Source organism: Streptomyces sp. NPDC048696 (assembly GCF_043198895.1).
Lineage (GTDB): Bacteria > Actinomycetota > Actinomycetes > Streptomycetales > Streptomycetaceae > Streptomyces.
In genome coordinates this window covers 506860-564530 of the sequence record NZ_JBICVJ010000002.1, presented here as the reverse complement: position 1 = coordinate 564530, position 57671 = coordinate 506860, and the positions used below count along the sequence as shown (strand labels likewise).

At 67.9% G+C, this 57671-nt stretch carries 49 protein-coding genes, 2 pseudogenes and 2 CRISPR repeat arrays; of the genes and pseudogenes, 19 read left to right on the top strand and 32 right to left on the bottom strand.

The annotated features are described in order from the left end of the window. Nucleotides 1–10 precede the first annotated feature (10 nt). The 5 genes from ACGFRG_RS05625 to ACGFRG_RS05605 form a co-directional block, all read right to left on the bottom strand. A complete protein-coding gene (locus ACGFRG_RS05625) occupies nt 11–499 on the bottom strand; it encodes a hypothetical protein (protein ID WP_393261626.1) in 489 nt (162 codons plus the stop codon). Between the two features lie 28 nt (nt 500–527). Then, nucleotides 528–929 carry an HK97 gp10 family phage protein gene (locus tag ACGFRG_RS05620; protein WP_393261623.1) on the bottom strand — a complete coding sequence of 134 codons (402 nt, stop codon included), beginning with the start codon at nt 927–929 and terminating at the stop codon, nt 528–530. Further along, a complete protein-coding gene (locus ACGFRG_RS05615; protein ID WP_393261621.1) occupies nt 926–1354 on the bottom strand; it encodes a DUF6093 family protein in 429 nt (142 codons plus the stop codon). The genes ACGFRG_RS05620 and ACGFRG_RS05615 overlap by 4 nt, the downstream gene beginning before the upstream one ends. Beyond that, nucleotides 1347–1718, bottom strand: a complete 372-nt coding sequence (locus ACGFRG_RS05610) for a hypothetical protein (protein ID WP_393261619.1) — start codon at nt 1716–1718, stop codon at nt 1347–1349. The genes ACGFRG_RS05615 and ACGFRG_RS05610 overlap by 8 nt, the downstream gene beginning before the upstream one ends. 137 nt (nt 1719–1855) lie before the next feature. Next, entirely contained in the window at nt 1856–2782 is a 927-nt protein-coding gene (locus ACGFRG_RS05605) for an endonuclease domain-containing protein (protein ID WP_393261617.1), read from the bottom strand. Nucleotides 2783–3707: 925 nt separating this feature from the next. Between ACGFRG_RS05605 and ACGFRG_RS05600 the strand changes: the two genes are divergently transcribed. Next, nucleotides 3708–4556: a hypothetical protein gene (locus ACGFRG_RS05600; protein WP_393261615.1), complete on the top strand. Its 849-nt coding sequence runs from the start codon at nt 3708–3710 to the stop codon at nt 4554–4556. On the opposite strand, the gene ACGFRG_RS05595 is transcribed toward ACGFRG_RS05600, so the two are convergent. From ACGFRG_RS05595 to ACGFRG_RS05565, 7 genes are all read right to left on the bottom strand, one after another. Then, nucleotides 4544–5356, bottom strand: a complete 813-nt coding sequence (locus ACGFRG_RS05595; RefSeq protein ID WP_393261611.1) for an aldo/keto reductase — start codon at nt 5354–5356, stop codon at nt 4544–4546. The two genes, ACGFRG_RS05600 and ACGFRG_RS05595, sit on opposite strands and share 13 nt — an antisense overlap. After that, nucleotides 5290–6486: a JmjC domain-containing protein gene (locus tag ACGFRG_RS05590; protein ID WP_393261608.1), complete on the bottom strand. Its 1197-nt coding sequence runs from the start codon at nt 6484–6486 to the stop codon at nt 5290–5292. Before ACGFRG_RS05590 ends, ACGFRG_RS05595 begins: the two co-directional genes overlap by 67 nt. 70 nt (nt 6487–6556) lie before the next feature. Beyond that, nucleotides 6557–6727 (bottom strand): hypothetical protein, encoded by a 171-nt coding sequence (locus ACGFRG_RS05585; protein ID WP_393261606.1) that lies wholly within the window; start codon nt 6725–6727, stop codon nt 6557–6559. A gap of 378 nt (nt 6728–7105) precedes the next feature. After that, the gene (locus ACGFRG_RS05580; protein ID WP_393261604.1) at nt 7106–8173 is read right to left on the bottom strand and encodes an NUDIX domain-containing protein; all 1068 of its coding nucleotides are present in this window, start codon (nt 8171–8173) and stop codon (nt 7106–7108) included. Between the two features lie 64 nt (nt 8174–8237). Next, nucleotides 8238–9677, bottom strand: coding sequence for a glutamine synthetase family protein (locus ACGFRG_RS05575; RefSeq protein WP_393261601.1), 1440 nt, complete (start codon nt 9675–9677; stop codon nt 8238–8240). Next, entirely contained in the window at nt 9677–11203 is a 1527-nt protein-coding gene (locus ACGFRG_RS05570; protein ID WP_393261598.1) for an amino acid permease, read from the bottom strand. The genes ACGFRG_RS05575 and ACGFRG_RS05570 overlap by 1 nt, the downstream gene beginning before the upstream one ends. A 45-nt stretch (nt 11204–11248) precedes the next feature. Next, entirely contained in the window at nt 11249–12301 is a 1053-nt protein-coding gene (locus tag ACGFRG_RS05565; protein ID WP_393261595.1) for a hypothetical protein, read from the bottom strand. 475 nt (nt 12302–12776) lie between these two features. Between ACGFRG_RS05565 and ACGFRG_RS05560 the strand changes: the two genes are divergently transcribed. Next, nucleotides 12777–14051 (top strand): transcriptional regulator, encoded by a 1275-nt coding sequence (locus ACGFRG_RS05560; RefSeq protein ID WP_393261593.1) that lies wholly within the window; start codon nt 12777–12779, stop codon nt 14049–14051. Here ACGFRG_RS05560 and ACGFRG_RS05555 read toward each other — a convergent pair. Beyond that, nucleotides 14032–14691: an HAD family hydrolase gene (locus ACGFRG_RS05555; protein WP_393261590.1), complete on the bottom strand. Its 660-nt coding sequence runs from the start codon at nt 14689–14691 to the stop codon at nt 14032–14034. The two genes, ACGFRG_RS05560 and ACGFRG_RS05555, sit on opposite strands and share 20 nt — an antisense overlap. Before the next feature lie 118 nt (nt 14692–14809). After that, nucleotides 14810–17948: a CRISPR direct-repeat array (repeat unit 29 nt; unit sequence GGGACCATCCCCGCGCGGGCGGGGAGCAG). 254 nt (nt 17949–18202) lie between these two features. Here ACGFRG_RS05555 and cas3 point away from each other — a divergent pair. Genes cas3 through cas2e form a run of 8 tightly spaced genes read left to right on the top strand, consistent with a single transcriptional unit; the run spans nt 18203 to nt 27415 of the window. Further along, entirely contained in the window at nt 18203–21085 is a 2883-nt protein-coding gene (gene cas3 / locus ACGFRG_RS05550; protein WP_393261838.1) for a CRISPR-associated helicase Cas3', read from the top strand. A 16-nt stretch (nt 21086–21101) separates the two neighbouring features. Further along, nucleotides 21102–22799, top strand: a complete 1698-nt coding sequence (casA, locus tag ACGFRG_RS05545; protein WP_393261587.1) for a type I-E CRISPR-associated protein Cse1/CasA — start codon at nt 21102–21104, stop codon at nt 22797–22799. Next, nucleotides 22796–23458, top strand: coding sequence for a type I-E CRISPR-associated protein Cse2/CasB (gene casB, locus ACGFRG_RS05540; protein WP_393261584.1), 663 nt, complete (start codon nt 22796–22798; stop codon nt 23456–23458). Before casA ends, casB begins: the two co-directional genes overlap by 4 nt. After that, nucleotides 23455–24651, top strand: coding sequence for a type I-E CRISPR-associated protein Cas7/Cse4/CasC (gene cas7e / locus ACGFRG_RS05535; protein WP_393261581.1), 1197 nt, complete (start codon nt 23455–23457; stop codon nt 24649–24651). The genes casB and cas7e overlap by 4 nt, the downstream gene beginning before the upstream one ends. After that, on the top strand, nt 24648–25382 hold the full coding sequence (gene cas5e / locus ACGFRG_RS05530; protein WP_393261578.1) for a type I-E CRISPR-associated protein Cas5/CasD: 735 nt from the start codon (nt 24648–24650) through the stop codon (nt 25380–25382). The genes cas7e and cas5e overlap by 4 nt, the downstream gene beginning before the upstream one ends. Next, nucleotides 25382–26101, top strand: coding sequence for a type I-E CRISPR-associated protein Cas6/Cse3/CasE (gene cas6e / locus ACGFRG_RS05525; RefSeq protein ID WP_393261575.1), 720 nt, complete (start codon nt 25382–25384; stop codon nt 26099–26101). Before cas5e ends, cas6e begins: the two co-directional genes overlap by 1 nt. A 4-nt stretch (nt 26102–26105) precedes the next feature. Next, nucleotides 26106–27068, top strand: coding sequence for a type I-E CRISPR-associated endonuclease Cas1e (gene cas1e / locus ACGFRG_RS05520; RefSeq protein WP_393261572.1), 963 nt, complete (start codon nt 26106–26108; stop codon nt 27066–27068). Continuing rightward, entirely contained in the window at nt 27065–27415 is a 351-nt protein-coding gene (gene cas2e, locus ACGFRG_RS05515; RefSeq protein WP_393261569.1) for a type I-E CRISPR-associated endoribonuclease Cas2e, read from the top strand. Before cas1e ends, cas2e begins: the two co-directional genes overlap by 4 nt. Before the next feature lie 86 nt (nt 27416–27501). Further along, nucleotides 27502–28933: a CRISPR direct-repeat array (repeat unit 29 nt; unit sequence CTGCTCCCCGCGCACGCGGGGATGGTCCC). 114 nt (nt 28934–29047) lie between these two features. Here the strand turns inward: cas2e and ACGFRG_RS05510 are convergent. The 5 genes and pseudogenes from ACGFRG_RS05510 to ACGFRG_RS05490 all read right to left on the bottom strand — a co-directional run. Further along, the gene (locus ACGFRG_RS05510) at nt 29048–29368 is read right to left on the bottom strand and encodes a hypothetical protein (RefSeq protein WP_393261566.1); all 321 of its coding nucleotides are present in this window, start codon (nt 29366–29368) and stop codon (nt 29048–29050) included. Nucleotides 29369–29647: 279 nt separating this feature from the next. Further along, entirely contained in the window at nt 29648–30697 is a 1050-nt protein-coding gene (locus ACGFRG_RS05505) for a major capsid protein (RefSeq protein ID WP_393261564.1), read from the bottom strand. Continuing rightward, the gene (locus ACGFRG_RS05500; protein ID WP_393261561.1) at nt 30694–31122 is read right to left on the bottom strand and encodes a head decoration protein; all 429 of its coding nucleotides are present in this window, start codon (nt 31120–31122) and stop codon (nt 30694–30696) included. Before ACGFRG_RS05500 ends, ACGFRG_RS05505 begins: the two co-directional genes overlap by 4 nt. 119 nt (nt 31123–31241) lie before the next feature. Beyond that, a complete protein-coding gene (locus ACGFRG_RS05495) occupies nt 31242–31907 on the bottom strand; it encodes a hypothetical protein (protein WP_393261558.1) in 666 nt (221 codons plus the stop codon). A 471-nt stretch (nt 31908–32378) separates the two neighbouring features. Continuing rightward, nucleotides 32379–32759 (bottom strand): annotated as a pseudogene (locus ACGFRG_RS05490) (transposase family protein); the annotation flags it as partial. Nucleotides 32760–32973: 214 nt separating this feature from the next. On the opposite strand from ACGFRG_RS05490, the gene ACGFRG_RS05485 reads away from it, so the two are divergent. Then, entirely contained in the window at nt 32974–33363 is a 390-nt protein-coding gene (locus ACGFRG_RS05485) for a hypothetical protein (protein WP_393261556.1), read from the top strand. An 8-nt stretch (nt 33364–33371) separates the two neighbouring features. Here ACGFRG_RS05485 and ACGFRG_RS05480 read toward each other — a convergent pair whose 3' ends face one another. Further along, the gene (locus ACGFRG_RS05480) at nt 33372–35507 is read right to left on the bottom strand and encodes an NB-ARC domain-containing protein (protein WP_393261553.1); all 2136 of its coding nucleotides are present in this window, start codon (nt 35505–35507) and stop codon (nt 33372–33374) included. 378 nt (nt 35508–35885) lie between these two features. On the opposite strand from ACGFRG_RS05480, the gene ACGFRG_RS05475 reads away from it, so the two are divergent. Further along, nucleotides 35886–36155 carry a hypothetical protein gene (locus ACGFRG_RS05475; protein WP_393261550.1) on the top strand — a complete coding sequence of 90 codons (270 nt, stop codon included), beginning with the start codon at nt 35886–35888 and terminating at the stop codon, nt 36153–36155. 355 nt (nt 36156–36510) lie between these two features. On the opposite strand, the gene ACGFRG_RS05470 is transcribed toward ACGFRG_RS05475, so the two are convergent. The 3 genes from ACGFRG_RS05470 to ACGFRG_RS05460 form a co-directional block, all read right to left on the bottom strand. Further along, nucleotides 36511–38280 (bottom strand): hypothetical protein, encoded by a 1770-nt coding sequence (locus tag ACGFRG_RS05470; protein ID WP_393261548.1) that lies wholly within the window; start codon nt 38278–38280, stop codon nt 36511–36513. Between the two features lie 932 nt (nt 38281–39212). Next, the gene (locus tag ACGFRG_RS05465) at nt 39213–40622 is read right to left on the bottom strand and encodes a terminase large subunit domain-containing protein (RefSeq protein ID WP_393261545.1); all 1410 of its coding nucleotides are present in this window, start codon (nt 40620–40622) and stop codon (nt 39213–39215) included. A 112-nt stretch (nt 40623–40734) separates the two neighbouring features. Next, nucleotides 40735–41286 (bottom strand): hypothetical protein, encoded by a 552-nt coding sequence (locus tag ACGFRG_RS05460; RefSeq protein ID WP_393261543.1) that lies wholly within the window; start codon nt 41284–41286, stop codon nt 40735–40737. A 575-nt stretch (nt 41287–41861) separates the two neighbouring features. On the opposite strand from ACGFRG_RS05460, the gene ACGFRG_RS05455 reads away from it, so the two are divergent. The 4 genes from ACGFRG_RS05455 (at nt 41862) to ACGFRG_RS05440 (ending at nt 48628) form a co-directional block, all read left to right on the top strand. Next, nucleotides 41862–46268, top strand: coding sequence for an RICIN domain-containing protein (locus ACGFRG_RS05455; RefSeq protein WP_393261541.1), 4407 nt, complete (start codon nt 41862–41864; stop codon nt 46266–46268). Nucleotides 46269–46336: 68 nt separating this feature from the next. Beyond that, nucleotides 46337–46789: a hypothetical protein gene (locus tag ACGFRG_RS05450; protein WP_393261538.1), complete on the top strand. Its 453-nt coding sequence runs from the start codon at nt 46337–46339 to the stop codon at nt 46787–46789. 225 nt (nt 46790–47014) lie between these two features. Further along, nucleotides 47015–47434 (top strand): hypothetical protein, encoded by a 420-nt coding sequence (locus ACGFRG_RS05445; RefSeq protein ID WP_393261535.1) that lies wholly within the window; start codon nt 47015–47017, stop codon nt 47432–47434. Nucleotides 47435–47554: 120 nt separating this feature from the next. Next, nucleotides 47555–48628, top strand: a complete 1074-nt coding sequence (locus ACGFRG_RS05440) for a hypothetical protein (protein WP_393261532.1) — start codon at nt 47555–47557, stop codon at nt 48626–48628. Between the two features lie 498 nt (nt 48629–49126). Here ACGFRG_RS05440 and ACGFRG_RS05435 read toward each other — a convergent pair whose 3' ends face one another. The 5 genes and pseudogenes from ACGFRG_RS05435 to ACGFRG_RS05415 all read right to left on the bottom strand — a co-directional run bounded on the left by ACGFRG_RS05435 (nt 49127) and on the right by ACGFRG_RS05415 (nt 52226). Continuing rightward, the gene (locus ACGFRG_RS05435; protein WP_393261530.1) at nt 49127–49633 is read right to left on the bottom strand and encodes a hypothetical protein; all 507 of its coding nucleotides are present in this window, start codon (nt 49631–49633) and stop codon (nt 49127–49129) included. 47 nt (nt 49634–49680) lie between these two features. Then, a complete protein-coding gene (locus ACGFRG_RS05430) occupies nt 49681–50772 on the bottom strand; it encodes a hypothetical protein (protein ID WP_393261528.1) in 1092 nt (363 codons plus the stop codon). 111 nt (nt 50773–50883) lie between these two features. Then, nucleotides 50884–51033: pseudogene (locus tag ACGFRG_RS05425) on the bottom strand (ParB N-terminal domain-containing protein); the annotation flags it as partial. Between the two features lie 58 nt (nt 51034–51091). Next, nucleotides 51092–51754, bottom strand: coding sequence for a ParB/RepB/Spo0J family partition protein (locus ACGFRG_RS05420; RefSeq protein ID WP_393261526.1), 663 nt, complete (start codon nt 51752–51754; stop codon nt 51092–51094). Nucleotides 51755–51863: 109 nt separating this feature from the next. Continuing rightward, complete coding sequence (locus ACGFRG_RS05415) at nt 51864–52226, bottom strand: hypothetical protein (protein WP_393261525.1); 363 nt, start codon at nt 52224–52226, stop codon at nt 51864–51866. A gap of 57 nt (nt 52227–52283) precedes the next feature. On the opposite strand from ACGFRG_RS05415, the gene ACGFRG_RS05410 reads away from it, so the two are divergent. Continuing rightward, nucleotides 52284–52457 (top strand): hypothetical protein, encoded by a 174-nt coding sequence (locus ACGFRG_RS05410; protein ID WP_393261523.1) that lies wholly within the window; start codon nt 52284–52286, stop codon nt 52455–52457. 184 nt (nt 52458–52641) lie between these two features. Further along, nucleotides 52642–53100, top strand: coding sequence for a hypothetical protein (locus ACGFRG_RS05405; RefSeq protein ID WP_393261520.1), 459 nt, complete (start codon nt 52642–52644; stop codon nt 53098–53100). A gap of 50 nt (nt 53101–53150) precedes the next feature. On the opposite strand, the gene ACGFRG_RS05400 is transcribed toward ACGFRG_RS05405, so the two are convergent. After that, complete coding sequence (locus tag ACGFRG_RS05400) at nt 53151–54428, bottom strand: hypothetical protein (protein ID WP_393261518.1); 1278 nt, start codon at nt 54426–54428, stop codon at nt 53151–53153. 373 nt (nt 54429–54801) lie between these two features. On the opposite strand from ACGFRG_RS05400, the gene ACGFRG_RS05395 reads away from it, so the two are divergent. Beyond that, complete coding sequence (locus tag ACGFRG_RS05395; protein WP_393261515.1) at nt 54802–55455, top strand: hypothetical protein; 654 nt, start codon at nt 54802–54804, stop codon at nt 55453–55455. Here the strand turns inward: ACGFRG_RS05395 and ACGFRG_RS05390 are convergent. The 4 genes from ACGFRG_RS05390 to ACGFRG_RS05375 all read right to left on the bottom strand — a co-directional run bounded on the left by ACGFRG_RS05390 (nt 55435) and on the right by ACGFRG_RS05375 (nt 57509). Continuing rightward, nucleotides 55435–55752: a hypothetical protein gene (locus ACGFRG_RS05390; protein WP_393261512.1), complete on the bottom strand. Its 318-nt coding sequence runs from the start codon at nt 55750–55752 to the stop codon at nt 55435–55437. The genes ACGFRG_RS05395 and ACGFRG_RS05390 overlap by 21 nt on opposite strands. 806 nt (nt 55753–56558) lie before the next feature. Beyond that, nucleotides 56559–56765 carry a hypothetical protein gene (locus tag ACGFRG_RS05385; protein ID WP_393261509.1) on the bottom strand — a complete coding sequence of 69 codons (207 nt, stop codon included), beginning with the start codon at nt 56763–56765 and terminating at the stop codon, nt 56559–56561. Between the two features lie 110 nt (nt 56766–56875). Next, nucleotides 56876–57115: a hypothetical protein gene (locus ACGFRG_RS05380; RefSeq protein ID WP_393261506.1), complete on the bottom strand. Its 240-nt coding sequence runs from the start codon at nt 57113–57115 to the stop codon at nt 56876–56878. A gap of 193 nt (nt 57116–57308) precedes the next feature. Beyond that, nucleotides 57309–57509 carry a hypothetical protein gene (locus ACGFRG_RS05375; protein ID WP_393261503.1) on the bottom strand — a complete coding sequence of 67 codons (201 nt, stop codon included), beginning with the start codon at nt 57507–57509 and terminating at the stop codon, nt 57309–57311. Between the last annotated feature and the right edge of the window lie 162 nt (nt 57510–57671).

The following is a 57671-nucleotide window of genomic DNA, read 5'->3' as shown; positions in this document are numbered from 1 at the left end:
CCGCTCGGACTCAAGCGGTCTTCGCCTGGATGGGCGACAGCGTTGCAGGGGGTGACGGCTTTTCGTCCACCCCGCCGGTTGCGCGCAGGCGGTATCGCTGCACGTACGCCACGATCCCCTCGCCAGTCTGCGGTTCGACACCCTTGTCCATGGACAGCTCGCGGGCCCAGACGTCAACGCCCGGTGTGTCGAGCGCCTGCTGCCAAGCCCCGGAGGCAGTACGCCCCACCACGCCATTACGGGTGCGGTCGGCGATCCACTCGGCCTGATCGGTCCGGGCCGCGACCGCAGTTACCTGGTAGTCGAGGTCGGCGTCCTCCGAGGCATCGGCCAGCGGCGCGCCGCCGACCGATCCTCCCAGTGGGTACAGCACCGTATACGGAACGGGGGCAGGTTGGCCGCCGACCAGGGGGAGGACGCCGAGGCCGCACGGGCGGCCCGTCGCCTTCGCGATCAGTTCCTGGAGTGCTTTCGATACGGGTGCGCGGTCGATCATCATCGGGCCAGGCCCGTCGTCGATGACGCCGTCACGCTGCCTCCGCCACGGCGGTCCCCAGGGCGTGTACGAGAGCGGGACCTGCCTGCTGGACTGCGGGACCGAGGTGCGGGAACGGGGGCTGGTGGTAGTGCCGCCCCAGGCTGTCGACGCCGACGAAACCGAACTCCAGCCGCCTGCCTTGCGGAGCGTTCGTCCCGACCTCGGCCACGAGCACCGGACCACTTCGATGGACCTCGGACTGCCACGAGGCCCGGTAGCGGCCCGTGACCACCCGCGGGCCGGGCCGGCCTGAGGCGTTGTACTGCACCTGAGCCACCAGGGCCTGCGCGCCGTGCCGCATCGCCGTCTCCGCCGCCACCAACGCCGCCTGACCGCCGCGCTCCAGGGCCGCAGCAAGCGCGGACGGGTGCGAGAAGCTTCCGCCGCTCATGGCGCCTCAGCCACCGGCTTGCGGTTGTGTTCCTCCAGCCACACCGTGCGCAACGAGGGCACCGACGAAACCGCGCCCGGCGCGGCCACCCGGTACGTACGGCCCACGGCCTGTTGGTCGCGGGCCTGGACGACGAGCACCGTGTCGTTCTCCCACACCTCCGGCGCATCGAGCGGGAGGAGTAGTCGGTAGCCCGCTCGGGCCTCTTCAACCCACGCACCGTCCCGGCCAGTGCTGTTGCTGCGGATGCGCTCCTGGTGTGGGTACAAGCCCGACTTGCCCGCGTACACGATCACCGGCGGAACCGGCACGAGAGCCCCGCTCTCCTCGTCCAGACGTTCCTCGCCCTGGGGTCGGCTGACCTGCACGGTGTCCGGCATCAGATGCCGCTCCGCGAACCGTGCCAGCGTCGACAGGTCACGCATGCGCCGCCCACTCTTTCAGCTGCGCTAGTACCCCACGCGTCAGTTCACCAGGGCCGCCGTCCAGATCCGCACGGTCCAGGACGGCCGCGTCGAGCGACCGCCAGTCCACCGCTTCGAGGAAGCCGATCACCACGTGCCGAACATCGGCCGGTTCGACGAGGACGTCGGCGAAGCCATCGAACTCGAAGCCATTCCAGCCCTCCTGCACATACAGCGTGACCTTGGGACCCTCATCCACGGTCTGTGTAATCCGGTAGGCATGCACCGCCGCTGCCACATCGTGACCATCAACTTCGACAACCGTGGTCCTCTCCGGTGACGCGGCGATGCGCAGGCGACGAACGCCGGAATGTGTGCTGCCCATGCACACGAGCCTAGGTGCGCGAAGAACACGTACTCACAGAGTGGCGACTGCCGCTGCGTATTTCGCTGAACGTGCGAGGTGACCATGTCGGGGGGCCCAGGAGCTGCGAGGTGACGCCGGGGTGTCCCGGTGCTCGCTCAGAACAGTGCCTGGCCCTCGCTGTTGGTGTCCGCGATGACGGGTCGGGGCTGGGTGGGCAGGCCGTCCAAGCGGTCGGGGCCAGCTGCGGCGGCCACGGCGGGGGCCGTTTCGGTCAGCCAGGTGCGGAACTGCTCGGTGGCTTCGCGGTAGGGGACTTGTGCCAGGATGCGGTGCTCGCCGGAGGGGCAGAAGTCGACGGCGACGGTGAGCAGGCAGGAGCGGGGCGTGTTCTGGCTGCCTGTCCAGGACACGCGCAGGACGCCGCAGGGCGTGCGCCCGCGGGAGCTGCGGGGGTCGCGGTGGGTCGGGCGCAGCGATCGGCAGGCTATGTGGGCGGTCCATGCGGCGAGGTGCGGCAACGGCAGGGTGGTGCGTGCGCGGCAGCCGGGGCAGCGGTGCCAGTGGCGGAGCCAGTGGTCGGTGTCGGTGTCGAAGAGGCGCCTGTAGCGGTCGGTTACGCGGATGTCGTTGCTGTACAGGTGATCGGGGCGCTCTTGTGTGTTGCAGGACTGGCAGACCGGGGCGCGGACATAGCCGTGTTCGTGGCAGTGGTCGAGGACGGCAGCGGGCGCGGTGCGGCAGACAGCGCACGCCCACCCGGCCACCCTGCGGGAGGTATTGGTCTTCCTGCTGAGCACCGAGTACAGCTGTCCCTCCAACTCCCCGCTGTACGCGCGCAGTACGGCGACGGTCCCCTGCGGGCTCGTCGTCCGTCGATCGTCCGCGGCTTGGGCCTGCCGGGGGAGAGGGAGCGGCTCGGTGACGGCCGCGCTCGCCGGGCGCCTCCGCGCGACGCGCACCCACTGCGCCTCGGCGTGCTCGGCCGCATCCAGCAGCCTGACCACCGCGCGCGGCAGCCACCACATCCGCCGCGACCCATCGCGGGTCTGCTCCACGAGCATCTGCCGCCAGTCGATCCCCACCAGATGGTGCGGCCGGCCGCCTTCACCTCGTGCCGCCCGCTCAGAGCCTCCCGGCTCCTGCAGTTCCCACGCGATGCGCTGACGCCAACGCAGCGGCGTTTCCTCGTTGCATTCCTGCCTCGGCGTCCCACGGAAGGGACCGACGCGGACCAGGTCCTGTCGGTCCATCCCCACTGTGTTCAGTTCCACGGCCGACCGGTGCACCTCAGCCTCCGGGACACGCCATTGATCGCCGCTCGCCCTCACCGTCGCCACCACACGGCCGCCGAGCAGGACGTATCCCGTCCGGGCATGGGCAGGAGAGCAGGTGAACGCGCCAGAAGCCGTCGGCACGGCACTGTCGGCCGTCAACTCGACCCACAGAGCGTCCGCGGCACCCAGCGTGATGAGGCTGCCCGTACAACCGGGCATGACACGCTCCGACATACCGACAGGCTAGCGGCCTGCAAGGCGGCAACGGGTCTCCCCGCATCTCGGCCCCCGGGCCGCCGTATCCGCCGCCCGCAACTCCTCATTCAGGAGTATCTGGTTCGTCAGCACCTCCCGTGCCCGCAGCCTCACCACACCAGAACGTCAAGGATTCGGGCAAGTCATCCTTGCGCATCAGCAGTCCCCGAGCCCAGCTGAATTGATCAACAGTCAGTGACTACTGCACAGTTGACGGCCCGGGATGCGAGCTGGCGAACGGGGCGGCGCTGCTGCTTGGTCCTCTCGTCGACTTGAACGTTGCTTCTTGTGCTCATTCACCACGCCTACGGCAAGAATGAGAGAGCCGCGCCCGCCCGTCTTCCAGCCCGGTTGTTCCCCCTGCTGCTGCCGAACGAGGGGTCCTGGGCTTCGTTGGCGACGCAGGAACGGCACCCGAACTGCGTCGCGCTCGTGATTGTCGAGCGCGCCGTGGCGGCTGGTTGCTACCGTCCCTGCCATGACCGCGACTGTGCCCCGCGTAATTGATCTCCGTAAAGAGCCGATCGAGGACGCACTGGACCGCGTGGAACGGACCCTGCAGGTACGCCTCGACCAAGCGACGGTCGTACGGAAACGCCGGTCGATCGGAGCGCGCACGGACCGGGATACCTGGGTACGCATCGAAAGGCGCGGGCTCGACCGGATCGGCTCACAGGGCGGGGACGGGACGGCGAGTGCGGAAGCCTTGCATGGGGTCACCAAACCGGCTTGGTACGGCAGCATGGCATGGCGGGATACGGACGAGCCAGTGATGTGGCGGGCCGACGAAACCGCGCTTCTTCCTGGACAGCCCGTCGGTTCGGCGATCGTGAGCGAGGACCCGGGCCTGCTGGACGCGTGGTGGGCGGCGCTGAATGCGTCCCTGGGCGCGCTGGCCGCGCAGCACACTTACCGCGTCGCTACTCCTGACACCGAGGCCATCACGCAGGAACTGGTCACGCGGACCATCGGCAATGTGTTCGCCGGCGTCGACACCTTGGTGCACCAGTGGACGCCTGCGCACGCGGATCTGAACTGGGCGAACGTGACCGCGCCGGAGTTCTGCCTGTTCGACTGGGAGGACTGGGGGCTGGCCCCGCGAGGGCTGGACGCCGCTACCCTGTGGGCTGCCTCCCTCGCGGTCCCGGCTCTGGCCGACCGCGTCCGCCAGGAACGGCGCTGCGATCTGGAGAGCCGGGACGGCAAGCTCATGCTTCTTTTCGCCTCGGCGAAGATCCTCGGCCCGCACGCCCATCCGGAGGACCCGCGCCTGACACCGGCCCGCGCCGTGGCCGAGCAGACGGTGAGGGAACTTCAATCAGCCTGACGACTGCGCAGCAGGTCGCGGTACTCACTGACCATCGTGTCATCGACCTCGTACTTAAGGCAGTTGGCCGACTCTTTGAGATGGTCGAGGTCATCTGTCCCGACGGCCACGGCATCCACCATCGGGAGCTCGAAGGCGGTACGAAGTGCAGCCTGCACCGATGTGGCCGTATCGGCATCACGCAGGAAGGTCCGCGGGTCGAACGACTTCCAGACCGGTGTGGACGTACTCCCGCCGAACGGGCTCATGCCCCAGACTGATGAGGGGCGCCACTGCGTGGCAAGGAGTTCGGCGGAATCCAGGATGTCGATCCCGACGAGCAGGCCGCAGCGCAGCATCAGTACCCCAGGGCTGGGATGTGTGTTGACCTGGCCGAGGAGGGGGCGTGGATCCCAGGTGGAGACGCCCCATCCTCCGCACCGGCCTGCGGATGCGGCGTCGGCGAGCACGCCGCACGCCTCGGCCAGCGCATCGCCTGCCGGGGCGGAGTGCTCGGGGTTGTGCAAGAGCACCCAGTCCGGCTCGCGTCCCAGATCCCGCACCGCATCATCAACCGCCGTGCTCAGGCGGGCAGGATCGAGCGAGTGGCCGTCGGGGAAGTAGCCGACTTTTGTGGACACCGAGAACTTCGGCAGCAGATCGCCGGCCACTCGGGCCAGGGTCTCGTGGGAGCGGAACTGGAAGTAGGCGTACGCGGTATCCAAGGCTGTGACGCCGAGATCCAGTGCACCCGTCAGGAGACGGCGTTCGTGACGAGACCGGTGTAACCCGAGGACAGTTCGTCGGTCAGCGGCGCGCACAGCTCCTCCTTCACCAAGACTTCGGCTACCTCGACCACTTCGGCACCGACGACGGCCGCCGCCTCGCCCAGCACGATCGGCTGCCCACTGAGTAGCAGCCGGATCGTGGGGAGCGCCTTGGCCGCGAGTGTGAGCCGCTTCCCGGCCGCGATGACGTGCACCGTGTCGCCGCTGGTGCGGACCTGGGGAGGGAAGTGGGTGGTGCAGACCACGGTGTCGAGGGGCCCGAAGATGTCGAGGAACGGCACGTGACGGCCTGGGGCCGTGTTCTGCTCGTACGCCGTGAGGAAGTCTGTGGGCGGGCGTTCCACGACGAGCCGGGCAGCTGCCTCCACCAGGGACTCATGGCCGGTTGCGTGCTGGCGGTCGAGGTCGTGGCGGAACACTTCGTGTTCACGGCACCAGTCGCCGAGCCAGGCCAGCCAGCTCGCGCCAGTGCGCTTGGTTATCCCGAAGGTGACGTGAAGGCTGTACCCGCTGCCTTTGGCCGCACGGGTGGCCTGATGCCAGTGGCCTCGTGGAATGTGCATGATGTCGCCAGGCTGTAGCACACCGTCGAAGAGCACGGTGTCGCTCGGGGTGCTGTTGGGGTCGGCGTCCCGGTACATGGGAGCGGTGCGTGTGGTGTCGCGCACGTCCCACTTCTTCTCACCGGCGAGCTGGACGATGATCACGTCGTGGTCGTCCCAGTGGAGGGGGAAGCCGGACGCTTCGTTCGTCGTCAGGTAGGCGTTGACCTGTACCCGCTCGTGTGACCACCACTGCAGGGCGCGGCAGGCCACCTCCATCGTCGGGTCGAAGACGTTGAGCTGGTCCATGATGAGCGTTGCACCCTCGTCCAGCAGACCGCCGAGCCGGTGCATGTTGACCATGGGGATGCTCTGACCTCGCGGGCTGACCGTGTCGGTGAAGTACACGGCCGGATGGACCTCTTCGCTCTTCTGGAAGACCCGGAATTGCGGACGGTTCAGACTGCGTCGCATCGCGATGTCGAGGAGTCGGTTCGGGGTGAGAACCCGGGACAGAAGCTCCGTGTCGTCGCTGCGTCCGCGTACGAACGCCCTTCCGATCTGTTCGGCCCTGTGCCAGCCCAGCGCGCCCTCGATGGAGCTGATCAATCGATGTTCCATGACTCTCCTCTTGGTGGGACGGACCACCGATGGAGGCCCGCACAGGGTGCGGGCCTCCACCCTCAGCGGGCTATTCGACGTCGGTCAGGTTGCCGTCGCCGCCCGGCCAGGGGGCGTCCCCGGACGATCCGGCGTTGTCGGAGCGGAGGCTGTCGTAACGGTCCTGGACAGCGGCCAGTTCCTCAACGGCCAGCAGCAGACCGGTCCGAGCCGGTTGCGACTGCTCGGCGTGCGGTGCCATGTGGTGCTCCTTCTCTCTCGGTTCCTCCACCCGGATGCGGGCGAAGTTCTCTGTGAAGTGCCTCCCATTGCGCGGAGTGAGGACCGCTTCAGGTCAGCCGCCCTGCCCACTGCCGCATCCTCCTGCCGTTGCGGCACGTCCGCTCGGCTCGCCGAGTCAGCCGAAGGCAGTGAACAGAAACCACATGAAGAGGCTCCAGGCTGCGACGACCAGGAGCGCGACTCCACAGCCGGTGAGAGCCGCGATCGGCGAGAGAGGCGGCTCGGGTTCGGGTTCCTCCGGCGCGGGATGGCCCGCTGTGTGGGCGCGCGCGATGCACAGCGGGCAGTGCGGATCTGAGTTCATCGCGAATCACCGGCTTCTCCTTGCAGACGCGGCTCAGTGGGAGGGGGTGCCGGAGGTCAGTTCCAGGGGGCCGGTGTTGTTCCACAGCGCGGTCAGACAGGCATCGAGGCGCCGGAGCAGCGGTTCGCGGACCAGGTCCTTGCTGTCGTCACCGCTGGCTATGCGCCACTCGGTGTGTTCGCGAGGGTTGAGACGGATGCGGGCGAGGTCGTGTTCGCCGAGGGTGGCGCCGTGGAAGGTGTACGTGATGCGGGACAACTGGGGTGTGCCGTTGGTCCAGTCCACGGCCAGCAGTCGCCCGACGGGGAGGTCGAGGTTGAGCTGGTCGCGCAGGATACGGCGGGCGGCTTCGCGTGGGCCCTCCCCGGTATCGCTGTCGATCCCGCTGCCGGGCAGGTGCCAGGTCTGGTCGAGGGCGGAAGAGGTGGGGTGGAGTAGAAGGGCGTGGCCGGCCGGGTCGGTGAGCAGGACGTTTGTCTCGGCGAGGACTTTGGGGCGCAGGGTCTGGTGGAGGTCGGGGTCGAGGGCCCAGGATTCCTCCAGCTGGGCGCGCTGAGTGGGTGGGAATCCGGCGGGGGACCCGAACTGCACCCGGCCGGCCGCCAGGTGGGCGATGGAGCCGGTGTGCCAGGCCGTGACGGCGGCCCGCAACCGGCTGGCGGCGGGTGCGGGCAGGAGGGGGATCGCCGCCTCGGGCGCCAGCCACCGCCCGGTCAGCAGGGGCGGTGTTGTCACGGCGCGGACCTGGTGCTCATCAAGCGGACCAACCAGGTGGAGATGGCTGACGACGGTGAGGATGGGGGACAGCTGTTCGCAGTCGACGGCCAGCAGCCGCTTCAAATGCTGCGGGTGTACCCCGAACCGGCTGTACAGCGTGTCGGCGAGTTCCACTTCCGGGGCGTGGGCGCCGGTGGCCTGCACGCTCGGCAGACACACCACCGCACCACCGGTGGGGCGGGGCATGGACAGCACCAGCATCCGGCCCTGGGTGTCCACCACCAGAGCGGTGGCGAGTACCGGCGGGGACGACTCCCGGACGGCGGGCTCAGCCGCACCTGCCGTACTGCGGCGGGCTGGATGGGTCTGGTTCTGGGCGGGCACAGCGAACTCCTCGGGACAGGTCGGTGATCAGCAGGGGGGTGGGCAGCCGGGCCGGTTGCGGTGTTCAGGCGCGGGTGAACCAGCGGTCCCGCTCGGCATCGGTGACGGTGGCACGCTGGTGGTCGATCTCGATCTGTGCGAGACGTGCGTAGTGGTCGACCACCTCGATGCCGAACGCCTCCCGGGCCATGGGGCTGTGCCGGAACGCGGAGCGGGCCTGCTCCAACGTCAGCGGCAGCAGGGCCGTGTCGGACGCGGCGTAGGCGTTGGAGTCGCAGGCGGGCGGCGGGGTGAGACTGCGGCTGATGCCGTGGAACAGCGCGGCCAGGGCCGCCGCGGCCAGCAGGTACGGGTTTGCATCCGCCCCACCGACGCGCACCTCCACATGTAGTCCGTCGCCGTGGCCGGTGATGCGGATGGCGCAGGTGCGGTTGTCGTAGCCCCAGGTCATGCGGGTGGGGGCGAAGGAGTCGGGCAGGTACCGTTTGTAGGAGTTGACGTTCGGTGCGTACAGCGGGGCAAGTCCCGGCAGCGCCTCCAGCAGACCCGCCACCGCGCTCTTGCCCATCGTGGAGAGTTCGCCGTCGGGGGTGGGGAGTATCGGGGTGCCGTTGCGGGTGAGGGAGAGGTGCAGGTGGAGACCGCTGGCGATGGCGGTTTCGGGTGCGGCCATGAATGTCGCCGTCATGCCTACCCGTGCCGCCAGTGTGCGGGCGGCGTGCTTGAACAGCACGTGCCGGTCGCAGGCGGATAGTGCGCCGCTGTGCGGGAAGGTGACCTCGACCTGTCCGGGTGCGCCTTCGGTCTTGATGGCCTCCACGGCCATCCCCGCCCCGTCGAGGGCGGCCTGGAGGCGGCGGAGGTAGCGGTCGAGCCGGGGGGTGTGGTCGAGGGCGTAGTCCAGATTGTGCTCGGCGGCCGGCACCATCCCGCTGGGCGCGATGCGGGTGGCTTGGGTGTAGGTGCCGCGGTAGAGCAGGAACTCGGTCTCCAGGCCCACCTGGGCGTGCAGCCCGAGCGAGGCGAGGCGGGCCAGTTGGGTGCGCAGGATCTGCCGGGGCGCCACGTCCACCAGCTCCTCGCCGGCCCCGACGGGGTCGCCCAGGACGGCCACGGTGCGCGGCATCCAGGGCAGCCGGCGCAGCGTGGATGGGTCGGGGACCACGGTGGTGTCCTCGAACCCGGTCTCCCAGGAGGTGAGGTCAAAGCCGCAGCCCGGTGTCATCTCCACGTCGGTGGCCAGCAGGTACAGGCACATCTGCGCGCCGTCCAGGGCGACGCGGTCAAGGAAGTGGCGGGCGCCGTAGCGTTTGCCCTTCAGCTGGCCCTGGGGGTTGGGCACCGCGAGCATCACCGTGTCGACCCGCCCGGCCTCGACTGCCGCCCGCAGGGCGGGCAGGCTCAGCACACCGGCCCGCGGGCGCCGCTTCGCGCTGGGGCTGTTGGGGGTGGGCGGGGTGCTCAGGCGGGGGATCTTGCTGAACGTGTGCGGGGTGGTGGCCATCAGACGATCTCCTGCTGGATCTTGGACAGTTCCCTGTCGGCGGCGATCGCGGGGACGTCGTAGCGGCGCCCGGCGATCCGCCACCACGCGGCGGCCAGCAACAAAGCGGCCGCGAGGGCGACGGGGGCGTAGTTGAAGGTGTCCACCGTGACCAGCCCACCGGCGGCGGGCTTCGTCTGGGGCAGGCAGAACAACACGGTCACGAACGCCACCCACACGACGGCGATGATGCCGATGGGGATGCTCCAGCGGCCGAGGTTCCAGGGGCCGGGGGTGAAGCGGTCGCGGTGCCGGATCCGCAGATAGACGGGGATGGCGTAGGCGGGGGTGATCCCGACCACGTTGATCGCGACGACCGCCCCATAGGCGGTCGGACTGTAGAGCGACGGCAACGCCAGCACCCCCGCCACCGTCACCGACAACCACACCGCCGCCCGAGGGGTCCGGCTGGCATTGTCGGTCCGCGTCCACCACCGCTGCCCGGGCAGCGCACCGTCCCGGGAGAACGCGAACACCATCCGGCTGCACGCCGCCGTCTCCGCGTTCCCGCAGAACAACTGCGCCACGATCACCACCAGGAGGAGCACCTTGGCACCGCCCAGACCGAGCGCGTCGATGAAGATCTGCGCCGGGGGCACCCCGGTGGGGGTGGTCTGGGTGCCGGGGTAGTCCTGGATGGCGAAGGTCAGCCCGACCAGCAGCACCAGCCCCGCGATCCAGGACCAGGTGATGGCCCGCATGATCCCGCGCGGCGCGGCCACCGAGGCGTGCGTGGTCTCCTCCGACAGGTGGGCCGAGGCGTCGTAGCCGGAGAAGGTGTACTGCGCCACCAGCAGCCCGATCGCGATCACATACAGGCTGCTGGACCAGCCGGTGCCGTTGACGAACTTCGTGAACACGAAGTCCGCGGACTGGTGGCGAGAGGGCACGATCGTCAGGGCCGCGACAATGACGGCGACACCGGCCAGATGCCACCACACACTCACCGCGTTCAGCACCGACACCAGGCGGACCCCGAACAGGTTCAACAGCGCATGCAGGCCCAGAATCCCGAAGAAGATCCACAACGTCTTGGCGGGAGTCGGCTCGAAGCCGTACTGGAGATCGAGGAACGCCCCCGTGAACTGGGCACACCCGTAGTCGATGCTGGCGATCCCGCCCAATAAGCCGAGGAGGTTGAGCCAGCCGGTGTACCAGCCCCAGCGTTTCCCACCAAGTCGGTCGGCCATGAAGAACAAGGCGCCACTGGTGGGGTAGGCGCTGGTCACCTCGGCCAGGGCCGCGCCGACGAACAGGACCATGCCGCCGACGGCGACCCAGCCCCAGATCATCACGGAGGGGCCGCCGGTGGACAGGCCGTAGCCGTACATGGTCATGCAGCCGGTCAGCACGCTGATCACGGAGAACGACACGGCCGCGTTCCCGAAGCCGCCCATCCGCCGGAACAACTGCGGCTTGTAACCGAGTTCCCGCAGGTGCTCGTCGTCGGCATGCACATCGGGAGGTTGCTGATGTGTATATGACATTCTGGAGTTCCTGGTTTCTGACGTCGGAGAGACAGGGATGAGGGGTCAGATGAAGCGGAGCCGGTGCTTCGGGGAGGGGGCGGTGCGGGTGCGGGTGGTGGTCAGGCACTGGGCGCGGGCGCGGACGAACTCCCGCACCGCCGACTCCGGACGGCCCGGATCGTCACACACGTACGCCCACGGCAGCCGCGTGGCGTACCGGTCGAGGGCCCGGAACACCTTCGCCGCATCCGCGTACTGGTGCCCCGCCCACAGCGCGTGCGCTAGATAGTTGAGATCCACCACCGACGTCGCGGGTGCGGGCCGGTCGCTCCAGCCGTGGAAGGCGCGCCGCACGTAGTGGACCACCGGTTCACGCGACCACTGCCGGTGCTGCAACAGGTCGAGTGTCCCGTCCTGCCGGTGACGCCAGTAACTCTCCATATAGGCATACAGCGGCAGCATCCGCAGCGGTGAGCCGGCCGGGGCCCAGGACACCGTCCACTGGGCGAAGTTGATCGCGTCCGCCACCGATGTGTGCGGGCAGGCGTAGAAGAACTGGAGCATCCGGTGAAACGCCTCCCGGGAACCTGCCGGGTCCCGCTCACCCACCCGCGCCAGCAAACCCCACGGCCCGGCCGGCAGCATCACCTCCCACGCCACCCGCCAATGCTCCCCACACTCAAGACCCACATCCACCTGCGCCAACGCGAGTAGCGCCACCCACGGCACCGGATCCGCCGGAACCCGGCGTGCCGCGAGCAGACACATCTGCCGCGCCTCCCGCTCCAGCACACCCGCCGCCGCGTCTCCACCACGATGGGCATGCACAGCCCGCTCCACGGCGACCCGGGCCCGCATCACCACCGCATCCGCGCTCCCCGGCTCCTCCGCCAGCCACGCCTCCACCGCATCCGTACGCGCCGCCGCCACCGCCAACACCTGCGTCCGCGACGTCCGCAACGCCCAATCACCCCCGGTCCGCGCCAGCAAATCCCGCACCGCCAGCCAACGCCCCAGCTGAAGATCCGCGAGCACCGCCCGCAGCTCCTGGTCGAACCCCGCAGGGTGATAGACCGGGGCGAAGCCGCGCAGGCTCTCCTCCCCGCCCCGCATCATTTCTCGCCACCGAGGTGCATCAGCCGTAAGGACTGTGCTGCCTGGAGCGTGGCGGCCAGCGTTCGACGCCGTGTTCCGTACACGATGCGAGGCCGAGATCGGGGAGTTGAAGGGGGCGGAATCGGAGCATGATTGAGCATCGAGAATCCTTGGGCGGGGACGAAGTCGGATGAGTTCGTGCGAAGTGGCGGTGCGTCGTGGGCCTGGCTGAGCATTTGATTTGGCCGATCAGGTTCACCACCTTGTTGGTCGCCTGCGAAATGCTCGGAGCCAGCGACGAACTCGCGAGGTAGAAACCCAAGAGGATGGTGTTGCCCGCCTCATCATGCAGACCCCGACAGGTCCTCTTCGAGGACTCTGATAGGTCATCAAGAGGACGTAGACAGGGCTTACTTGATGCCAGATGGGTGATTCCTCGCCGCTGTGAGGACGTCGCATGTCACCCTGGACGGAGAGCTCGCCCCGGAGGTGATTCATGTCCCGTCCCGCAGGCAACACCAGGCTCAAGGCCGCCCGCCTGGCTGCCGGTTACAACTCCCAGCAGGCATTGGCTGACGCCATCACCAAAGCAGCACTGACCCTCGGCATCAGGGGGCTTGCCGTCGGCGTCCGGCAGGTGCGGCGCTGGGAGTCCGCCACACCGCCCTGGCCGCAGCCCGATGTGCACCGGGTCCTGACCCATCTCTTGGGACAGAACATGGAAGACCTCGGCTTCACCCCTCCTTGGGGGAACGCACGGTCCCATCCGGGCATGGCGACCGACACCGCCCCGCACACTTCTCCCCCCGCGGCGCGACTGGCATCCGTGCCCGCTCAACAGGCAGCCACGACACAACCGGTCACCATCGGACGAGACTTCGGGTCCGTCACGCGCTCGCATCGGCACTTGTACTGGTCCGTCGCCCCTGCCGTACTGCACCCAGCGGTCCTGGAACACGCCCGTCTCGGCTGTGCCCTCCTGCCGGAGACGGCGAATCCCGCCCGTCGGACGCTTGCAGCCGCACTGGCCGAGTCCTATCTGCTGGCTGGCCGCATCGAGTTCTTCGACCTGCGGCAGCCGGAACGGGCCGTTGAAACCCTCCTGCGGGCGCTGCAGGCTGCAAGCGAAGCGGACGACCCCCTGCTCGGAGCGGCCATCCTCGCGCACATGGCCTTCATCCCGGGCTGGGCGGAGGACCGGAACGCTGCGGCCGAGCGCATGACGGCCGCCCGCACGTACGCCCGCCGCGGACAGGCGTCAGCAGAATTCTGGGCGTGGCTGGATGCCGTCGAGGCGGAGTGCGAAACTCGCTGCGGAGATACCCACGCGGCGCTGCGATTGATCCGCCGGGCTGAGGACATCCTCTCCGAAGGCGCCGAGCACACCACTCCCGAGTGGCTGGACTGGTTCAGCCCCGTCCGCCTGTCCGCGTTCAAAGGGAACACGCAACTGAAGGCCGGCCACATCCCGCAAGCGCGCCAGACACTCCACGACGTGCTCGACGGCCTGCCGCCCGAGTCGGCGAAACAGCGCACTGTCGTCCTCGGCGACCTCGCCGCGGTCGAAGCCGCCGACGGAAGGCCGGAGGAGGCGTGCCGCTACGCCATCCAGGCCCTCGACCAGTTGGCGATCACCTGGTACGCCACCGGGATGGACCGCGTCCGCGAGGTACGCCGCACACTCACTCCCTGGCAGAACGAGCAGTGCGTACGGAACCTCGACGACCGTCTTTACGACTGGGGTACGACGGTCAGCGCCCTTCAACATTGAATTTGGCGATCTTCTCCGGCAGCTCCGCGAGCGAGTTGACGCGCAATGTCGTGATCGCGTCCGCGTCCGGGTCGTGCTGCTGGATCGTGCCCCAAGGGCCACGCCGGATCAGGGCCGTCAACAGTCCTGCCTGAACGGCGGGGCGGATGTCGTTGTCGAGCCGGTCACCCACGTACAGGATCTCGCCCGGCTCGGCAGGCGTGGCCTCGATGACGTGCTCGAAGAAGGCCACATCCGGCTTCGACGCACCCCAGTCGTCACTAGTGGCGATCATGTCGGCGGGAAGGTCCAGCCCACGCAGCAGACCGCCGGCCCGCACGGTCTGGTTCCCGGCGATGCCCACCCACAGCCCGGCCTCGCGTAGGGCAGCCAGCGTCGGCCGCACATCCAGGTACAAGTCGTCCTCGCCGAACCACTCGGGCTGCCCGGCCGCCGCGCGCTTCGCCCGCTCCTCGGTCAGATCGAACCCGGGCCGGAACTCCTGGAACGTCTCCCGGTAGTCCCGCCCTTGAGCGATGACCGCCCCGAACATCGCCGCGAAGGTGTGCCGGGGTACCCCCAGCCAGTCCGCCCAAGTCCCGTATTCCCGGGTCTCGTCAACAAGGCACTCACCGACATCGAACACCACAGCACGAATCATGGTCGCAGGTTAGACGGTTCTGCACGGCGGCGAAGCAGCCGTTTCGGACTCACCGACGTGGAGGGGTGCCGTTGAACGGGTTCCCGACCAGCTTGCCCAGCGGGGACCAGGCTGGGGTGGGGCCATCCCCGCGCGGGTGGGGAGCAACTCGACCACCTGTCCCACATGTACAACGTGGCGGGACCATCCCCGCGCGGGCGGGGAGCAGATCGCATTCAGTGCGGTCGCGACCGTGGCGATGGGACCATCCCCGCGCGGACGGGGAGCAGTCCTCCGGCTTCTGGCCGTTGAGGGTTCCCCCGGGACCATCCCCGCGAGGGCGGGGAGCAGTCGGTCACACCTCATGCATGACGCATGACCCAGGGGACCATCCCCGCGCGGGCGGGGAGCAGGCCGTCGACCTGCTGCTGACCCGCATCGGAGGGGGACCATCCCCGCGCGGGCGGGGAGCAGGACAGGGGTGAAGATCGCGGGCTCCGTCTCCGGGGACCATCCCCGCGCGGGCGGGGAGCAGGCCGGGCCCCGGAACCTGCGGAAGCCGCCCTTGGGACCATCCCCGCGCGGGCGGGGAGCAGCGCGTGTTGAGTCCGTTGATCAGGAACGGCCCGGGACCATCCCCGCGCGGGCGGGGAGCAGTCCTGGAGGCGTGCGAACGACTCGTAGACCGCGGGACCATCCCCGCGCGGGCGGGGAGCAGGCGCCGAGCTCGCCGAGCGCCGCACCCGCCTCGGGACCATCCCCGCGCGGGCGGGGAGCAGCTGCTCGTACATGTCGCCCTGCTCAGGGTGGAGGGACCATCCCCGCGCGGGCGGGGAGCAGACCTCCTGACGTCACGGCAGTCCGACGACGTCGGGACCATCCCCGCGCGGGCGGGGAGCAGACGTACAACGTCGCGCCCCTGCAGCCGGGGCCGGGACCATCCCCGCGCGGGCGGGGAGCAGACGTACAACGTCGCGCCCCTGCAGCCGGGGCCGGGACCATCCCCGCGCGGGCGGGGAGCAGCGTGCACCGACTCTGCCACGAGTGGGGGTGGGGACCATCCCCGCGCGGGCGGGGAGCAGATCGCCCGGTCCAGGCCGGGCACGCCGGCGGGGGGACCATCCCCGCGCGGGCGGGGAGCAGATGATGATCAAGGGGACGGCGCTGTCCGGGGTGGGACCATCCCCGCGCGGGCGGGGAGCAGAAAAGAAGCCCGGATTTTTCTTCAGCAGGCGCGGGACCATCCCCGCGCGGGCGGGGAGCAGGCCAGCGCCACCGACACCACGGCCTTGATCGCGGGACCATCCCCGCGCGGGCGGGGAGCAGACCGCCGGTGCCCGCAACGATGTTGACGGCCCGGGACCATCCCCGCGCGGGCGGGGAGCAGGCTGCGACCGGCACGGTCGCCCTCAAAGCGGAAGGACCATCCCCGCGCGGGCGGGGAGCAGATGAGAGCCACGACGAGCGCGAGGGGTGCGTAGGGACCATCCCCGCGCGGGCGGGGAGCAGCTGATCCTCGCCTCCTGCGTGTTCCTGCTCGTGGGACCATCCCCGCGCGGGCGGGGAGCAGGCCTGCGGGCTAGCCGGCGCCTGTTCCGTGCCGGGACCATCCCCGCGCGGGCGGGGAGCAGCCGGTGACGCTGCCCCACCAGTCATCCCACCAGGGACCATCCCCGCGCGGGCGGGGAGCAGGCCGGCGCAGTCGCAGGGTTGGGGTTGGGGACGGGACCATCCCCGCGCGGGCGGGGAGCAGGCAAGGAACCAGTAGCGCCGCCGCCTGGTGTCGGGACCATCCCCGCGCGGGCGGGGAGCAGCGCCGCTACGAAGACAAGTTCGCGCCCGAGCCCGGACCATCCCCGCGCGGGCGGGGAGCAGCGCCGTCCCGTGCTCGGCCCGCGCCGCAACGAGGGACCATCCCCGCGCGGGCGGGGAGCAGGCCATCGTCGCCCTGCCCGTGCAGATCGCCGCGGGACCATCCCCGCGCGGGCGGGGAGCAGCGTGTCGCGGGAGGTGAGGGGCCATCACGGCAGGGACCATCCCCGCGCGGGCGGGGAGCAGAGCCCCAATCCCGACGGGGGAACGAACGTCGGAGGACCATCCCCGCGCGGGCGGGGAGCAGTCCTACCAGGACGGCACCTACCCCACCGCCGGGGGACCATCCCCGCGCGGGCGGGGAGCAGCGAACGGGAGGGGATAACCCATGTCGCAGCCCGGGACCATCCCCGCGCGGGCGGGGAGCAGCGCCCCGTCCCCCCGGCCGACCCGGACGCCGAGGGACCATCCCCGCGCGGGCGGGGAGCAGGAACGACTTCGCGAAGAAGGCGCATGCTGGCGGGGACCATCCCCGCGCGGGCGGGGAGCAGACCAGTCCCGCGCCGTACGCGGCGAGCAGGGTGGGACCATCCCCGCGCGGGCGGGGAGCAGCGCAACTTCGGCGATCCGCGGGCGGATCCCGGGGGACCATCCCCGCGCGGGCGGGGAGCAGGCCACCGCAGCCCTCGGGCAGGCCGTGCTGGCGGGACCATCCCCGCGCGGGCGGGGAGCAGGCGCCGCGCACCAGGGGACGGCTCAGCCCCTCGGGACCATCCCCGCGCGGGCGGGGAGCAGCTGACCGCGCCCCCCGCGAACCACGGGCCGCCGGGACCATCCCCGCGCGGGCGGGGAGCAGTGATCACGCTTTGCACGCACAGTAGCTAACTCGGGACCATCCCCGCGCGGGCGGGGAGCAGAGACGGTGAATTTGGATCCGGGGGGGCCTCCTGGGACCATCCCCGCGCGGGCGGGGAGCAGGCCTCCAGGCGGCGCTGTAGGGCGCGGGCGACGGGACCATCCCCGCGCGGGCGGGGAGCAGAAAAGAAGCCCGCATTTTTCTTCAGCAGGCGCGGGACCATCCCCGCGCGGGCGGGGAGCAGACCGAGCAGAACATCACCATGTCGACCGGGCAGGGACCATCCCCGCGCGGGCGGGGAGCAGAAAAGAAGCCCGCATTTTTCTTCAGCAGGCGCGGGACCATCCCCGCGCGGGCGGGGAGCAGCGCCGTGGGGAACTGCGCCTGGAGCAGCTTGAGGGACCATCCCCGCGCGGGCGGGGAGCAGGCGGCTGTCCTGCGCCTCCTCCCAGTCGTGCCGGGACCATCCCCGCGCGGGCGGGGAGCAGACCGAGCAGAACATCACCATGTCGACCGGGCAGGGACCATCCCCGCGCGGGCGGGGAGCAGATCACCTATCAGTTCGACATCGCCGTCGCCGCGGGACCATCCCCGCGCGGGCGGGGAGCAGACTCCGCGACCTGCGGTTTTACGAAGCGGCGGCCGGGAAATGAAGCACTTTCTTCAAACTCGACATCTGGAGCAAACCGATCGAAACATGGGTTAAATGGGGTAGGTCTTGAGTTGGTGTGGGGCCGGCTCCCCCGTGAGCGTGCCTGGAAAGGCGATTGGCCGCCGGGGAGTGCTCGGCCGGAGGGACGGCTGCTGCTACGGAAAACTGGGGATGTCGGCGCGGCGTGCAGGCGAGTGTACTTGGATGTCGGCATGCATGAAGTGCGGGGATTTTCACGGGGTGTTGTGGGTTCCGGGCTTTCTGGTGCGGCTCGTGCGGTGTGGGCTAAGCACGATGCTGGTACGGATGCGTGGCTGCCGCTGTGGCGGCACATGGCGGACAGTGCCGCGGTGGCCGGGCTGCTGTGGGATCGGTGGATTCCGCAGAGCGTGCGGCTTCTTGTCGCGGAGGCGCTGCCGGGGGGTATGGGGGATGCGCGTCAGCTGGTGGTGTGGCTGGCGGGAGTGCACGACATCGGGAAAGCGACACCGGCGTTCGCCTGCCAGGTGGATGCTCTGGCGGATCGGATGCGGGCGGCGGGGCTTGCGATGCCGTACCGGCGGGAGCTCGGGATGGATCGGCGCCTGGCTCCGCACGGACTGGCCGGGCAACTCCTGTTGCAGGAGTGGCTGGAGGGTGAGCAGGGGTGGCCCGGACGATGCACAGCCCAGTTCGCGGTCGTCGTGGGCGGGCATCACGGCGCGCCGCCCGAGCATCCGCATATCTACGACCTTGAATGCCACCCGGAGCTGCTGCGGACGCCGGGGCTGAGCGAGGACGTGTGGCGGCAGGTGCAGACCGAGCTGCTGGACTTCTGCGCCATGGAGTTCGGTGTGGCGGGCCGTCTGGCCGACTGGGGGAGGGCGAAGCTGTCGCAGCCCGTGCAGGTGCTGCTGTCCGCGCTGGTCATCGTCGCGGACTGGATCGCGAGCAACCGCGACCTGTTCCCGTACTTCCCCGATGCCGCAGCCCGGACGGATGACGAGCGGATCGCCGCTGCCTGGCGGGGGCTGGACCTGCCCGAGCCGTGGCGCCCGGAGATACCGCGGGAGTCGGTCGCCGAGCTGTTCGCCGCCCGGTTCGACCTGCTGGCTGGGGCTTCACCGCGGCCGGTACAGGAGGCGGCTGTGCGGCTCGCGCGGGAGATGCCGGTGCCCGGCCTGATGGTCGTCGAAGCGCCGATGGGTGAGGGCAAGACGGAGGCGGCGCTGGCCGTTGCGGAGGTGTTCGCGGCGCGTGCCGGTGCGGGAGGCGTCTTCTTCGCGCTGCCGACGATGGCCACCGGCAACGCGATGTTCCCAAGGCTGCTGACATGGTTGGACCGGCTCCCGGTCACAGAGGGGCAGCGCCTGTCAGTGCAACTGGTGCACTCCAAAGCAGCGTTGAACCAGGACTTCGACGGGCTGATGCGGGCCTCGCGTCAGACAATCGCCGCCATCGACGTGGAAGGCACAGAAGAGCTGCCACCGCCGGGGGCCGCTCGTCGGGCCGCGCCGGCGGAGTTGGTCGCGCACGCATGGCTGCGCGGCCGGAAGAAGGCGATGCTGTCGTCGTTCACGGTCGGCACGGTCGACCAGCTGCTGTTCGCCGGGCTGAAGAGCCGTCACCTGGCGCTGCGGCATCTCGCGCTCGCGGGGAAGGTCGTCGTGATCGATGAGGCGCACGCCTACGACGCGTATATGAACTCCTATCTCGACCGGGTGCTGTCCTGGCTGGGTGCCTACCGGGTGCCGGTGGTGGTGCTGTCGGCGACACTGCCGGCCGCGCGGCGCCGGATGCTGGCGGAGGCGTACGCGGGGGTGGCGGCGGGGACGTACCGTGCGGTGGAGGAGGCTGACGGCTATCCGCTGCTGACTGCTGTCGCCCCAGGTCATCCGCCGTTGATGGAGTTCCCTGGGGCGTCCGGGCGCGCGAGCGTGGTGCGTATCGAGGCCCTCGATGACGGCCTGGTGGTGTTGGCGGACAGGCTGGAAGCCGAGTTGGCCGATGGCGGCTGCGCTCTGGTCGTGCGCAACACCGTGAACCGTGTGCTGGAGACGGCGAAGGCACTACGCGAACGGCTCGGTGCGGATGCTGTCACGGTGGCGCACGCCCGGTTCATCGACGTGGATAGGGCGGCGAAGGACGCCGATCTGCTGGACCGGTTTGGTCTGTTGCCTTCGCAGCGGCCGCGGCGGCACATCGTGGTGGCCAGTCAGGTCGCCGAGCAGTCCCTGGATATCGACTTCGACCTGCTGGTCACCGATCTCGCGCCGGTAGACCTGGTTCTGCAGCGGATGGGGCGTCTTCACCGGCACCGGCGCGGGGCACGGCCTGAACGGCTGCGTGAGCCGCGCTGCCTGGTGACCGGCGTCGACTGGGCGGGCGCGCCACCCGAGCCGGTGCGTGGTTCGGTGCTGGTCTACGGGCGGCATGCGCTGCTGCGGGCCTTGGCTGTCCTCGCGCCGCATCTGGGCGGTGAGGACACTCCCGTACGACTGCCGCAGGACATCAGCCCGCTGGTGCAGCAAGCGTACGGAGAACGGCCGGTGGGACTGCCACAGTGGGCCGGGGCGATGGACGAGGCCCGCCAGGAGCACGAGCGCAAGCAGACGGAGAAGAAGCGGCTTGCGGATACCTTCCGGCTCGGTACACGGGCGAAAGCCGGCCGGCCGTTGACCGGCTGGGTGGCGGGCGGTGCCGGGGACGCGGACGACACCCGGGCCGGGAGGGCGCAGGTGCGTGACAGTCAGGAGAGCCTGGAGGTCATCGTCGTCCAGCGGCATCCGGACGGGTCCTTGACGACCGTGGACTGGATCGGTGACGGGCGGGGTGGGCTGCCGCTGCCCCAGGACGCGGTACCCCCGGCGAGGGCGGCAAAGGCGGCTGCGGCGTGCGGGCTGCGGCTGCCGCTCCAGCTCGCGCAGCTCAAGGTCATCGATCAGGTGATCGCCGAGTTGGAGGAGTTCTGTGTCCGAGCCTGGCAGTCCAAGGACAGTGTGTGGCTGGCTGGAGAGCTCATTTTGCCTGTTCAGGCCGATTGTCAGACCCGACTGGCAGGCTTTGTCCTCAGCTACAGCCCTATCGACGGACTTGAGGTGCGACGTGACGGATGATCAGGCGGCCAGGGGAGTGGACGGCACACTGTCGTTCGACCTGACCAGCCGGCCGTGGCTGCCGGTGCAGTTATTAGACGGCCAAGAATTAGAGCTGTCCCTGCGGGGAGTCTTCGCCCAAGCAGCAGAGATCCGGCGGCTCGCCGGGGACATCCCCACGCAGGACTTCGCCCTGATACGACTCCTGCTCGCGATCCTCCACGACGCGCTCGACGCTCCCCAGGACGTCGACGCATGGGTGGAGTTGTGGGAGGACGAAGACTCGTTCGCGACGGTGCTGGACTACCTGGACGCCCACTGGGAGCGGTTCGACCTCCTGGACGAGGCGGCACCCTTCTTCCAGACCGCCAATCTGCACACGCCCAAGGGCGAGATCTTTTCCCTGAATCGGATCGTCGCCGACGTGCCCAACGGCGAGCCGTTCTTCACCATGCGCGCCCTGGGCGCCGAGAGGATCTCTTTCGCGGAGGCGGCCCGGTGGGTGGTGCACGCGCAGGCCTACGACACGTCGGGCATCAAGACCGGGGTGGTCGGGGATGGTCGGGCCGTGGCGGGAAAGGCATATCCGCAAGGGGTCGCCTGGGCGGGTGGGCTCGGCGGCGTCCTCGCCGAGGGGATGACGCTGCGTGAGACGCTCGTGCTGAACCTTATCGCCGCCGACAGTGGCCTGGTCGCGTCGGACGGCGAAGACCGCCCCGCCTGGAGGCGCGCGCCAGCCGCCCCGGGCGCCGCCGCTGACCTGGCCCAGCGACCCTATGGCGTCCGTGACCTGTACACCTGGCAGTCTCGCCGACTGTTGCTCCATGCCGATACGGACGGTGTGCACGGGGTCGTCCTCACCTACGGCGACCCGCTCGCCCCGCAGAACATGCACCAACGGGAGCCCATGTCCGCCTGGCGGCGCAGCCAGCCGCAGGAGAAGAAGCTCGGACGCCCACTGGTCTACATGCCTCGTGAGCACGACCCATCCCGTGCCGCCTGGCGGGGACTTGCCGCACTGATCGCCCCACGGGACCAGGACACCGCTGCCCGCGGCGAGCCACCGTCCGCACTGCGGCCCGGGATCATCGGCTGGCTGGCTCAGCTCGTCAATGAACGCGCCCTGCCCAAGGGCACGTTGGTCCGCGTCCGCACGTACGGAGCGGTATACGGGACCCAGCAGTCGGTGATCGATGAGATCACTGATGATGGTCTCATGATGGCTGTCGCCGTTCTCAGCGACAGCGACCGCCGTCTGGGCCAGGTGGCTGTTGAGGCCGTGGCGGACGCCGAAGCCGCCGTCACCGTCCTGGGCCACCTCGCCGGCGACCTGGCGCAAGCCGCCGGCAGCGACCCCGACGCTCCCAAGACCACGGCCCGCGACCGAGGGTTCGGCGCGCTGGACGGCCTGTACCGGACTTGGCTCGCAGCCATCCGTGACGGCGACGATCCGCAAGAGCTTCGCGTCACCTGGCAGCGGACGGCCCATCGCGGGGTCACCACGATCGGCGACGCGCTTGTCGCCGCGGCCGGTGAAGCAGCCTGGCAGGGCCGGGTCGTCGACCACGCCAAGGGCCAGTGGTGGCTCAACGCCGCCTCCGCCGATCTACACTTCCGCGCCCGGCTCAAGGAGCGCCTCCCGCTCGCATACGACCGTGTGTCTGAGCCCGATTCCGTGATAGCCAACACCGATGGCGCGTCCCGCCCCGACTGCACGAAGGTAGAGCCCGCATGACCACCACTTCCCGGCCCCAGACCAAGACCCAACTGGGGGCCGCAGGAATCCTCGTCGGCGACCAGATTCGGCGCCTGCAGCCCGGCTATCTCGCGGACCGCTCCGAGGCGGTTGCCGTTCTCGCCCGGTTGCGCCGCGGCGCGGGCAAAGACCCGCTTGCGGTACCCGACCTGTGGGGCCTGATCGACCTCGGCAAGCTGCACGACGACCCCGGCCTCGCCCGTGAGGACGACCAGGTCCGGGCGCAGAACGCGGTCTATGCCGCGTTGACGCTGTGGGCACTGCACCAGCAGTCCCGCCAGATGGCCATGCACCGCAGCGGCGGTCTCGAACTCGGTGCGGCCGTACGTGCGTTGATGCCCGGCGGCGAGATCGACGAGCCGGTGCGCCAGCGTTTTGTCCGGGCCGGCTCCGCCCCCACCTTGGCAGTCCTGGCCGTCCGGCTGCGCGAGCTGGTGACACTGCTGCGCCGCGACGAAATCAGCCTCGACTACGCCCTGCTGGCCGACCAGCTCCACCGCTGGCAGCACATCGCCGCCCGCGACGACGTACGCCGCTCCTGGGGCCGCTCCTTCCACGCCCACCGATCGCAGCAGAGCGACACCTCTACCGAGCCTCCCACCGCCAACGACGGCATCGACCCGAAGGACGCCCAGTGACCAGCCGCATCATCCTCGACGTGCACGCTCTGCAGACCGTCCCGCCGAGCAACCTCAACCGCGACGACACCGGCGCCCCGAAGTCCGCGATCTACGGGGGCGTCAGTCGCGCCCGCGTCTCCAGCCAGGCATGGAAGCGAGCCACACGCCGCTACTTCACCGATCTGCTGGACACGGCCGAGCTGGGAGTGCGTACCAAGCGCGTCGCCGAGCTGCTCGCCGAGCGCATCACCGCCCGCACCCCTTCCCTCGACAGCGCCCACGCGCTGGAGATCGCCGCCGAGACACTCCAGACCGCCACCGGGTCAAAGATCGAACCGCCCAAACGGAAGGCGGATGCCGCGAAGAAGAACGGCACACAGGAGCCCGCGCCTGAGTCCTCGTATCTGATGTTCCTCAGCGCCCGCCAGCTCGACGGACTGGCAGACCTGGCCATCGAGGGCGCGCAAGACATCAAGGCGTTCCTGAAAGACAAGGAGAACAAGGCGAGGGCGAAGCGGATCGCCGACACCCGGCACTCCGTGGACATCGCCCTGTTCGGCCGTATGGTGGCCGACTCCGCCGACATCAACGTCGACGCAGCCGCCCAAGTCGCCCACGCGCTGAGCGTCCACCAAGTGGTGCCGGAATCCGACTACTTCACCGCTGTCGATGACCGCAACACCGATGCAGAACCCGGCGCCGGAATGATCGGCACCATCGACTTCAACTCCGCCACCCTCTACCGCTACGCCGCCATCGACGTCGATCTGCTTGAGCGCAACCTCGGCAAGGGCCTGGACGCGGACGAGCCTGCGGCGACCCCGGTCCGCCGGGCCGTGGAAGCATTCGTGAACGGGTTCGTCGCCTCCCTGCCCACCGGAAAGATCAACACGTTCGGTAACCACACCCTGCCGGACGCCGTCATTGTGAAACTGCGTGCGGCCCGCCCCATCAGCTTCGTCTCCGCCTTCGAAAAGCCCGTGGCAGCCGACGAGCTGGGCGGACACCTGGAAGGCGCGTGCGCCCGCCTGGCCGACTACATCCCGGCGATCGAACAGGCCTACGGCGACGAGGACACCGAGACCTGGGTGCTGCGCGTCGGCCCGGCGACCGAGAAGATCTCCGGCATCGGCACGGAATCCCCGAGCCTGAAGCACCTCGTCGAAACGGTGGGCGCGGCGGTCGCCGACCGGCTGGAGCCGCGCCGATGAGTGTCCTGGCCCTCCAGTTGGCCGGACCCCTGCAATCGTGGGGGGCCGCGGCCCGCTTCGCTCGGCGGACCACCGAGAATACGCCCACGAAAAGCGGCGTCATCGGCCTGCTCGCCGCTGCCCAGGGCCTGGAGCGCGATGCTGACCTCTCCGCGCTCGCCGCGCTGCGTTTTGGCGTACGCGTGGACCAGCCGGGCACCCGGATCCGGGACTTCCAGACCGCACACCACGCCGACACCAATGCCGCCATGCCCGTCTCCGACCGCTACTACCTGTCAGACGCGGTATTCGTCGCTGCCCTGCAAGGCGGCGACGACCTCATCACCGAGCTGGCTCAGGCGCTGCGGGCGCCGCGCTACCTGCCCTACCTCGGCCGCCGTTCCTGTCCGCCCTCGCGCCCGCTCGACCTCGGTGTCCACACCAAGGCTGAGCTGGAAGGCGTACTGGCGAACGAGCCATGGCGGGCATCCGAGTGGTACCAAAAGCATCGATGGCGCGAGACAACCGTGGTTCTGCCGGTCCTCATGGACGCCCGCGGCGACACGACCGGTGGGGCCCTCGGGGACACGATGCGCGACCACCCGCTCAGCTTCGACCCACGCCACCGGCGCTACGCCCTGCGCGCCGTGCACCACACGACGGTGACCGTCACCAACCCCCACGCCCGGCGACTGCCCGGCAACCGTGGCGTTCCCGCGCACGACCCGACAAGCCTTCTGGACGGCGCCTGATGTTCCTGACCCGATTCCGCATCAACACCGCGCGGCCCGCCGCCCGGCAGGTGCTCTCCTCACCGCAAACTATGCACGCCGCCGTCATGTCCGCCTTCCCGCAGATCCTGCCCAGCACCCCGAACGTGCCGCGCGTCTTGTGGCGTATTGACCGAAACGCGAGTGCCGAGGTCCTTCTGTATGTGGCGAGCGCCCACCGGCCAGACCTCACTCACCTCGTAGAACAGGCGGGCTGGCCTGCCGCGGCCGCCTCCGGAACGCTCGGCTGGCAGACCTACGACTATGCGGCGTTCCTCGACCGCCTAGACAAAGGCAGCACCTGGAACTTCCGCCTCACCGCCAACCCCGTGCACAGTGTTCGCAACCGGGATGGTGTCCCCACCAAACGCACCGCCCACCTCACCCCCAAGCACCAGCTGGGCTGGCTGCTGCAGCGTCAGGAGGCTTCCGGCTTCTGCCTGGTGGCGAAACCCGCCGACCGGCAGCACACCACGCACGGTGACGCATACCAGGTCGTCATCCGCGACCAGCGTCACCTCGACTTCAGTAAACGCGGCCCGGGCACAGGCTGCCCGAACCGGGTGACACTCACGACCGTCACTTACGACGGCCGCCTGGAAGTGACCGACCCCTCAGCCCTGCGCCGCGTCCTCATCCAGGGCATCGGTAAGGCCAAGGCATACGGCTGCGGTCTCATGACCCTCGCACCGGCGGACTGACCGGATGGCCACACCAAGCCAGCGCCCCGCAAGCAGCCCCCGGGACCTCACCCGCGCCGCCGACCGCCTCTCCTTCGTCTACCTGGAACGCTGCACCATCCACCGTGACGCCAACGCGATCACCGCCGAAGACGCAGAAGGCACCACCCACATCCCCTCTGCGACCATCGGCACCCTCCTCCTGGGCCCAGGCACCCGCATCACCCACCAGGCGATGAGCGTGCTCGGTGAGACCGGGGCGGGCGTGGTGTGGGTCGGTGAGCACGGCGTGCGGTACTACGCCGCAGGACGTGCCCTCACCCGCTCCTCCGCCCTTGCCGAAGCCCAGGCCCTGCGATGGGCCAACCGTCGCACCCGCCTGGACGTGGCCCGCGCCATGTACCGGCTGCGCTTTCCTGACGAAGACCCCGTGGGCTTCACCCGTCATGGACTTCTCGGCCTCGAAGGCCGACGCGTCAAGGACTGCTATAGGGCGCAAGCCGACCGCACCGGCGTCTCCTGGAAGGGGCGCAAGTACACGCCCGGCGACTTCACCTCAGGCGACCCCGTCAACCAGGCGATCACCGCAGCCGCGCAAGCCATGTACGGCGTCGCGCACGCTGTCGTCGCCGCACTCGGAGTATCGCCCGCCCTGGGCTTCGTCCACTCCGGCCACGAACTGTCGTTCGTCCTCGACGTGGCCGACCTCTACAAAACGGAGATCGGCATCCCCGTCGCCTTCGACGCCGCAGCAGAATCACCCGAAGACGTAGGCGCCCGCACCCGCCGCACCCTGCGCGATCGCATCCACGAATTGGCTCTCCTGGACCGTGTCGTCGACGACATCAAAGGACTGCTCCTCCCGGACACCGACCGAGCGACCGAGGCTGTGACCAGCGACAAGGACGCCGTTACCCTCCAGTCCGACCGTGACGAACAGGTCGCCGCCGGTATCAACTACGCCTCGCTCACAGGGGAGATCTGGTGACCGTCATCGTCCTCACCAACTGCCCGGCGGGCCTCAGAGGCCTGCTCACCCGCTGGCTCCTGGAAATCTCTGCCGGCGTGTTCATCGGCAACCCATCAGCCCGCATCCGCGACGCACTGTGGGAAGAAGTCCGTCAGTACGCCGACCAGGGCCGCGCGCTCCTCGCCCACACCACCAACACCGAACAAGGATTTACCTTCCGCACCCACGACCACGCTTGGAACCCCATCGACCATGAAGGCCTCACCCTGATCCAACGCCCCAAGGCTCCTGCCCCGCTCTCCCCAGCCAGCCCGGCAAAAGGCTGGAGCAACGCATCCAAACGTCGACGGTTCGGAAGACGATAGAATCGACGACTTCGCCCCATATGTGAATTTCTGTGAAAGTGCTGTGTTCTTCGACCTCATCGCGACAAAACCGCAGGTCGCGCAGTCTGCTCCCCGCGCACGCGGGGATGGTCCCGGGACCGTGTGGCGGTACTGGGAGACGTGGCACTGCTCCCCGCGCACGCGGGGATGGTCCCGCCACCGGGCGTTTGCCGCCGCGCTGGCGGGCCTGCTCCCCGCGCACGCGGGGATGGTCCCGCGACCTCGTACACCCTGTCGTGGGGCACCAGCTGCTCCCCGCGCACGCGGGGATGGTCCCCCCAGAAACCCGATGTCCAGCACCGCTACGCACTGCTCCCCGCGCACGCGGGGATGGTCCCAACTTGGGAAACATGCCGCTCTGGCCTCGTGTCTGCTCCCCGCGCACGCGGGGATGGTCCCGACACGCGCACCCACGCTGTACTCAAATGCGACTGCTCCCCGCGCACGCGGGGATGGTCCCACCACGACGAATGCGAGGCACCTGACGGAGGCCTGCTCCCCGCGCACGCGGGGATGGTCCCGAGTCTGACGCGACGTGAACGTGCTCCTCGCCCTGCTCCCCGCGCACGCGGGGATGGTCCCGAGTCTGACGCGACGTGAACGTGCTCCTCGCCCTGCTCCCCGCGCACGCGGGGATGGTCCCTCCCGGCGCAGGGCCTCGACGACCAGGGCAGTCTGCTCCCCGCGCACGCGGGGATGGTCCCGCTGCGAACGCCTCGAACTGCTCCGGGAAACCCTGCTCCCCGCGCACGCGGGGATGGTCCCCACACCGTGTCGCCGCCGGGGTCGGCGTCCGCCTGCTCCCCGCGCACGCGGGGATGGTCCCACCCGGTTCACCAGGCACAGCACAGAAAAGGACTGCTCCCCGCGCACGCGGGGATGGTCCCTCCGTGGTCAGCCGCGCGGGGAGTGGCCCCCGCTGCTCCCCGCGCACGCGGGGATGGTCCCTTGCGGCGGATCCTGGCCCTCTTGCCGCCCCCCTGCTCCCCGCGCACGCGGGGATGGTCCCGACACGCGCTTGATATTGAACCAAGACCTGTACTGCTCCCCGCGCACGCGGGGATGGTCCCCCCGGCCAGGAGCTCACCGTACGAGGCCACTACTGCTCCCCGCGCACGCGGGGATGGTCCCACCAGCTTCGGCGCCGCCCTGAGCATCGGCGACTGCTCCCCGCGCACGCGGGGATGGTCCCGGGACGGCACAGAAGCGCGCGGCGGATGAGGCCTGCTCCCCGCGCACGCGGGGATGGTCCCGAGATCGTGAATGCGTTGCCCCACTCGCGCATCTGCTCCCCGCGCACGCGGGGATGGTCCCCACCACACCGGTCCGCCAGTTCTCACCGGAGGCTGCTCCTCGCGCAAGCGGGGATGGTCCCCCGTCCCCGGACGACCCGCGTTTGCAGGGACACTGCTCCCCGCGCACGCGGGGATGGTCCCGGCACGGGCTGACTCACAGATCCATCTCCATCCTGCTCCCCGCGCACGCGGGGATGTCATATTGAGGTTGTGTGGCGTCTGTGGCGCCATGTGAAGCGACGGCAGCTTGCCTACGGCCCGACGTCGGTGGGCGAGGAGGCCGTCATGGCGGAGTGCGTTGGGGCTCAGCGGGCTCCTATCGGCGGCGGCGTGCACGTAGTTGCACGATAGTCACCACGTTCGATTCGAACGCCTCCGGATCATCCGGGGCCTTTGCCGCTTGCAGTTGGCTGAGGTGGCGGTCGAGTGCAGTCACGTTGGGGGAGTTGTCGATAGTGGCGACTCCGTTGACGGAGACCTTGAGCGGTTCGGTAAGGAGCGCAGCAATACGCTCCCGTAGAACCTCCTCGGCGACGGCGCGGGCAGCGTGGAGTCGGCCGTAGCGGGCGCTGAGATCGGCCGGGTCGGTCTCGGGGCCGAGCTGGGCTTGCAGCCAGCGCAGTACCTCGGTGTTCATACAGCTCCTGATCACGAAAGAGGGGCGGCGGGGAGCTGGTGCAGAGGTTCCTGCTCCCCGCCGCGTGTCGGCCCTAGGCGGGCGGCGCCTTCCGGGCGGACGATGTGGCTCCCGCGTTGGTGGGAGTCGGGGGACCACCGTCCCAGCAACGGGGGATCCGTTCGATGAGGGCCGGGTCCGTTACCGTGGTGCCGGCTAGCAGCACGACCGGGACGCGTTCGACCGGGTCCAGGACGTGCACAGCCGTGGCGAGCACGCCGGGGGAGCGGGCGGCGGCGCTCACAGGACTGTCGCGGTGATGTGGCAGTCCGGGGAGTACAGGACCGGCATGGCGGCGGCTGCGCCCTTGGTCCAGATCTGTACCGGGTCGTCCTCGACGTCGCGGGTGACGACGATGCCCGGCGCGTCCTCCCGTTCGATGGCGGGGTTGGTCCCGCGGGAGAGGACCAGGGACTCGGCGGTGGTGCCGTACTGGGTCTGGCCCCACTTGGCCCGGTCCGGCGGGAGCATGATCCACCGGTCCTCGGGCAGGACGCGCTTGGATACGTCGTTTTGCCATACCTGCGCCTTGTAGAAGGTGACCGGCGGCAGACCGTAGGTACCGCGCACCGAGTTCACCTGCTCCGGGTTGAGAGCCGCGGTTGGCGTCTGACCACCGGCCGGGGTCCCGTAATACGCGGCCCGGTAGGCGCCGTTCGAGGCCAGGTGCGACCATGCCTTGCGGGACGTGAGGACCATCTCGGGGGCCGGGGCGCCGATGGAGTCGAGATAGTCGATCCAGCGCAGCTCATCCGCGAGCGGGTCTGCTGCCGGGTCGGACCAGGGCTTCGGCGCGGTGGGCATGTTTGCGGCGGGTACCCCGTAGTCGACCTCCACGGTGAGCCCGTTCTCCCCGGTCAGGGTGAACTTGCCGTCCAACAGCACGTCACCGGCGGCGAGCTCCAGACGGGAGCGGATGGCTTCGACGTGCCGCTCTACGTCGTCGTAGAGCAGTTCTACCAGCCGGTCTTCGTCCGCGCCGCGTGAGGCATCGAGCAGGAGCTGTTCCATCTCTCCGACGAGGAGTTTCTGTCCCAGGGCGGGGAGGGTTCCCTCGGTCAGGGTGGATTCGGCCTGCCGCTTGGCGAACGGCACGCTGCTGTCGTACGCCCGGTAGGAGGCGGTGTTCACGCGGCGCTTGGACTGCCGGATGCGCCACTTGACGTCCTTGACCCGGGTCTCGGCGAACACGGTGCCGGTGAGCAAGAAGTCCTGGGGACTGGGGATGGTGCGGGCGTAGACCGTCAGGTCTGCCACCGAGACGCCCTTGAGGAGGTCTGCGATGCTCACACGCTCACCGCCGCAAGGAAGCGGATCTGCGCACCAGCCGGGTTCGGCACGATCTTCGATGGGTCAATGCCGCCGGGGATCTTGGAGGCGTCGACGGTGCCGTGCCAGAAGAGGGCGGCAGCCACCTTGGTGGTGCCCGGGGTGAACACGGCCTCCGTATAGACGAGGCCAGCGAGGACTTCGCGGCCGTCCTTGGCGGCCGGATCGTAAGGGCCGTAGAGGCCGGATGCAGTGATGCGGCTGACCGGAACGCCGGAGCGGACGTAGCCGTGCGGGTTTCCCGCGGCGGGGTCGACGTAGTGGGTGGTCTTGGTGAACGTGTTCAGGTCGAGGGTGATGGTCTCCGTGGCGTCGGTGCCGTGCCGGGAGGCGAGCCAGTCCCGGTCAGTGGTCACCGCGGCGGAGGTGGTGTACGGCTGGATCAACGCCGCGTCTCCTGGTGGTGCTGATGCGATCGCACACTCACCGACTGGTGGCGCGGTCCACGAGGTACACGAGGCGTGGTCCCCATCATGGCGGTGCTATCAGAGCCGCTCGTAAATGATCAGGCGGGGGGAAGCAGGCCGCGCTTGCGAGCCATCTCCAGACCGGAAGCGCCGGGCGAACGGTCCATCGGGACTGGGCGGTAGGGAGGCACGGAAGCCGGGAAACCACCAGGGGCAGCTGGGGGAGCCCCGTCGGCCGGACGCGGGGTGAACAGTTCAGGACGGCGCGCCTTCAGCTGCTCCGCAGCTTCGGTGGTCTGGGCGTCGTCGGCGTCATCCGCGACACCCAGAAGCGCGGCCGCATCCTCCAGATCCTGTCCGCTCGCACCAAGACCGGATAGCAGCGCCCGCCGCGCCGCGGCCCGCTCGCGCACGAGGGCCTGCGCCTCACGCTCCACGGCCGTCTTCTCCCTCAGGGCCAAGTCCTGCTCGCGGCGCTGCAAGTCGCTCAACTGCTGCTGTTCGGCCTGGCGCTGAGCGGTGAGGTAGCCGGTCAGGTCGGTGGTGCTGGAGAAGCCGAGCTTGTCGACGAGCTGGCGGACGGCGGCTCGGCCGCCCTGGTCCTTCTCCCGGGCCAGGAGGGTGTTCAACTGCTTCTGGCTGATCGTGACCTGGGCCTCGTCGTTGGAGGGGTCCTCTGCGGACGCGCCGACGACGGGGTGGATCGGGCGGCCGTCACGGCGGTAGCCCAGGATCAAGCTCGGCGAGGGCAGAGAGCGGGTCATCAAGACGTACGACTCCTCGATGGCCCCGCGCCGTGATCGAGTCTACGGAGCCCAACGAGACGGCTCTCGTCCAATGGGCCGGAGGAGCGTGAGCTGACCTCGCGCAGGCAGATGGCATGATCGACTTCATGGGCAAGGGGGAAGCGGCAACAGCCGGGCGTGACACTGGCGATGCCGAGTGAGAGGTCGATGAGGCGCCGTGTGCAGTGGGGTGCCGCTGGCGCGGTGTTGGCAGCGGGGCAGGGATCACCCTGTGGGTAGCGTCCCCTTGGGTGGACCCGCTTCGTCTACCGCCACGGTCACCAGCGCATCACCATAGGTGACACGAGCGGAGCGGCCGCTGATGGGGCTTGCACCCCGGCGCTCAGTGAGCAGTGTGCATCGTGAAGTTGCAGGTCACAGGTCTGGTGTGCGCGAGGTTTTTGATGCTCGGGCCGGTCGCGGGCGGATGGCTTCAGTGTAGATCGTCGGTCAGCGAGAGACTTCGCGGTTCGTCAGGGCCAGCAGGGCCCTGACCAGGGCGGTCGCCCACTTCGGGTCCGTGCGGACCTTGCCGAGGACCCGCTAGTTCTTCAGGTGGGCGAAGCCGTGCTCGACCGGCGCCCGGACGGTGGCCAGTGCCTTGTTGGACGGTTTCTGCCCTCGGGTCAGGGTGCTGTTCCGGGCCGCCTTGTAGCCGCAGATCACTGCCGGGTCGGCGTCCGGACCGCTGTCGTCGAGGCCGACGAAGCCCAGGTCGGCGATGACGCCGAGCCCGGCCGCCCGCAGTTTCGCGGTGAGCTGGTCGTGACGGCAGGCGGTGATCTCCGAGGATCGTCCGGGGCGGGCTGCCGAGACCCGCAGCAGGCGGCCATAACCTGCACCGCTTCGTGATCAAAGGACTTCGCAATCATCCTGCCTGAGGGTGTCGAGGTCGCCATAGCCCCGCCGACGCCACTGTCCACGTACACGACTCCGAGGACAGGCAGGGCCTGCGGCTCGCATGCGCCAACGTCTCATGGATCGACTTCGTGGCGCCCGCTGCGGGACAATGAATCAGGCGAACGACGCCGAAGGGGGAGTACCTATGGAACCCGTGACCGGCAGTGTGCTAGCTGCGCTATTGGCACTCAAGTTCTCCGAGTCGTTGGGAAACCGGCTCGGTGAGGCAAGTGGCGCGATGCTCGGGCGGCTGGCCTCGTTCGTGAAGGAAAGGCTGCATGCCCATGACCGCGCCCGGCGGGCGGTCGAGCGACTGGAGGCGGCACCGGAAGGGGAAACGGAACGCCAGGACGCAGCGCGGGAGCTGCAGCAAGTGCTGGCCCAGGAACCGGACTTGCGGGCCAAGGTCGCAGAATTCCTTGCCGAGACGCAGGACGAACCGGAAATGCGTCGCTTCCTGGTACAGGTAAGCGGTCAGGCGAAGGTCGGAAAGATCGTGCAGCTCGGTGACGTACAGGGAGACATCAGCTTTTGATGCGGAGTTCAGGAAAGCGGTTCGATCAGCGGATCGGCCAGTCCGCCCGAGACTCGGCGGCGAACGCCGGCAGTCCACGGAGTGTTGTCGCCCAGCGTCTTCAGCGCGCTGTGGAAGAAGAACGCCGCGCCGATTCCGTCCTTCGCATTGAGCTGGGTCTCCGCGAGACGCACCATGATAAGTGCCGCGTTCTCAGCAACGGCGATTTCGTCAAGCAACTGCCTTGCACGCACGAAGAGTTGCCCCGCCGCGTCTGCTTCTCCTCGCATGGCGTGCACGCTGCCCAGTAGTGCGGTGGCCCTGGCCTCTTCGCCGGAGTCGTGCAGTTCGGCAGACAGACGGATCGCCTCACCCAGTTCCTCGGCAGCCTCTGGATAATGGCCAAGGCGCATGTAGACGATACCGAGGTTGGTCCGCATGAAGACCGCACCGTGTTCGCCGCCGCCCCGGCGTCGTATCTGCACACTCTCCCGATAGGCGTCGACGGCTGCTTCCAGGTCAGCGGTCGCCACATAGAGATCACCGAGGCCGGCGAAGCCCCAGGACTCCCCATGCATATCGCCAAGCTCTCGGAACAGAGCAATGCCTTCGCGCAGCGCAGCACCTGCGGCCTCATGGTCCCGCTCATATGACAACTGCGTGCCCAGGTGTACGCACGCCCACCCGGCCTGTTCCCTGTTACCGCTTTGACGCGCCAGCTCCAGACTCTTGCGCTGGTATGCGATCGCCTCCGGGTGTCTGTCCTGTTCGGAGCGCATGAGTCCCATACCGCACAGGAACCGTGCCTCCTCCGATGCGTCGCCGCGGCGGCGGGCGGCGGCCAGACCGTATTCGTGGGTCTCCTCCCACTCGGGCCACAGACGGTAGTGGTCGACATAGTGGAAGAAGTGGTGGGCGAGGCTGACCGCCTCCTTGTCCCTCCCGGTACCGGCAGCATGCCGGGTCACCGAGACGACGTTGATCCGTTCGGCGTCGAACCAGGCGAGCGCATCGTCGCGAGCTCGCAACCACTGGCCGGGGTCGGGGAACTCCCACTGGTAGAAGGCTCGTTCCCGATCGCGGACCTGGCGGACGTAGTAGGTCACGCCGCGCTCCTCGGCCCCGGGTACGGGCGTGTGCTCCGCAGCGAAGATCCTGATCAGGTCATGGAGCTGAAAGCGGTCCACGAGCACTTGGTCGATCAGGTTGAGTTCGGAGACGCTGTCCAGAACCTCGGTCATGTCGTCCACCGGACGCTCCGCCATGGCGGCGACGAGATCGGTGCTAAAACTCTCCACCGGGAGAACCGCACCGCAGCCGAGTGCCTGTCGCTGTTCGGTCGTCAGCCGGAGGAAGGCAGACTCGAAGACGCCCGCCACTTCCAGATCATCGTTGCGTAATCGGGCAAGCCTGCGGTGTACGGGAGTCAGCAGGGCCACCTCAGAGCCGATGGTTCCCTGAGGCTTGGCGAGCAGCTGTCCACCGGCGATCCGGAGCGCCAGCGGCAACCGTCTGCACAGCCGTACCAATTCCCGGGCCTCGTCAGGTTCCTCGGCCATACGCCGTGACCCGGCCATGTGGCCCAGGAAGGCGAGTGCGTCCCGCTCGGGAAGGTTGCCGAGTCTGACGTGCCAGGCTCCCTCGACGGCCGCCATCGATCGTCGGCTGGTGATGAGGACGGCCGAGCTCGAAGGGCCGGGCAGTAGGGGGCGGATCTGGCGAGCAGAGCCCACGTTGTCGAGGACCACTAGAACGCGGCGGTGTGCCAGGGTGGTGCGCAGGAGAGCCGACGCCTCGTCGGGATCTGCGGGAACCTGCGAGTCGGGGGTCCCCAGGGCGCGCAGGAATAGGCCCAGCACCTCCGCATGATCCCGGTCCCGAGACCGATCGCCGTACAGGTTGGCATACAACTGGCCATCGGGAAAGCGGTCGGTGAGCAGGGCTGCGGTCTGCTTGGCCAGAGTGGTCTTCCCGGAGCCCGGCCTGCCGGTGATGGCGACGACCGGCGTCGTCGTGCCAGCGGCCATGGCCTCGTCGATCCGGGCGATCTCGTCCGTGCGGCCGGTGAAGTCCGCCGGAGCCGACGGAGTCTGCCGCGGAATCATCTGATGCTCGGCCCAGTTGACCTGGAACAGGCTAATCGAGCGGGCGCTGGCGATGCTCACCAGGGTATCGACGTATCCTCCGTTGACGGTCACGGACAGGGCGGGCGGCAAGTCCCTCCTACCCTCCGGAGAGTTCAGCAGATCACGCAGCCGACGGGGTGCCTCCGGCGCACCCTGGCGTAGCTGAACCAGGATCTGTTGTCCCCCGGGGTGGGACTCCAACCAACGGAGCAGTTCGTCTGACGGATCCGTATGCAAAGGTTCCATGATCAGTTCTGCTCCGTGAGGAACTTAATCACTTACATCATGAAAAGCGCCCTTGATCCAGCTTTCTAGATATTCCTGGTATAGCGCGCTCGGACGAGCTGTGGGGTATGGCCCGGGCAAAGCCTGTAGGAGGTCCAAGCCGAGCTGGAGGAACTGCTGGTCGCCGAGCGGGTGTTAAACCAGCTGGTCGAGCAGGACCGGCCCGAAGCGGAGACCGCCGTGGTCAACTCCCTGGCACCCGCCCGGGTGGCGGGGCGAGCGGTCCTGCTGATCCCACACCGCGGCGAGGGCCTTGACGAGGCCGCACTGCCCGGCGATTACGCCAGGATCCTGACGATCGTACGGGCCGCAGACTGCCCGGTGCAGATCAGGGCGGTGGGCAAGGAGCCATCCCGTGATCACGACTCCGGACAGGCCCTAGTTCGCTCCGGCGGGCGGTGATCCACTGCCGCTCCTGCATCCCCGCAACCTCCCGCGAACTCGTGGCGTGCCAGCCTGCTAACGGATCGTGGGCACGGGTCGACGGGCGGCGCAGACGAACCCGGCATCCCACCGGAACCGGACCTGCCCGATGATCTACGCCATGGTCATCGGCCACCGACCGGTGCGAGTACCTGAATCGCCACTCACACCAGACCCGTGACCTGAGACTTCACGATGCACGGGCCTCAGTGGGGAAACTGTCGAGGTCTTCGAGTCCGACGGCACCAAGAAGCTCGTCACCGCCACCAACCCCTCGACGGGCCAGCAACTCGATGACTCCTACCGCGACTTCTCCGGGCACTGCCTCTCCTTGCTACGCATCGAAGGAGTGCCCGGCGGCGCAGGCCCCTACAAGATCCGCACAGGTCGGCGGGAACTTCGTCACGGTCGAGGGAGGACTTCCTGCTTCGGTCGGCTGATCAGCAGCGTGAGGCGCTGAAGACGATGAAGCCTTCGTTCGATGCTCCTGCACCGTAGCGGGCTGTCGGTCGGTGATGCGGGCGGCCTCCTGGCGGGCGTCCTCGATGGGATATCCCGCGTCCTGGAGCATCCGGATGCCGGTCTCCAGCGAGAACACCCCGGCTCCCACTCCCTTGACCACCTCGTCGAGAATCGCCTGCCGGTCGGTGGGCATGTGCGGGCCGAACACCAGCTGCGCCGCCAGCGTCGGACCCACAGGCCAGCTCGGCGCGCGACCGGCCTGGTGCAGGCGCTGCACCATCTTCAACAGGAGCGCGTACTTGTGCGCGCGGGCCAGCCGCATCGAGTCGACCAACGAGTCCAGGGGGCCGAGGCTGATCTGGAAGGCGTAGCCGCTGGGCACATCGGACGGATCGACCGTGCCCAGGCTGACGGCCGGAAGCCGGGCGTTCACCGCGGCCCGGTCCCGGATCTCCTCCACCCGGGCCCGCAGCTCCGCCAGCTGACCGGAGGTGTCCAGGACGTCCATCCGCCCGCCGTCGCCAAGCTGGAAGATGGTGCCCGGCTGCACCGCCAAGGGCCTCGGCCGACCAGTGGCCCGGTCAACCTCAGCGCGCGCACCGGCGAGACTGATGATCGGGGCCCCGGTGGTGGCCGAAGCGCGCGCCGAGTCGGTGTCCGTCTCCGCGAGCTCGTCAAGCGCCTGCATCACCTTCGCCAGGAACGACTGTCCGAAGTGCTCGCCGTCGGCAACGGTGTTGCTGATGTGCACCATCGGGATGAAGTCGATCAAAAGGTCCAGCCGGTTCAGGGTCTGCCCGTCCGCCCGGGTCCGGAACGTGGCCTTGTCCAGGGGAAGGTCGTCGAGTGTCTGACCACGGCGCAGATCGTCGACGGACCACTCGGCGTCGGAGAGATAGCAGGTAAGGGCCGAGGGTTCCTTGGGCGCCCACGCGTAGCGGCGCGTCGCCGCAAGGTGGTCGGGCTGTTCCTGGATGGGGCCGAGCTCGAACGTGATCCGCCGAACACGGGCCTTGATTCCGCGCCGGGAGTCTTCAGGGATCTCCCACGCCAGATGGACACGGGTCGGGTAGTCGCCCGGGTCAGCGTCATTGTCCAGGACGGGGAAGTAGAAGCCCGGGTCGTACGTTCGCAGCCTCACCCGGCCCTTGACCGGGTCCCACGCCAGCAGATAGATCGCATCGCCCAGCAGAACAGCCTTGCGCTCCGCTGCCTGCATCCGCAACGGCAGCAACTCCACCTGCGCCCAGTCCCGCAGCCGCTGCTGCGTCTCGGCCGCTGCGAAGGCGTCTGGTGAGGTGTCCTCGCTGCCCGCATGCTCGGCGCCGGGCACGATGATCTGCTGTGACTTTCCCAGCAGATGCGCCAGCGCCGTATCCACGAGCATCGACGGGTCGCCGAACTCCCGCCGCTCGACTGCGGCCTCGTTCCCCGTGAGAGCGGCGAGCTCACCGGCCTGGTTCGAGTCGTACGCGGCCAGCAGCTTGTAGGCGGCCAGACGGCGGATCGCGTCATCGGGCAGCCAGCTGGCCTGAACCTCCGGGGCCAGGGCCCGGTGCGGGCGGCCGTCGAGCGTAGAGGCCATGGCGGGCTTGTAGTTCAGCCACGACCAAGCATCGGTCAGGAAGGTACGCAGACCCACGAAGGAAAGTCCCCATCGTCAGCCCCGCGCCACCTCTCAGCGTAATGCGGCGGAATTTACACACCCGGCCTGCGGCCGCACAGATTACAGAATGAACGTCCGTGAATTTCCCGGGACTTCAGTGCAGAGAGTCTGCCGGGTGAATAGAGTTGGAGCCGCATGTCTCACGCTTCTTTGCCCGAGCTGTCCGGAACGCAAGGTTCCGGACAGTGTTGGGGAGGGAGGTGAGAGAAATGCCTGGTAGGCACGCATCTGTGCCGGTGAAAGGGACGCGAGGCGCTAGCCGCCTAGCGCAGTCGATCCCCCTGCTCGGGGGGATCGCAACCCTGCTTCGAATCGGCTTCGAAGCGTGGGCTGAACTGCGCAAGTAGCAGCCAGCGCCCCGTGAGTGAGGTGGGTCAGGGGTTGAGTCTTGCAGAACGACCCCTGGCCTGCCGCCTCCCTCTTGTGACATCACTAATGTACCCGCAGAGGGGGCGGTGAAGTACAGCGAAGTCACCACCTACTAGTGACTAGTAGGTGGGTAGCGAAGCTGTACCACGTAAGAGCTCGTAACAGGATCATGGTCTGTGCTTGTTGTGCCACTACCGTCGACATGAGGCCACAATGTGAAGATCCACAACTACGGCTGGACTATTAAGCAATACCTGCATGTCCCCTCTCCGTAGGCTCGGAGCCGGTTCACCGACCGCTCGGCGGACGGTGAATCAGGGCCCCAAGGGCAGTACCTCACACGAGGTACTGCCCTTGGGGCCTGTTGCGCCGCCGCTTCCTGGCCGCCGCCGGTCTTACGCGAGCAGTACACCGCAGACGAATCGAGAGGTAGACCACCCCCCAACGTTGAGGTGTGCCCGATTAATTAATCTTTAGGCAGAAATGCCATAAATACATGGTTCCGCCTTGATTGTTCACCCTGCCAAAGAAGGATCGTTTCAGCGCCGTCCCGTCAAACGGCTGTCGCTGTACGCCGTGGAGCCCACAGCTGCCTGCCGGGGGTCGGCGAGCTCCGTCAATGCGTGGACCGCCGCGTCCATGCGGTCGGGCGAGTCCATGCCGGCGACCCACGTGACCATCTGCTGCTCCAGCACCGACCATTCGCCGACGTGGTGGACGCGGCCCTGTTCGTAGAGTTGGGCGACGGGCTCGGCGCGCAGGCGTTTGCCGTGCTTGGCGGTGACGGAGAGCACGGCGGGCATCAGCATGCTCTCGGTGCGGTGCTCACGTTCGAGTTCCTGCCATGCCTGGTGGAGGATCTGGCGGGACATGTCGCCGCCGTAGTTCGCTTCGACCACGATGGCGTCGGCCCGCAACTCTATGGCGAGTAGGCACGTTTCCCGACCCCAGGCGTCCGCGCCGCGGTTGCCCGAGCGGTCCTCCAGAACGTAGAGGTGCCCGTCGCGGTCGCGGGCAGCGGCCACGATCCCGGTTTCGTCGCCCACCGCTGATTCGCCGCCCGCCGGGTCGACGGCGACCACGATCCGGGCCAGGTCGATACCACGGAAGCGGGCCGCGCTGAAGCGATTCTGTGTGATCCACGCCCACTGCCACACGCCGCCTTCCTGCGGGCGGGGCTGCTGCTGATAGAGGCTCCACCAGACGCGCTCGCCCACAGAGCGGCGGATCTCAGCGAGGGCGGTGCTGTCGTAGCGGTGGGGCCACAGCGGCGCGCCGACTTCGCGACCCAGGGCGTCGTCGGCAAGAGCGAGAGCCGGGAGGTCGATGACGGTCCAGCGGTCGCGTTCGTCCGCGAGGATGCGCCCGGCCAGGTCGTCTTCGTCCCAGCGTGTCTGGATGAGGATGACCGAGCCGCCCGGCTCGATGCGGGTAAGCAAGACGGCCTGCCACCATTCCCACAGGCGCTTGCGCATGGTGGGCGAGGACGCCTCCTGGGCATCCTTGATCGGGTCGTCCACCACGGCCAGGTGGGCGCCCTTGCCGGTGAGTCCGCCGCCGACACCGGCCATCACCGCCCCGCCCTCGGTGCCGACCAGGTCGAAGCGGTTCGCCGCACTGGAGCCCGCGCGCAGGCCGATGCCCAGCTGTGGACTGTAGGTATGGATGGCGTCCCTAATCCACCGGCCGTGATCGTCGGCCAGGTCGGAGGAGTAGGACGCGATCATCACCCGGTGTTCAGGGCGGCGCCGCAGATACCACAGTGGCCCCCACCGGGCGGCACGTCGGCTCTTGCCGTGCCGGGGCGGCATCGTCAACAGCAGCCGGGTGGGGTGCCCGGATGCGACGCGCTCGAACGCCGCATCGATCTTCGCCAGGTGCGCAGCTTGCACTTCCCGGCCGTCGGTGAGCACGGCGGCCATCGCGCCGGGGGAGCGGTCGAGTGCCATTTCGCGTTCGATCTGGACCAGTTGGGCCCGCAGGCTTGGTGTGGATGCTGCGGCTATCTCCCGGCGCTGGGGCGCGGGAAGCGCCCGGTACAGCTGAAGGACCGCAGCCTCGTCAGCCCTCCTCATTCCCGCCGACCGGACTGCCCGCCAGCGAGATCAGCCGCTCAAGCTCCTCCAGGCCCGTTGTCTCGACCTGCACCGCCGCACCGTTCGGCCCAGACACCTCGGTCCGCGCTGGCCGGTCCAGTCCGAGGAGGCGGCTGCTGCGCTCGATGATGCGGACCGCCCGGTCAACGGCCTGGTAATCGCCGGAGCGGATCGCGGCGCGGTAAACCGTGAAGAACAGTCGCTCCAGTCTCTCCACCATGAGCTGGCGCAGTTCGTCCGCGCTGGAGTCGAGTGTGGTGGTGCGCTCGTTGAGGGCTTTGGAGACGTCCTTGCAGGCGAGTTCGATCAGCCGCTTGTCTGTGGGGGGTTCCAGGTCCTGCCGGTACAGGTCGATGCCGTAGCCCTGGGGGTAGGCGACGCCGTCCGAGTTGATTGCTGGATCGGCAGCCAGCTTGCGTCCGATGGTCAGCCAGTCAACTCCCGCTAGCTTCAGGTCGATCGCGTCGGCACGGCGCTGCGTGATGGCGGCCCGCGCTGCCCGGTCGGGGCGGCCCATGAACGGCTCCCTGGGCCCCGCGCCTTCCTCTCATGATCCTGTAGCGGAAGCAGCGCGTGCTTCTTACTGTCGTGGCGTGTGGTGCCCTCGCACGCTCACACAGCTCGGTGCCGTACGTGGGCGATTATGAGACGACGTGCGCAATTCGCGGCCGTGGGCAATCGGACAGATCTGACCCCAACGGATCTTGGGACTTCCTGCATCCACTTCACAGGAACATCACAGGTCTCCCGTGGGGCGTGGGGGAACTGCGTGCCGTGGTGCGGTCGAACGGCCAGTCATGGTTTCGGTCAATCGACCCGGGCCACAAAATCAAACACCTGTGCCATGTCGTTGGGTTGTGCCTACGGTTGCGCGCATGCACGAAGGGGTCTGACCGGCTCCGCCGTGTGAGTGCATCCAGCAGCGGCCGGGGGAACAGCTGTCGCCCGTGGGGGTGAGGTGTGCCCTGGGTCGCTTCGACCTCGGGATGAAAGGCGTCTCTGTTGCGTTCGAGATCACCAAACCCTCTCTTACCCAAACCGGGGCGGTCGGGGCTGACTGCCCGGATCATCCTTCTGCTGACCGCCGTCGCGATGATCGTCGGCCTCGCGGTGAGGCCCGACCTTGCGGGGACTTCAGGCCGGGATGACATGGGCCTGGTCGGCGATTCCTACGACGGCTACGACACGAAGACCGCTGAACAGCTGCGCGAGGACCAGTGCGTGGCAGCTGATGCCCTGCGCAAGGGCGGGCCCAGCATGTATGCCCTGGCGCAGGACGCGATCGGGTTGCCGCCCGATCAGCTCCACCAGAAGGTCTACCGGGACCTTCTCAACGACAAGACCCCCCTGCACCAGGCCCACAACGCGGACAGCGACAGCACCGACCAGTGGTTGAAGAAGGTCAGCGACCAGGAGCAGGCATGGGTCAGTGCCGTCAGTGGCCTGGACTACCCGCACCCGCCGCGCGGGGGTGGCAAGATCTTCGACCAGGTCGGGCTGCTTCCGTGGCTGTACCAGTCATACGCGTTGGACGTGCTCAACCCGTTCTACGACTCGTCGCCGACCGCTGACGACAAGACGAAGGCCGCCGCGCTGGCGATCGGCGACCCGCTGTATACCGCTGGAGGCGCGCCGCAGGAGCAGCAGGCGTGGGCGCTGTGGAAGAAGAACTCCGGGAAGGTCGAAGAAAACCAGTGGTTCGTCCCCCGGGTGTTCACCGACGACGCCCGGATCTTCCTGTCCTCCGGCGGCTTCCCCACCACGGCGCCGGCTCCGGACACCCCCGAGTTCCGCATCGCGGTCGAGGACTTCAAGGCCCGCTTCGCCACGTGCGCCTGGCACGACCCGATCGACCCGAATCGGGCTCTGGGCAAGGAGGTTGCCCAGGCGTCTTCCGAGTGGCAGCAGGAGATCGCCTCGCAGGCAGCGCAGCGCCAGCAGATCCTCGGCGCGAGCTCGACTGCGGCGAAGGCGTTGCAGGACGGCACGTTCGCCCTGGGCAAGCTGCTTGGCCAGTCGTGGGTTGCGGACTACTCCACCCGCTGGCTGGACTACTCCACCGAGGGTGGCCTCGGCTGGATCGGCGACGCCTCCAACGTGATCAAGGTGGTCGCCGCTGGCGGCAAGTGCCTGGACGTCGCGGGAGGAGGGAAGGACAACGGCACTCCCGTCCAGATCTGGAACTGCAACAATGGCCTGGCACAGGACTGGCGGCTGGAGCCGGACGACTCGGGCTTGCACTTGAGGAACGTCGGCTCGGGCAAGTGCCTGGACGTCGACCATGCCAACAGCGCGGACGGCACGAAGATCCAGATCTGGAACTGCAACCAGGCCCCGGCCCAGACGTGGGAAGCCGACATCCGCGCTACCACGAGCCTGAAGAACACGGGAACGGGCAAGTGCCTGGACCTGCGCACCTTCACCAACAGCCAGGACGCCTTCCTCTACCCGTGCAACGGCACGGACGGGCAGAAGTTCAAGGTCGCCCCCAAGGGCCACACCGGTCCCGTCCCGTCCAAGGCCAACGTGGACAAGGCCAAGGCGAACATCACCGGCGCGCAGACGGAGGCGAAGAAACAGCTCGACGCCATCCGGGCCCAGTTGGAGACGGCCAAGAAGGCCGCCGCCACCTCCGCCACGGCGCAGCAGGCCGCCTACGCGGTCGCCGACCAGAACGGAGCCCCTCGGGGCCGGGGGCTGATCGTCGGGCAGCAGAAGGACCAGGTCACCCAGGGCACAGTCGCCGCGCTGGAGGCGATGGTCAAGGCCGGGGAGACCGCGGAGGCCGCCACCCGAGCCTCGGCGGCCGACAGCGACACCATCACCCAGCGGGCCCTCGCGCAGGCGGCGCAGGTGCGGGCCGGGTTCCGCAAGAAGGCCGCCGAGACGGCCGAGTTGCAGGCCCAGGCCGCCCGCGATGCCGCGAAGCTGCACCGCGACAACGCCAAGACGGACGCGGAGACCGCCAAGGCGAAACTCGCTGATGCGGTCAAGGCCGAGGGCGAGGCGAAGGCCGCCGCAGCCGACGCGCACGCCAAGCGGCTCGCGGCAGAGGCCCAGGAGCAGACGGCGAAGGCGGAGAAGGAAACCGCCGCCGCCAAGCAGGCCGAAGCCGATCAGCACAAGCAGAACGCCCAGGCGGAAGCCGGTAAGGCGAAGGACGCGAAGGACCGGGCCGAAGCCGCTGAGCAGACCGCCAAGAGCAAGCGCGACGACGCGGTCAAGGCCCGCGACAAGGCCGTGGCCCTGCGGAGCGACGCCTACAACGCCGAGCAGAAGGCCGACGCGGCCCGCGTCAAGGCCGACGCCAAAGAAGCCTACGCACAATCCCTGGACGCCGGTGACGCTGCCGATGCCGCCCGCAAGGCGGCCGATGAGGCCGCCGCAGGGGCGAACGATGCCAAGGCAGCGGCCGGACGGGCCCGTTCCGAGGCTGATGCCGCGACCCAGGCGGCGGCGGATGCTGATGCTGCGGCCACGCGGGCGGAGGCCGCGGCCAAGCGGGCCCGGGCCGACGCGGATGCGGCGCAGGCCGCAAAGCTGAAGGCCGACGCGGCCGTCAAGACGGCCACCAGCGCCACCGCGGACGCCATCGAGGCCGCCCAGCACGCGGCCACCGAAGCCGCAGCCGGGGTCAAGCAGGCCAACGTGGCCACAGCGCAGGCGAAGAGCGCCAAGGCCAACGCCGACGCCGCCATGAAGGAGGCCCTGACCGCGCTCGCCGCTGCGGCGAAGGCGGCGGGTTATGCCCATGTCACCGCGCAGGCGGCGGCTGACGCCACGGCGGCGGCGCGGCAGGTAGCCAAGCCGGCCAACGACGCCGTCCAGCTCGGCAGCCCGTATGCGGACACCGACAGCACGGCCTCCCTGGTGGTGCTGACGGGGCAGGCGTCGCGGACGATCGCCGAGCAGCAGCAGGCCGTCGCCCAGGCCCATGCCGACAACGCCAAGACCGAGGCTGAGGCGGCCAAGGACATCGCCAACCAGGCCCAGGGCGATATGAAGGAGGCATACCTCCACGCCGCGAACGCGGCAGCGTACGCGGCAGAAGCCCGGGGGTATGCGAAGGAAGCCCTCGGCTACTCAGCACAGGCCGCCGGGTACGCGGCCGAGGCCGCCAAGTCCCTGGCCCGCACGATCGAATACGACCGGCAGGCCACCGAGGACGCGGCAGCCGCCGACAAGGCAGCCAGCCGAGCCGAAGGTTACGCCAAGGACGCCCGCGCCTCCGCCGACCAGGCCGCCCTCGACGCGGCAGCAGCACAACAGGCCGCAGCCCAGGCCGAGCAGTCCGCCAAGGACGCGGTCGCGGCAGCCGAGCGTGCCAACACCGCCGCCACCGAAGCCGAACAGGCCGCCAAGGACGCCGCCCAGGCCGCCAAGGACACCCAGGACGCGGCCCAGCGAGCCGAGACGAAGGAGAAGAACACCCAGATCTCGACCGGTGCCGGCAGCATCGGCGGCGTCTTCTTCAAGACCAAGGTCGAACCCGTCGGTGAACCGGAAAACGTCAAGAAGGACAACTGCAACGTCATCATCCACACCGGCGACTGCGTCATCACCGCGACGATCACCTCGAAGGTGTCCGTCGACCTGTACCTGTGCACCAACCCGGACATCCCCGACGCTCAGTCAGGATGCCTGCCCTCCGACACGCTGTTCCTCGCCAGCCAGGAGCTGAAGCAGCCCCAGACCCAAGAGGTCACCTACACAATCAGCCAGCAGGACTTCAACCGCGCCGTCGCCAAGGGATTCATCAAGGCGCTCACCGAGGACTTCACCGGCTGCTGGGACAAGTTCACCGGCGGCGGCGGAAGCTGGGGCAACTGCGGCTGGGCAGCCTTCGACATCACCACCCTCGTCTTCGGCGACATCGCCGTCAAGGCCATCTCCGACGGCGTCAAGTCTCTCGACGCCGCCTTCCGCACCGGCATCGGTATCGAAGACGCCTGGAAGGGCTTGCGTACCGCCGGCCTTACCGAAGTGGCTCTCGAAGGGGTCGGCGCGAAGTACCTCGAGGGCTGGTACAAGGTCTGTACCGGGAAGAAGCCCCTCCGTACGGCGGTCGCGGGCGGTATTGATCGCTGCGAGGGAGAGATTCCCTACCTCAGCAGCGAACTCAGCCGCATGGCATACAAGGGGAGAGTCGGAGCTGGATTCACCTCCGGCCGGAACGTCGCAGTTGCAAGGGTACCGGGGTGGAATGATCCCAAGACCGGCGATCTCGTGGTTGGTTTCAGCAAGGGCGACGGTTTCCACTCGGAGAACCACATCCTGCAGCAGCTGGCCGCCAGAGGGTTCAAGCCAACGCAGATCACCGAGCTGTACAGCGAGCGCAGGCCCTGCCCAGCATGCAAGTCCCTGCTGGACGATAGCCTCACGCCCGGAACTCCCATCTCATGGTCCGTCCCCGACGGGATCGGTTCAGCAGACCTCCTCTACAAGCTGATCAAGGCGGTCGGGGGAAGAGCCCTTTCCCGGTCCGCTGAGCAGCAGTAGGAACGTGTTCGATGTGGCGGGCGTCCTTGCGATGCCCGCCACACCGCATCAGGGGAAGAAGAAACGCTATGTCCGATTTTGGCTTTATCCGCGCATCTGATGATGTTCTCGCCGCCCGAGGCGAACTGGCCAGCCAGGTGATCCGTGCGCTTCAGCGTGCCGGTCTGCCAGCCTTCCGTGAAGAGGAAGCGGGCACAGAGGATCAATCCGGCGCAGTGGTCTACCTTCAACCCGACGCGGAGACGGCCTCGGCCTCTGTATCCGTGGGCTGGAGGTGTGATCCTGGCATGGTCCAGGCTGCTGTCGAAAGTCTCACCTCCAATCCTGATGCGCCGGTGGTTCGATATCCCGGGACAATCGGCCTCCACATGCAGAGCGCACTGATCAAGATCCTCTTGTCGGCGGGAATTATCGCAACGCTTGAGAACGACAGCATGAATCCGGAACATGTCCTAGTATTCGGGATGATGTCCGACCTGCCACCTGCATTGAGGCCCACGTTCGTTCCACCGGGAACGTAGTTTCGATTCTCCTGGACCGCAGGGGTGAACATGCCGATCCGCTGGGACGTTGCCGAGAACGAGGCATACCTCGCGATGAAGAAGCTGTTTGTTGATGAGAACATCACCTGGATCGCCCTCGTGCACACGTCACCCGCAGGCTGAGAAGGACCGGGGTCCGGCACCCGTCCCCACGGATGGGTGCCGGACCCTGAGACATCCGGCACCCTGGCAACCAACGAAGGCGTGATCAACATCAACTTCGATGGCATGACGCCCGAAGACCTCGGAATCAAGCACGTCACCGCGGAGGTGGCCGAGGCGCAGTCCAGACTTGCTGGCCAGGTGTGCGATGAGCTGCGAAAGGCCGGTCTGCCGGCCCGCCTGGGCACAATCGACGACCCATCACCAGGAGCAAAGATCGACGTCGAGCTCCTTGAGGACCATCCGGCAGCAGCGTCCGTCTACTGGAAATGTGACCCGTCCGTACACAGCGCGTACGACGCGAGCCGTCCGGACGGGGGCCCTGCCTTCCAGTACTTCATAAAGGCGGCAGATCATGTGCAGACCGCAGTGACGGGGATTCTGCGCTCAGCCGGGTTCACCGTGGAACGGGACGACATGGACCCGCTCGCCCTGTGGATCTTGCCTACCCCCCTTGCGTAACCCGTTCGTCTGCGGGGCCCTGCCGAGATTCTGGCTTCGGCAGGGCCCCGCATCCACGAGGCGGTCGGTGAGCCTACGGGCCGAGTCTTCTCGCTGCCAACGACCGACTCAGGAGGACTTTTGACGTACATAGCCCCCCAGGTTCGGGCCAACGCTGAGAAGAACGGCATTCCGCACGCTCCCGAAGAAGTCATCGCCGAGTGGCACGTGCTGGCGGACGCGGTATGCGGAGAACTGCAGCACGCAGGGCTCCCCGCTTACGTGGAACACCGCAACGCCCCGAGCGAGAGGCAGGTCGGCGCGTGCGTTTCCGTCGACACGATGGACGGTCCCGCGGGCGGTGTCTACGTGGGTTGGAATCCCGGAGAATCGCTGACTGAGGCCGTCCTGGGATTCATGGAGCCGGATCGGCTCGATCTGCGGGAGCCGGTGATCGAGCACAGTGCGCGGATCAGTTCGCTCATGGACGCGGCGATCAACAGCGTGCTGGTACTTGCCGGTTTCCGAACGCGTGACGCGATCGAGGTCAACGACCTGGCCTCGGGAATCCATGTCGCGGGCCGGCAGCCGAGACAGTGGTTCATCGCGTACATCCTCACGGAGGGCGTACTCGGTCTCATCGCCGCCATCCGCTCCTGCGACCCAAGCGACGACGATCGTGGTGCACGGGCCGGTATCAGCGCGGAGGCAAAGGCTCGGCTCACCGACCGGGGCATCCGGATCGTGCAGGACGGCCTGCACAGTCTGGCGGACGATGACCGGCAGGAACTCGCGCGCGTGTTCCGCAGGCTCGCCGGGGCGATGCACAGTCAGGACATGGCCTGCCGGGGCTTCTGGGCGGCAGACCGGTCACCGCTGGAGCTGGCCGATGAACTCTGCCCGCTCCCAGACAAACCGCTAGCCACGGCCGGTTCGTCAACGACCCCAACCCAGGTTCTCGCAGCCGCGTACCTCGCTCTGCTCGGCAGCATCGATCTCGCCGACGAGGACACCATCGACGACGATGACGCCGCTACGATCACCAGTACTTGGACGGAGACCTTGCTGAGGCGGCTGGACCAGGCACCCGCCGAGGACCGGCAGGAGTTGATCCGCCTCTTCCGGCAGGCTGCCCGCGAAGAGACCGACCCCGCCCACAAGGTGTTCGCTCCCGGTTTCGCGGAGACCATCGCTTTGACCGAGGAAGGCGACTGAGTGGCGACCCCCTGATCAGACAGTTGGCACCGGTCGCCAGGCGCGCTCCGTTGGCTTCCATCCACCGGACGACGTCCACGACCTGGTCGGCGAATGTCTTGGCCGGCTCGTGGACGGCACGGGCATACGGGGCGATCACTCCCCTGCCTGGCGCACAACGAAGTGGAAAGTCAAACGGATGGGCGCCGGACTCTTCGGATGGCTCCCACTCCACCCGACGAATCGAATGTTCCTCGAATGGCACGTCCAGCTTTTCAGGATGCCATAACGGGAGCGCCCGCAATTGAGGGCACCCGAAAGACTGTCCCTGAAAGTTAAGCTCCAGGAACGACTTCATTCCCCTGAGCATCTTCACCTCCGGTGAAGCGTCCATTATTCGCCAGGTCGTCAGTGTGTCAACCTGGTGTACTGGCGACCTGCGACGCGCCTGGAGTCATACATTGCTTTGTTGAATGAGGAACGGCCCGCAGGTGTGCGGGCCGTTCCTCATTCATTCAGTCAGTTCAGGGGGAGCTGTCCGAAAACTCCTCTGAGCGTGGTGCCGCGGGGGCGATTGCCCCGAACATCTGGAACGCCTTCGTTCTTGAGGTGGTGGGCGAATTGCCAGTTGCGACAGGTGCGAAATTCCCGGTCGTGGGCGTGCGGGTGTGTGGCGTCGATGCAGTCCTCGCTGAAGGAGATGGGACGCAGGCCGCTGATCTCGACGGTGAGGTCCTGTACGCCGAGTTCCTCGGTGTGTCCGGGGGCCGCCTCAAGCGCGAGGTGGGGGTTCTCCTCCCATCGGTACGGATGAATGGTGACCCCGCACAGGTACCACGCCAGTGTGTGCGGCGACGAGGTAAGCGTCACCTCGATGTCTGTGGCCTCGGGGCTGACATGCCGGTCGTAGGCGCCGTGGAGGCTGCGGGCGCAGTGGCGACTGAGATCGATACCCGTGACATTCTTCAGCCAAAGATATCGATATTGTCGCCGCCCTTGCCGGATTCGAATCTTTGGATCGTTCATTTCCCCTCCGTCTACCTGTACGAATACCCCCTAATTATATCCATTTGCTACCGCTGGTTCGAGTTTCCGTCGCGTGTTCGGCATTCCTTCATGAGGGTATCCATGAGTGCCTTGTGGCGATTGTGTCGGTAGCCGTTCGGGTATTCCATGTTGAATTCGGTGTCGAGCGCGAGGCGCCGCTGCTCAGGGGGCAGCGGCAGCGGGTTGCGGCACTTCGCCATGAGGGAGCCGCCTGACTTGCCGACGAGCTGGACCTCCCCGAAGTACCGCGAAAGCAGGTTGTGGAGGGACTTTGGGGTGTGGAACCGCTGCATCGTCCACACGCCCGTCCGGAAGGTGGCGGAGAAGCCGTTCTCGTCGAGGAATTCCAGGTTGCGGCGGTAGCGGTTGTTGCGGGACTTGCTTCCCCCGGCGCGCCGCGTGACCGAGTCCAGGGACCTGGTGCCGGTGTAGAACGTCCCCGTCTTGCTGAGCAGCGAACTGCAGGCCGCGACGACGTGCTGTTCGAAGTCAAGCGAGGTGACGGAGTTGAGCACGCTGTCGAGGACCACCACGTCGTACAGGCCGTTCGCCTGGACGTCCCGCTGGAGGTCACGGATGTGGGACACGGTCGCGGCCACGTCGAGGGCATTCTGCTTCCCCGTGGCTTTGACGTGCGGCTCGTACCAATGGGCATCCCAACCCGCCATCTTCAAGGACTGGATGTAGGCGAGTTCACCGGCCCCGAAGTCCACGATCCGCTGCCCCCGGCTCAGCTCGGGGATGACGTGCTGCTCGTAGACCGCGGACTTGTTGGACCTGCTCTCGTTCCCGCCGAGGCGGTGCATCTGGCACCAGTGTTGGTTGTACGCCTTGATCCCGAGCGCGGTGTAGTCGTAGACGCCGTAGTCCCCCTCCAGCCACTGCATCAGTTCGTCGGCCTCCTGGACGGAGACGCGGTAGCACAGCAGAGGCTTGCGGAGATCGGTGGCGACGACGGCGTAGTCCTGGTTGAGGATCACCCGACCGTTGTGATCCGCGACGATCGAGCCCCACTCGCCGTAGCGGACCACCAGCCGGGTGATCTCCTCCCGCACGGTCGCGTTGCCGCGCGAGACAACGGTGACGTCCGCGGGATCGAGGTGCTGCCAGCCGTGCACGCTGTCATCGGCGGCCGGTACCCGGACCTTGGAGCCGTCGGTCTCGACGGAGTTGTGCAGGAGGTTGAACTGGACTTCGTCCTGTGTGGTGACGTGCGCGTCGAGCAGCAGCGCCGGGACCTGGTCGATGCCGAGCGCCTTGAGGGACTTGGTGCGCTGGTGGCCGGCGACCAGAATGCCGTTGCCGTTGACGATGACCGGCTTGACGCAGCCGAACAGCCGCAGTGATTGCTTCAGCCGGTCGAATGCCTCCGGGGACAGGCGCCGCGGGTTGTAGGGGGCCGGTTTGAGACCGGCGAGCGGGTAGTCGGCGATGAACCTAGGCAGCGCCAGTCACCTCCTCCTGGCGAGTGTCGAGGAGGTAGTGCGCGAAGCCGGTGTCGGTGCCCTGCCGGTCGTAGAAGGCGGCGTGCACGGCGTCCAGACGCTCGACTTCCTCCTTGGCGATCTGCACCCGCGTGGCACCCCACTGCATATAGCCCCACTGAAGATGGGTGTTGGTGATCCTCTCGCCCTCGGGGGGAACCGTGTCAGCGGCCACGATGCTGGGAATCTCGACCGCGTCGAGGAGGTCATCGAGGGCGTTCTGGTCGTAGCCGGTGCCGTCGAGGTCCGGGAGCGCGGTGAGGATGTCGGCCAGCAGGACGCTGTCGTACCCGGCGAGATCGCTGGTGCGGTTGTCGACGATCACGATCTTCGCTGCGGTGTCGTCGTCGACGTCCAGCCACGTCACCGCGATGTCCGGCCAGCCCAGGCGCTGGGCCGCCTTCAAAGTGTGGTTGCCCGCGAGGACTTCGTTCGGGCGGCCGGTCAGAGAACCGATGTTGACGACGATCGGCTTGTACTGGCCATGAGTCGACAACGACTCGGCGATGGCGTCGAGATCCCCAGTTCGTGGATTGCGGTGGTACGCAGCCAGTTCGTCGATGCCGACGGTCAGATCTGCGAGCGAAGCCGGGATGCGTGAAGTGGCAGGGGACACGGGACTCCAGCCCCGCGCCCAGGATTGAGCCTAGGGGGTCGAAGCTGTGAACCGGGGAACGAAGAGAAGCAGTCAAGGAGCAATTGCCAAAAACTGTGGACCAGTAGCTTCACAGTGACTCGCGCTTCAGGTGTTCGAGCCCTTCGATGGCGTCCAGTTGGCCCCGCGGGTTGGGGACGGGAGCCGGGGTGAGCGTCAGCACAAGGATCTGAACCGTCGGGTGTTCGGCGGCGTAGAGGTCGTCTTCGTCATCGTCGCCGGGAATCGAGTTGGGCTGGATCTCGATCTTTCCGTCGGGGCTGTCGGCGCGGTGGTAGATCCCCCGGAAGTAGCTGTCGTGCTCGGTGAAGACAAGCTCGTCGTCGCCCTCCTCAAGAAACGCTGGTCCATGACGAACGCCGTGCTCGCGGAGGCGACCGGCCAGCAGGAGCCGGATCGGCGCGACCCTCTGGGACACCACCCCGGCACTCACCGCACTCGGTCACACCGCCTCCACCGGCGCCCTCACCGTGACCACAGCACACCAATCGTGCCGCAATCGCAGGTCCACGGCCCGGTGAAGAGCTTCAAGCTCACACTCGGAAACCGGTCCTTCGGCATCACCCGGGGCACCAAGGAGGCCGTCCCCGGAGGCAGAACGCTCACCGTCGACACCCGCCCCGGATTCAAGACGGCCCAAGACGATCAAGGCAAGAACTACTAGCTCGACCTGGACAAAGCCCCCTCACTGTGGCCGCTGCCCGTCGGCCGATCCGAGATGGGCATCGAGCTGGTTCCCGGCAGCCCGAACACGACGCTGCGCAGGACCATCAACCCTCGCTACGAGACCTACTAGGAGCAGGGCGGCCTAGGATGCGGGGCAGGATCAGCTGACTGTGAGGACACGCATGGCCGCGATGATCAAGCACCAGGAGTTATCGGTGTACGTGGAACACTTCGCCATCTGTCTCGAAGACCGCGACACCAGTTGGATGTCGCACCCCTTCCCCGACGGGTACGACCCCGAGGTGTTCCTGAAGCCGTTTCCGGGCCGTCTGGACATCCGCAGTGCCGGGCACACGCACACGGCCCACTTCACCGTGGAGGTCTGGGACGGACCGCCATCCGAGCCCGAAGGCGAATGGGATGAACGCGGTACCGCATCGCTCCACTGCGTCTCAGGCCAGCTTCGCCTGCACGGGACGAGCGGTGGGCCGGCCACCGATGACGTACACCTTCCGCAGGCTCCGGCCACCTGGGAGGTGCGCCTGCTGTGTACCGGCCGGACTGAGGTAGCCGCCGAGACGCTGCACCGTGCCGCCCACAACGTAGAGCGGTATACCGCCCAGTTCTGGCCCGCCGCATAGCCGCACGGGGCCGGTACGCTGCCGCGCACCGGCCCCGGCCATCACACTGCTCAGTGCGTGATCTGCACCCAGAAGCCGTCGTCAGGGCCGTCGATGACCCGGTTCTTGTTGTAGAAGTCAAGCAGGAGATTCCCCGCAGCCCCGTTCTCGACCCCGGGGACGGCCATGACGCTGAAGTTGTCCCGCAACTGGTGCGGGTCGTAGTCCCCAGCAGCCGCTCCTTGGTAGGTGCTCTGGAACGGGTATTCGTCGCACTCGTCGCCGTTCTTGGCGTAGTCGTCCCCGAAGTACTTCAGGCAGTTGTACCGGGACTTGTTGTAGTTCGCCTCTCGGCGCTTGGTGTCGCCGTAGAGCCGGTACAGCGGGTCGTCGGGGCTCTGGCCCGGGACCTTCTTCTGGGAGTTGGGCGGCTGGGTCTGGCCGGGGTTGGTGAACGCCTTCTCGATGTGGCGGGCCACGCCGCGCTCCGGCGCGTCATCGGCCGCGCTGTACACCAGGGGCGTCTGGTAAGCGAGGCTGGCTGCGCCCGTGTTCGCGTTGGGGAGGTAGGGCGCCTTGTCCCACCGCAGGGCGAGCCAGAAGGGCTCCCCGCCCGTGGCACCATCGAGCTTCCAGGCCATCGGCGGCTTGATCTTGAAGGAAGGCTGGTAGACGGCGTTGATCAAGTCCATTGACGCACCGCCGCCGCCCTCCCCCGCAGGGGCGGTTATGGTGTGGCTGAAGGTGCCGTTGTTGCGCAGGGCCACCCACGGCTTGGAGACCGGCAGTTGTGTGTCGCCCCAGCTGTACTGGACGCTGGAGGGCCAGCTCCTGGCAATCGTCGCCGAGCTTTCGATGCCCGTGGTCGCAACCCCCGTCTGCCCGGTGGAGAGCATGTCGGTGAACTGGTAGGTGAGCTGCACGTCACGGCTGACAGACGGGACCGTCGCGATCACCACGACGTTGAAGTGGCTTTCCCCGACCGGCTTGCGGTTCTGAAGCCAGGTCTGGTTGAACGAGGCGCCCGAGCAGACGGCGTAGCGGGACTTGACGAAGAACTTGTTCGTCGTGCCCAGCCCCGCCACGCACTCTGCCGCAGTCATCGTGCGCGGCGGGTCCGGCAGGGACACTGCCCCCGCCACTTCTTGCCTCGTCACGGGTGCGGGGCGCCCGGACTCGCGCTTCGCGCGCGGAGCAAATGAGGCCGCGGGTCCCACCGTCTCCTTCGCGAGCCGCGCCTGCGTGTCACCGTCGTCGGCTAAGGCGCGCAGTTTCGCCAGGCCCTGCCCGCTTTTCAGCTCCGCGAGCGAGGGAGCGTGGGCGCCGTAGGGCAGTACATAGGTGTCCACGCGTTGGTCGGGCGGTGTGGCGTGAGCCGCGGCCGGAGCCGCGAGCGGCCAGATCAAAGCGGAGGCGGCCAGCGCCATAGAGCGGGCACGGGTATTTCCGAGGAGTTGTTTCATCGTCCCCCCTGGACGCAAAAAATTCCGCCCCCTGTGTGGGGCGGCAGGCATCATGCCTATCAGCATCGACCCCTAAATCGGGCTGCGGTTTTCCTGTTTGGCGTGATCACCACGCAACATGACCGAACACGCTGCCTCGCAAAAATGACTGGACACCAGCTCGGGAATGTGGGCGACGCGATGTCGGTAATGAAAGAGAGGAACTATTGGGGTACCGAGTTGAGGTCCGTGGCCGTCCCGACGAGGACGGACTGATTCATTGGATAGGCGAGCTGGACACCCGGATCAAACTCGACCTGATCATCGTCACAACGCCCAGGGCACCTGGCAGCTCCTGGTCAAAGACGGGACCCTTCAGGCCCGGCTCCTGGAGAAGGGGGGTGGGATCACCGTCTGGATGGACGGCCGTAGCGAGCCGATCTTCACCGGCCAGATCGAGCAGTTCCAGAAGTACTGGACGGTCGAGCAGCACACGGGCGAGGGCTCGGTGTACGTCGGCGGCAAGTGCGACAACAAACTCCCCTATCAGTACCTCTCCTTTCCCGGCGTCAGGGGCTGGGGCACGGACGCCATGAGTGTCTACCCCGCGAGCGAGCAGTGGAGGGACCGCGACCGCGATGCGCGGCCGGTCGGCGGGGAGGCCGGCCAGGCGCTTTGGGTCGACATGGACATGGCCTTCGGGTCCCGTGGACTGCCTGGACGGAAGGCTCCCGGCGTCACCCTGCTTCCGCCTCCCGTTGCCGAGCAGCCCGGTGTGCCGCCCAGGATCGGCGCCAAGGTGGCCGGCACCGTGCGCTACGACAACATCGGTTCCCTGGCCGAGAAGTGGACCAAGGAGGGCGGCGTCGGCTACCACTTCCTGTGGGACCCCGATGACAAGAAGATCAACAGATCACGTTGCCGGTCCTTCTGAGAGGCGCACCATGTCCGTTGCAGGGCCGCCCATCAGTGACCGCACGTAGAGCTGGCCCGCAGCACAGAAGATGGAAGCCAAAGCCTCCTCCTCCCAGTCACCTTCAGGTGCGTACAGTTGGTTGTCCCCTACCTCGACAGTGAAATGGGCATAGTGCGTATGCCCCGCGCTCGTGATGTCCAATCGGCCTTTTCGCGCGGTCAGGAACGGGCCGGGTTCATATCCATCATGGAACATGGCAGGCAGCCGCGTATCGTTGGCGTCCTGGAGACATAGACCGATGTGTTCGACGCGCACTGATAAATCCTGGCGCCTCAACATTGCTGTCATGCGGGCCCTCGCAGACAGGTAATCGCGGCAAAGCGTGAGGCCCTGCGTTCGGGGGATGCCGCAGGGCCTCACGGATAGCACCACTACCTCTTCTCTTCAGTGGTAGTGGTGGTTAGCCCTTCGGTGTTGACTGACGGGTTTTCCCTATGGCTCGGGCTGTGGCGCCGATGAATCGTGCGTACACATCCGCCGTGCCATCGGGATTGCTGCAAGTCTTGGCCTCGAAGGCCCCAGCTGGACGGAACGCTGTATGCGCGCCGGTACGAATGCGATGGCTGAGGTTGGCAGCCCTATTGCGGTTCTCCCGCGTGATGAGGTGAGCCCACTCTCCCGGCCGCGCACGGAGGGCATCGGCGGTGTCAAGTGCGGCCTGGACGCGGGTGCTGCCGGCGGGCAGCGGTTCGAAGCGGGCGTGCATCAGGAGGCTCCGGCAGTTGGGGCGGTTTCGGCGAGGTCGCGGATACGGGAGGCCATCTGCCATTGCCGGTCTGTGAGGTGATCGCACAGAAGGCTGGCGAGGCCAGCGATTTCGGCGAGGGCTTCCTGGAGAGCCCTGCCGCCGTGGGCCAACGATGCCGGGGGCCTGGGCGCCTTTCCAGGTGTGGTCCTCGTCGGTGAGGGCTTGGAGAGGTTGCTGGCGGTGTGGTTGGTCATCGGCTGTTGCAGCGGCAGGTGTTGGTGATGACGTTGAACCAGCTGTCGCAGCTCGTGCACCAAATGGAGCCGGGAGCAGGGGGCGTGGACTGTCGTGTGTGGAGCATGGGGGCTTTCCGTCAGAGGCGGTTGGTGATCTGGGCGCGTGGGCCGCCTGGGGCGAGCGTGGCGACGATCAGGGGGAGGTCTTCGGGGCGCCACAGTGCGGTTTCCAGTCCGCAGGCCGCTAGGTGCTTGAGCCATTCGCGCTGGGCTGGGCGTATGTGACCGGTGTCGGTCTTCAGTTCGGCGAACAGGGTGCGCTGCGCGCTGGTGTGGCCGAACACCTCGTCGGGCCATCCTGGGTCGGATCGGCGAGAGTTGTGGGTGTGGTAGGCGAGTGTCCAGCCGCGAAGCCGTGCGAGCTGGCGGACGTGACGGCGGAATTGTTCTTCGGTCACGTGGAGGTCGGCCGGTAGGTCCAGGTTGCGATGGCCGCTTCCAAGGTGGCTCGGTGCTGGGCTGCGTTGGGGTCGGGACGGGGTTCGCTCCGGGGTGACGTCTGCGGCTTGTTCAGCCTGCGGTGCCGGTCCTGGAGTACTTGTTGGACGGAGTACCGCTCACCGAGGAGTTCAGAGAGGGGATGGCCGTACTGCTCGTAGGCGAGTTCGTCGAATGGGGTGGTGGTTGCAGGCATCGGTATCTCCATGGGTGGGCCGGGACTCGCAGTGGGGTGCGAGTCCCGGCCGGAGGGGTGGCTCGTATCGGACGAGCCGGTCCGGACGGGCTGGGCGCGGGGGGTCGCTGCCCGTCCGGAGGTCGGAACGTTGGTCGGGGCCTGCCTGGGCTCGACCAACAAGCAAGAAACTAACATGGATTTTTGCAGGGGCCTATTTGTGATGCGTGTGATCTGTGTCCAGTTCGCTCGGATCGTAGGTGTACCCCTTCGTCACGCCGGTCCAGTGCACGGTGATGACCAGCTCGCCGGTCGCCTCGTCGATGCCGTGTCCGGTGACGTTGCCGCGCGGTGTAAAGAGACCCCGGGGTAGGGGAGTGCTCGGGGTAACTCTGGTTCCTTCGGTGAGATCCACGTGCCTTCTTCTCTGATGCTCGGTCGAGTTGGGTGAGTTCGTCCTCGCGATAGACCACTGCGCGATGTGTGCCGGACCGGATCACCCTCACGAGTCGCTGGCTCGTGAGAGACTCCGTCATTCCCATCGGGCATGAACTGCCCGTACAGAAAGCGGTGGTTG

What these genes read in the sequence shown, in the direction of transcription:
- ACGFRG_RS05625 (WP_393261626.1), bottom strand. Translation starts at nt 499, where the DNA reads ATGATGATCGACCGCGCACCCGTATCGAAAGCACTCCAGGAACTGATC.
- ACGFRG_RS05620 (WP_393261623.1), bottom strand. Translation starts at nt 929, where the DNA reads ATGAGCGGCGGAAGCTTCTCGCACCCGTCCGCGCTTGCTGCGGCCCTG.
- ACGFRG_RS05615 (WP_393261621.1), bottom strand. Translation starts at nt 1,354, where the DNA reads ATGCGTGACCTGTCGACGCTGGCACGGTTCGCGGAGCGGCATCTGATG.
- ACGFRG_RS05610 (WP_393261619.1), bottom strand. Translation starts at nt 1,718, where the DNA reads ATGGGCAGCACACATTCCGGCGTTCGTCGCCTGCGCATCGCCGCGTCA.
- ACGFRG_RS05600 (WP_393261615.1), top strand. Translation starts at nt 3,708, where the DNA reads ATGACCGCGACTGTGCCCCGCGTAATTGATCTCCGTAAAGAGCCGATC.
- ACGFRG_RS05590 (WP_393261608.1), bottom strand. Translation starts at nt 6,486, where the DNA reads ATGGAACATCGATTGATCAGCTCCATCGAGGGCGCGCTGGGCTGGCAC.
- ACGFRG_RS05585 (WP_393261606.1), bottom strand. Translation starts at nt 6,727, where the DNA reads ATGGCACCGCACGCCGAGCAGTCGCAACCGGCTCGGACCGGTCTGCTG.
- ACGFRG_RS05575 (WP_393261601.1), bottom strand. Translation starts at nt 9,677, where the DNA reads ATGGCCACCACCCCGCACACGTTCAGCAAGATCCCCCGCCTGAGCACC.
- ACGFRG_RS05570 (WP_393261598.1), bottom strand. Translation starts at nt 11,203, where the DNA reads ATGTCATATACACATCAGCAACCTCCCGATGTGCATGCCGACGACGAG.
- ACGFRG_RS05565 (WP_393261595.1), bottom strand. Translation starts at nt 12,301, where the DNA reads ATGATGCGGGGCGGGGAGGAGAGCCTGCGCGGCTTCGCCCCGGTCTAT.
- ACGFRG_RS05560 (WP_393261593.1), top strand. Translation starts at nt 12,777, where the DNA reads ATGTCCCGTCCCGCAGGCAACACCAGGCTCAAGGCCGCCCGCCTGGCT.
- ACGFRG_RS05555 (WP_393261590.1), bottom strand. Translation starts at nt 14,691, where the DNA reads ATGATTCGTGCTGTGGTGTTCGATGTCGGTGAGTGCCTTGTTGACGAG.
- cas3 (WP_393261838.1), top strand. Translation starts at nt 18,203, where the DNA reads ATGCATGAAGTGCGGGGATTTTCACGGGGTGTTGTGGGTTCCGGGCTT.
- casB (WP_393261584.1), top strand. Translation starts at nt 22,796, where the DNA reads ATGACCACCACTTCCCGGCCCCAGACCAAGACCCAACTGGGGGCCGCA.
- cas5e (WP_393261578.1), top strand. Translation starts at nt 24,648, where the DNA reads ATGAGTGTCCTGGCCCTCCAGTTGGCCGGACCCCTGCAATCGTGGGGG.
- cas6e (WP_393261575.1), top strand. Translation starts at nt 25,382, where the DNA reads ATGTTCCTGACCCGATTCCGCATCAACACCGCGCGGCCCGCCGCCCGG.
- cas1e (WP_393261572.1), top strand. Translation starts at nt 26,106, where the DNA reads ATGGCCACACCAAGCCAGCGCCCCGCAAGCAGCCCCCGGGACCTCACC.
- ACGFRG_RS05510 (WP_393261566.1), bottom strand. Translation starts at nt 29,368, where the DNA reads ATGAACACCGAGGTACTGCGCTGGCTGCAAGCCCAGCTCGGCCCCGAG.
- ACGFRG_RS05495 (WP_393261558.1), bottom strand. Translation starts at nt 31,907, where the DNA reads ATGACCCGCTCTCTGCCCTCGCCGAGCTTGATCCTGGGCTACCGCCGT.
- ACGFRG_RS05485 (WP_393261556.1), top strand. Translation starts at nt 32,974, where the DNA reads ATGGAACCCGTGACCGGCAGTGTGCTAGCTGCGCTATTGGCACTCAAG.
- ACGFRG_RS05465 (WP_393261545.1), bottom strand. Translation starts at nt 40,622, where the DNA reads ATGGCACTCGACCGCTCCCCCGGCGCGATGGCCGCCGTGCTCACCGAC.
- ACGFRG_RS05460 (WP_393261543.1), bottom strand. Translation starts at nt 41,286, where the DNA reads ATGGGCCGCCCCGACCGGGCAGCGCGGGCCGCCATCACGCAGCGCCGT.
- ACGFRG_RS05455 (WP_393261541.1), top strand. Translation starts at nt 41,862, where the DNA reads ATGATCGTCGGCCTCGCGGTGAGGCCCGACCTTGCGGGGACTTCAGGC.
- ACGFRG_RS05450 (WP_393261538.1), top strand. Translation starts at nt 46,337, where the DNA reads ATGTCCGATTTTGGCTTTATCCGCGCATCTGATGATGTTCTCGCCGCC.
- ACGFRG_RS05435 (WP_393261530.1), bottom strand. Translation starts at nt 49,633, where the DNA reads ATGAACGATCCAAAGATTCGAATCCGGCAAGGGCGGCGACAATATCGA.
- ACGFRG_RS05405 (WP_393261520.1), top strand. Translation starts at nt 52,642, where the DNA reads ATGGCCGCGATGATCAAGCACCAGGAGTTATCGGTGTACGTGGAACAC.
- ACGFRG_RS05380 (WP_393261506.1), bottom strand. Translation starts at nt 57,115, where the DNA reads ATGCCTGCAACCACCACCCCATTCGACGAACTCGCCTACGAGCAGTAC.